The 49047-nt window shown below is 57.8% G+C and carries 52 protein-coding genes, 5 tRNA genes and 1 pseudogene (1 of these 58 running past the window's edge); 15 read left to right on the forward strand and 43 right to left on the reverse strand.

Annotated elements, in window-relative coordinates; translation table 11 throughout:
* From DWZ22_RS04465 to hflX, 5 genes are all read left to right on the forward strand, one after another.
* Window positions 1–582, forward strand: partial view of an ATP-binding protein gene (locus DWZ22_RS04465; protein ID WP_118405532.1) — the 3' portion only. The gene continues 504 nt to the left of window position 1, outside the view; 582 of the gene's 1086 nt are visible here — the last part of the coding sequence; its start codon lies off the left edge, out of view; it ends in the stop codon at window positions 580–582.
* A 74-nt stretch (window positions 583–656) separates the two neighbouring features.
* On the forward strand, window positions 657–974 hold the full coding sequence (locus DWZ22_RS04470) for a stage V sporulation protein S (RefSeq protein ID WP_006235982.1): 318 nt from the start codon (window positions 657–659) through the stop codon (window positions 972–974).
* A gap of 45 nt (window positions 975–1019) precedes the next feature.
* A complete protein-coding gene (gene miaB, locus DWZ22_RS04475) occupies window positions 1020–2390 on the forward strand; it encodes a tRNA (N6-isopentenyl adenosine(37)-C2)-methylthiotransferase MiaB (RefSeq protein ID WP_118405533.1) in 1371 nt (456 codons plus the stop codon).
* Window positions 2390–3328, forward strand: coding sequence for a tRNA (adenosine(37)-N6)-dimethylallyltransferase MiaA (gene miaA / locus DWZ22_RS04480; protein WP_118405534.1), 939 nt, complete (start codon window positions 2390–2392; stop codon window positions 3326–3328). The genes miaB and miaA overlap by 1 nt, the downstream gene beginning before the upstream one ends.
* A complete protein-coding gene (hflX, locus tag DWZ22_RS04485) occupies window positions 3328–4617 on the forward strand; it encodes a GTPase HflX (RefSeq protein ID WP_118405535.1) in 1290 nt (429 codons plus the stop codon). The genes miaA and hflX overlap by 1 nt, the downstream gene beginning before the upstream one ends.
* Here hflX and DWZ22_RS04490 read toward each other — a convergent pair.
* Both DWZ22_RS04490 and lexA read right to left on the reverse strand, forming a co-directional pair.
* Window positions 4602–5306, reverse strand: a complete 705-nt coding sequence (locus tag DWZ22_RS04490; protein WP_118405536.1) for a heparan-alpha-glucosaminide N-acetyltransferase — start codon at window positions 5304–5306, stop codon at window positions 4602–4604. The genes hflX and DWZ22_RS04490 overlap by 16 nt on opposite strands.
* Window positions 5306–5950 (reverse strand): transcriptional repressor LexA, encoded by a 645-nt coding sequence (gene lexA / locus DWZ22_RS04495; RefSeq protein WP_147352259.1) that lies wholly within the window; start codon window positions 5948–5950, stop codon window positions 5306–5308. Before lexA ends, DWZ22_RS04490 begins: the two co-directional genes overlap by 1 nt.
* A gap of 163 nt (window positions 5951–6113) precedes the next feature.
* On the opposite strand from lexA, the gene DWZ22_RS04500 reads away from it, so the two are divergent.
* From DWZ22_RS04500 to dut, 3 genes are read left to right on the forward strand one after another with little or no spacing between them, the layout of a single operon-like run.
* Window positions 6114–6563 carry a LysM peptidoglycan-binding domain-containing protein gene (locus DWZ22_RS04500; RefSeq protein ID WP_158573294.1) on the forward strand — a complete coding sequence of 150 codons (450 nt, stop codon included), beginning with the start codon at window positions 6114–6116 and terminating at the stop codon, window positions 6561–6563.
* A 51-nt stretch (window positions 6564–6614) separates the two neighbouring features.
* Window positions 6615–7058 (forward strand): transcriptional regulator NrdR, encoded by a 444-nt coding sequence (gene nrdR, locus DWZ22_RS04505; RefSeq protein WP_117742760.1) that lies wholly within the window; start codon window positions 6615–6617, stop codon window positions 7056–7058.
* 4 nt (window positions 7059–7062) lie between these two features.
* Window positions 7063–7506 carry a dUTP diphosphatase gene (gene dut / locus DWZ22_RS04510; protein WP_117742761.1) on the forward strand — a complete coding sequence of 148 codons (444 nt, stop codon included), beginning with the start codon at window positions 7063–7065 and terminating at the stop codon, window positions 7504–7506.
* Between the two features lie 451 nt (window positions 7507–7957).
* Here dut and DWZ22_RS04515 read toward each other — a convergent pair whose 3' ends face one another.
* Window positions 7958–9259: a glycosyltransferase gene (locus DWZ22_RS04515; RefSeq protein WP_118405538.1), complete on the reverse strand. Its 1302-nt coding sequence runs from the start codon at window positions 9257–9259 to the stop codon at window positions 7958–7960.
* A gap of 118 nt (window positions 9260–9377) precedes the next feature.
* Here DWZ22_RS04515 and DWZ22_RS04520 point away from each other — a divergent pair, with 118 nt between their 5' ends.
* Together DWZ22_RS04520 and DWZ22_RS04525 are read left to right on the forward strand one after the other, a co-directional pair.
* Entirely contained in the window at window positions 9378–10316 is a 939-nt protein-coding gene (locus DWZ22_RS04520) for an NAD(P)/FAD-dependent oxidoreductase (protein ID WP_118345269.1), read from the forward strand.
* A gap of 154 nt (window positions 10317–10470) precedes the next feature.
* Window positions 10471–11082, forward strand: coding sequence for a DUF1836 domain-containing protein (locus DWZ22_RS04525; protein ID WP_199583449.1), 612 nt, complete (start codon window positions 10471–10473; stop codon window positions 11080–11082).
* A 73-nt stretch (window positions 11083–11155) separates the two neighbouring features.
* Here DWZ22_RS04525 and DWZ22_RS04530 read toward each other — a convergent pair whose 3' ends face one another.
* The 28 genes from DWZ22_RS04530 to DWZ22_RS04665 form a co-directional block, all read right to left on the reverse strand.
* Window positions 11156–12022, reverse strand: a complete 867-nt coding sequence (locus DWZ22_RS04530) for a DegV family protein (RefSeq protein WP_118405539.1) — start codon at window positions 12020–12022, stop codon at window positions 11156–11158.
* A 164-nt stretch (window positions 12023–12186) separates the two neighbouring features.
* The gene (locus DWZ22_RS04535; RefSeq protein ID WP_199583450.1) at window positions 12187–13320 is read right to left on the reverse strand and encodes an NlpC/P60 family protein; all 1134 of its coding nucleotides are present in this window, start codon (window positions 13318–13320) and stop codon (window positions 12187–12189) included.
* Window positions 13321–13352: 32 nt separating this feature from the next.
* Window positions 13353–13883 (reverse strand): adenine phosphoribosyltransferase, encoded by a 531-nt coding sequence (locus DWZ22_RS04540; protein ID WP_117735205.1) that lies wholly within the window; start codon window positions 13881–13883, stop codon window positions 13353–13355.
* A 36-nt stretch (window positions 13884–13919) separates the two neighbouring features.
* Window positions 13920–14804 carry a MerR family transcriptional regulator gene (locus DWZ22_RS04545; RefSeq protein ID WP_118405541.1) on the reverse strand — a complete coding sequence of 295 codons (885 nt, stop codon included), beginning with the start codon at window positions 14802–14804 and terminating at the stop codon, window positions 13920–13922.
* Window positions 14805–14807: 3 nt separating this feature from the next.
* Window positions 14808–15242, reverse strand: a complete 435-nt coding sequence (locus DWZ22_RS04550) for an FHA domain-containing protein (RefSeq protein WP_006236002.1) — start codon at window positions 15240–15242, stop codon at window positions 14808–14810.
* Window positions 15243–15308: 66 nt separating this feature from the next.
* Window positions 15309–16013 (reverse strand): CDP-alcohol phosphatidyltransferase family protein, encoded by a 705-nt coding sequence (locus DWZ22_RS04555; protein WP_118405542.1) that lies wholly within the window; start codon window positions 16011–16013, stop codon window positions 15309–15311.
* Window positions 16014–16306: 293 nt separating this feature from the next.
* Window positions 16307–16383 (reverse strand) — tRNA-Pro (locus tag DWZ22_RS04560).
* A gap of 80 nt (window positions 16384–16463) precedes the next feature.
* Window positions 16464–17678 carry a bifunctional phosphopantothenoylcysteine decarboxylase/phosphopantothenate--cysteine ligase CoaBC gene (coaBC, locus tag DWZ22_RS04565; RefSeq protein ID WP_233546448.1) on the reverse strand — a complete coding sequence of 405 codons (1215 nt, stop codon included), beginning with the start codon at window positions 17676–17678 and terminating at the stop codon, window positions 16464–16466.
* A gap of 2 nt (window positions 17679–17680) precedes the next feature.
* Window positions 17681–18400: a zinc ribbon domain-containing protein gene (locus tag DWZ22_RS04570; protein ID WP_118405543.1), complete on the reverse strand. Its 720-nt coding sequence runs from the start codon at window positions 18398–18400 to the stop codon at window positions 17681–17683.
* Complete coding sequence (locus DWZ22_RS04575) at window positions 18397–19206, reverse strand: Nif3-like dinuclear metal center hexameric protein (RefSeq protein ID WP_118405544.1); 810 nt, start codon at window positions 19204–19206, stop codon at window positions 18397–18399. Before DWZ22_RS04575 ends, DWZ22_RS04570 begins: the two co-directional genes overlap by 4 nt.
* Complete coding sequence (locus DWZ22_RS04580) at window positions 19203–20381, reverse strand: cysteine desulfurase family protein (RefSeq protein WP_118405545.1); 1179 nt, start codon at window positions 20379–20381, stop codon at window positions 19203–19205. Before DWZ22_RS04580 ends, DWZ22_RS04575 begins: the two co-directional genes overlap by 4 nt.
* A gap of 6 nt (window positions 20382–20387) precedes the next feature.
* Window positions 20388–21059, reverse strand: coding sequence for a ribulose-phosphate 3-epimerase (gene rpe, locus DWZ22_RS04585; RefSeq protein WP_118405546.1), 672 nt, complete (start codon window positions 21057–21059; stop codon window positions 20388–20390).
* 18 nt (window positions 21060–21077) lie between these two features.
* Entirely contained in the window at window positions 21078–22085 is a 1008-nt protein-coding gene (locus DWZ22_RS04590) for an NAD(P)H-dependent glycerol-3-phosphate dehydrogenase (RefSeq protein ID WP_118405547.1), read from the reverse strand.
* Window positions 22086–22094: 9 nt separating this feature from the next.
* Window positions 22095–22778 carry a glycerol-3-phosphate 1-O-acyltransferase PlsY gene (gene plsY, locus DWZ22_RS04595; protein ID WP_118405548.1) on the reverse strand — a complete coding sequence of 228 codons (684 nt, stop codon included), beginning with the start codon at window positions 22776–22778 and terminating at the stop codon, window positions 22095–22097.
* Entirely contained in the window at window positions 22771–24105 is a 1335-nt protein-coding gene (gene der, locus DWZ22_RS04600) for a ribosome biogenesis GTPase Der (RefSeq protein ID WP_099431760.1), read from the reverse strand. Before der ends, plsY begins: the two co-directional genes overlap by 8 nt.
* Before the next feature lie 10 nt (window positions 24106–24115).
* Window positions 24116–25558, reverse strand: coding sequence for a DUF512 domain-containing protein (locus DWZ22_RS04605; RefSeq protein ID WP_118405549.1), 1443 nt, complete (start codon window positions 25556–25558; stop codon window positions 24116–24118).
* A 2-nt stretch (window positions 25559–25560) separates the two neighbouring features.
* Window positions 25561–26460 carry a 4-hydroxy-3-methylbut-2-enyl diphosphate reductase gene (locus tag DWZ22_RS04610; protein ID WP_118405550.1) on the reverse strand — a complete coding sequence of 300 codons (900 nt, stop codon included), beginning with the start codon at window positions 26458–26460 and terminating at the stop codon, window positions 25561–25563.
* A gap of 2 nt (window positions 26461–26462) precedes the next feature.
* On the reverse strand, window positions 26463–27191 hold the full coding sequence (locus DWZ22_RS04615; RefSeq protein ID WP_118405551.1) for a lysophospholipid acyltransferase family protein: 729 nt from the start codon (window positions 27189–27191) through the stop codon (window positions 26463–26465).
* A 3-nt stretch (window positions 27192–27194) separates the two neighbouring features.
* Window positions 27195–27881, reverse strand: coding sequence for a (d)CMP kinase (cmk, locus tag DWZ22_RS04620; RefSeq protein WP_118405552.1), 687 nt, complete (start codon window positions 27879–27881; stop codon window positions 27195–27197).
* A 66-nt stretch (window positions 27882–27947) separates the two neighbouring features.
* Window positions 27948–28874 carry a pseudouridine synthase gene (locus DWZ22_RS04625; RefSeq protein ID WP_118405553.1) on the reverse strand — a complete coding sequence of 309 codons (927 nt, stop codon included), beginning with the start codon at window positions 28872–28874 and terminating at the stop codon, window positions 27948–27950.
* Between the two features lie 22 nt (window positions 28875–28896).
* Window positions 28897–29616, reverse strand: coding sequence for an SMC-Scp complex subunit ScpB (gene scpB / locus DWZ22_RS04630; RefSeq protein ID WP_118273374.1), 720 nt, complete (start codon window positions 29614–29616; stop codon window positions 28897–28899).
* Between the two features lie 11 nt (window positions 29617–29627).
* Window positions 29628–30440, reverse strand: coding sequence for a ScpA family protein (locus tag DWZ22_RS04635; RefSeq protein ID WP_117648525.1), 813 nt, complete (start codon window positions 30438–30440; stop codon window positions 29628–29630).
* An 84-nt stretch (window positions 30441–30524) separates the two neighbouring features.
* Window positions 30525–31208 carry a site-2 protease family protein gene (locus DWZ22_RS04640; protein ID WP_118405554.1) on the reverse strand — a complete coding sequence of 228 codons (684 nt, stop codon included), beginning with the start codon at window positions 31206–31208 and terminating at the stop codon, window positions 30525–30527.
* A 9-nt stretch (window positions 31209–31217) separates the two neighbouring features.
* Window positions 31218–31514: a hypothetical protein gene (locus DWZ22_RS04645; protein WP_233546449.1), complete on the reverse strand. Its 297-nt coding sequence runs from the start codon at window positions 31512–31514 to the stop codon at window positions 31218–31220.
* On the reverse strand, window positions 31501–33534 hold the full coding sequence (locus DWZ22_RS04650) for an ABC-F family ATP-binding cassette domain-containing protein (RefSeq protein WP_118405555.1): 2034 nt from the start codon (window positions 33532–33534) through the stop codon (window positions 31501–31503). Before DWZ22_RS04650 ends, DWZ22_RS04645 begins: the two co-directional genes overlap by 14 nt.
* A gap of 75 nt (window positions 33535–33609) precedes the next feature.
* Window positions 33610–33682 (reverse strand) — tRNA-Ala (locus DWZ22_RS04655).
* A gap of 491 nt (window positions 33683–34173) precedes the next feature.
* Window positions 34174–34249 (reverse strand) — tRNA-Ile (locus DWZ22_RS04660).
* Window positions 34250–34446: 197 nt separating this feature from the next.
* Window positions 34447–34519, reverse strand: a tRNA-Ala gene (locus tag DWZ22_RS04665).
* A 102-nt stretch (window positions 34520–34621) separates the two neighbouring features.
* Here DWZ22_RS04665 and DWZ22_RS10600 point away from each other — a divergent pair.
* Window positions 34622–34753 (forward strand): hypothetical protein, encoded by a 132-nt coding sequence (locus tag DWZ22_RS10600; RefSeq protein WP_255413591.1) that lies wholly within the window; start codon window positions 34622–34624, stop codon window positions 34751–34753.
* Window positions 34754–35026: 273 nt separating this feature from the next.
* On the opposite strand, the gene DWZ22_RS04670 is transcribed toward DWZ22_RS10600, so the two are convergent.
* From DWZ22_RS04670 to DWZ22_RS04705, 8 genes are all read right to left on the reverse strand, one after another.
* Window positions 35027–36181 (reverse strand): hypothetical protein, encoded by a 1155-nt coding sequence (locus DWZ22_RS04670; RefSeq protein WP_147352260.1) that lies wholly within the window; start codon window positions 36179–36181, stop codon window positions 35027–35029.
* A gap of 371 nt (window positions 36182–36552) precedes the next feature.
* Window positions 36553–36627 (reverse strand) — tRNA-Val (locus DWZ22_RS04675).
* A gap of 138 nt (window positions 36628–36765) precedes the next feature.
* A complete protein-coding gene (locus DWZ22_RS04680; RefSeq protein ID WP_158573295.1) occupies window positions 36766–37554 on the reverse strand; it encodes a DUF3825 domain-containing protein in 789 nt (262 codons plus the stop codon).
* Window positions 37555–37836: 282 nt separating this feature from the next.
* Window positions 37837–38115 carry a DUF4160 domain-containing protein gene (locus DWZ22_RS10655; protein WP_118405558.1) on the reverse strand — a complete coding sequence of 93 codons (279 nt, stop codon included), beginning with the start codon at window positions 38113–38115 and terminating at the stop codon, window positions 37837–37839.
* On the reverse strand, window positions 38115–38381 hold the full coding sequence (locus DWZ22_RS04690; RefSeq protein WP_117762964.1) for a hypothetical protein: 267 nt from the start codon (window positions 38379–38381) through the stop codon (window positions 38115–38117). The genes DWZ22_RS10655 and DWZ22_RS04690 overlap by 1 nt, the downstream gene beginning before the upstream one ends.
* A gap of 268 nt (window positions 38382–38649) precedes the next feature.
* Entirely contained in the window at window positions 38650–39468 is an 819-nt protein-coding gene (locus DWZ22_RS04695) for a hypothetical protein (RefSeq protein ID WP_118405559.1), read from the reverse strand.
* Window positions 39469–39562: 94 nt separating this feature from the next.
* Entirely contained in the window at window positions 39563–40657 is a 1095-nt protein-coding gene (locus tag DWZ22_RS04700) for a hypothetical protein (protein WP_118405560.1), read from the reverse strand.
* A 218-nt stretch (window positions 40658–40875) separates the two neighbouring features.
* Window positions 40876–42060, reverse strand: a complete 1185-nt coding sequence (locus DWZ22_RS04705; RefSeq protein ID WP_147352261.1) for a hypothetical protein — start codon at window positions 42058–42060, stop codon at window positions 40876–40878.
* Between the two features lie 341 nt (window positions 42061–42401).
* On the opposite strand from DWZ22_RS04705, the gene DWZ22_RS04710 reads away from it, so the two are divergent.
* The 4 genes from DWZ22_RS04710 (at window position 42402) to DWZ22_RS04725 (ending at window position 45352) form a co-directional block, all read left to right on the forward strand.
* Window positions 42402–43685: an ISL3 family transposase gene (locus tag DWZ22_RS04710; RefSeq protein ID WP_118405562.1), complete on the forward strand. Its 1284-nt coding sequence runs from the start codon at window positions 42402–42404 to the stop codon at window positions 43683–43685.
* Window positions 43686–43901: 216 nt separating this feature from the next.
* The gene (locus tag DWZ22_RS04715; protein WP_147352262.1) at window positions 43902–44435 is read left to right on the forward strand and encodes a hypothetical protein; all 534 of its coding nucleotides are present in this window, start codon (window positions 43902–43904) and stop codon (window positions 44433–44435) included.
* A 123-nt stretch (window positions 44436–44558) separates the two neighbouring features.
* Window positions 44559–44918: a hypothetical protein gene (locus DWZ22_RS10130; RefSeq protein WP_147352263.1), complete on the forward strand. Its 360-nt coding sequence runs from the start codon at window positions 44559–44561 to the stop codon at window positions 44916–44918.
* 95 nt (window positions 44919–45013) lie between these two features.
* Window positions 45014–45352 carry a hypothetical protein gene (locus DWZ22_RS04725; protein WP_118405565.1) on the forward strand — a complete coding sequence of 113 codons (339 nt, stop codon included), beginning with the start codon at window positions 45014–45016 and terminating at the stop codon, window positions 45350–45352.
* A gap of 44 nt (window positions 45353–45396) precedes the next feature.
* Here DWZ22_RS04725 and DWZ22_RS04730 read toward each other — a convergent pair whose 3' ends face one another.
* The 4 genes and pseudogenes from DWZ22_RS04730 to DWZ22_RS10435 form a co-directional block, all read right to left on the reverse strand.
* Complete coding sequence (locus DWZ22_RS04730; protein ID WP_118405566.1) at window positions 45397–45708, reverse strand: hypothetical protein; 312 nt, start codon at window positions 45706–45708, stop codon at window positions 45397–45399.
* Entirely contained in the window at window positions 45705–46241 is a 537-nt protein-coding gene (locus DWZ22_RS04735; protein WP_147352264.1) for an AAA family ATPase, read from the reverse strand. The genes DWZ22_RS04730 and DWZ22_RS04735 overlap by 4 nt, the downstream gene beginning before the upstream one ends.
* A 143-nt stretch (window positions 46242–46384) precedes the next feature.
* A complete protein-coding gene (locus DWZ22_RS04740) occupies window positions 46385–48175 on the reverse strand; it encodes an ATP-binding protein (protein ID WP_118405568.1) in 1791 nt (596 codons plus the stop codon).
* 647 nt (window positions 48176–48822) lie between these two features.
* Window positions 48823–49047: pseudogene (locus DWZ22_RS10435) on the reverse strand (UDP-glucose 6-dehydrogenase); the annotation flags it as partial.

The raw sequence follows: 49047 nt of genomic DNA on the forward strand, positions 1-49047 counted from the left end.
GCCGTCAAGGATGAGGACGGGCGTTACGTCTGTGCTCGCGGTCCGCATAATATTATTCGCGCTGCTTGTGAGTTTGCGCTCGAGGAGTTGCGTGGTTGCGATGTCTATCTGGGCTCTCCGTCTGAGATTGCCGCGACCCTTTATGCTCAGGCGTCAGGTCGGCTTGATACGTCTCGTCTCTTGTTCATTGATGACGAGAGCGAGCTTCCGGTTATCGATCGTTTAGGCCTTGCTTCTGATGCCGAGGACTTTATCCGTATCTGTGCGGGTTTGGGTCTTGAGATGTCCGAGCGCACGGCTCATCGCATTTTGGCAGGGCAGATTAAGCCCGTTCGCGGTGTGACCGCGCGTCTGCTGCGCGAGCGTGATTCGTCCTCGCATGCGCCGGCTCCTGTCGATCTCGCAAAGGATCGTCGCGGGCTACGTATTGCCAAGGATGATATGGCACAGTTTTCGCGTGCTGTGGAGCGCGACTTTAATGACCTTGCCGCCCGGTACTATCTCAACCTTTGCGGCGACCCAAAGATTCGCGTTTCGCGTGATCGAATCACCGTGACCTTCGATCTTGCCAAAGAGGAATAGTGCCTTTACCGAGTCCACTCGGTACGATACAGTTATTGCAGTTAAAACGTACTTTTAAACGCAGGAGTTTCTTCATGGATTGCCTGAAGGTATCAAGCAAATCATCGCCCGCGTCCGTTGCCGGCGCCATCGCCGGCATGGTCAAGGATGGTGTACCCGTCAACATTCAGTGTGTCGGCGCCGGTGCGGTCAACCAGGCCATTAAGGCAGTGGCTATCGCGCGCGGTTTTTTGATCCCAACCGGTTTTGATATTTCCTGCGCGCCCGTGTTCTCCGACATCCTCATTAACGGTGAGTCGCGCACGGCCATCCGCCTTTCTATCTACGTTCACCAGATCAATCGAGCTGCTATGGATAACGTCGTCATGGATGATGTTAAGCCTGTGGCATAGCTTCTGATTGCCTTGTTTAGCTCCCCATCGTTAGGACTTATGCATATGGATCAGCGTTCCGTACGCGATATTCTTGCCGGTAAAACCTACTTTATCCGCACCTTTGGCTGCCAGATGAATCAGCACGACTCTGAGCGCGTGAGCGGTCTGCTCGATTCGTATGGTTGTCTCATGGCGCTCGAACCTGCGCATGCCGATATCGTTGTCTTCATGACATGCTGCGTGCGCGAGGCCGCCGATACTCGCCTGTACGGCCAGTGCAACTCTTGCAAGAGCCTGCCGCCTTCGCCTTCGGGCAAGCGTGTTGTTGCCGTTGGTGGTTGCATCGCGCAGCGCGATGGCGAGGGTCTGCTTACCAACGTCGATAACGTCAACGTCATCTTCGGTACACATTCCATCGCTCATGTGGCCGAGCTCATTGCCGAGGCGTTCCTTGACGGCAAGCGTCATATTCGCACCAATGAGCATGAGGATACGGATGCCATGAGCATGCCGTGGCATCGCGAGACCCAGTATCACGCCTGGGTGCCTATCATGACGGGCTGCAATAATTTCTGCACCTATTGTATCGTGCCGTACGTGCGCGGTCGCGAAAAGAGCCGCCCCTTCGAGGAGATTGTCGACGAGGTGACCGGTTTGGTACGCCAAGGCGTGCGTGAGATTACGCTGCTGGGCCAAAACGTTAACTCATATGGTCGCGATCTGTTTGGCAAGCCGCGTTTTGCCGATCTGCTGCGTGCCGTGGGCGATACGGGTGTGGAGCGCATCTTCTTTACGTCTTCACATCCCAAGGACCTGCTGCCCGAGACCATCGACGCCATGGCCGAGACGCCTGCCGTTATGCCGCAGCTGCACCTGGCCGTCCAGTCAGGTTCGACGCGGATCCTCAAAGAGATGAATCGCCGTTATACACGCGAGGACTATCTGGGCCTGGTCGATCGCATTCGCAACCGCATGCCCGACATCGCGCTCTCGACCGACATTATCGTTGGCTTCCCGGGCGAGACTGAAGAAGACTTTGAGCAGACGCTCTCACTTGCCGAGATGGTCCGCTATGCTCAGGCCTATACCTTCATCTATTCCAAGCGCGCCGGTACCCCGGCCGCCGAGATTGACGATCCTACGCCGCATGAGGTTATTCTTGAGCGTTTCAACCGCCTGGTTAAGGTTATCGAGACCACGGCACACGAGTATAACCAGGGTGAGCTTCATGCTGTGGTGCCGGCGCTTATTGAGGGAACGAGTAAAAAGAACGACGCGGTCCTGCTGGGCAAGAGTCCCAAGAATCAGACCGTGCATGCGCCCATCCCCGAGGGCTACAGCATCGATCAGCTTGTTGGCAAGATCGTTGATGTTGACGTTGACGTTGCCAAGACCTGGTATTTGTCCGGCTCCGTTGTGGGCGAGCCGCGCTAATGGTTGCTCCCGGGGCAGGTCTTTCCGCCGTTGCGATCGTCGGTCCGACGGCGGTTGGTAAGAGTGATGTCGCCGACCGTTTGGCAGCTCGTCTTTCGTCCGAAGTGCTGTCGTGCGATGCGATGCAAATCTATCGCGGCATGGACATCGGTACCGCAAAGATGGCGCCCGATAAGTGTACGGCGCCGCTGCGTCTCGTCGACATTGTAGAGCCGGGTGTGGCATATTCTGCTGCGCTTTATCAGGCTGACGCTCGCGCGCATGTTGAACGTCTCCTTGGTTCGGGTTGCCTGCCGGTTTTTTGCGGAGGTACGGGGTTGTATCTCAAGGCCGCCCTCGATGAGATGGACTTTCCCTCGGGTGAACTTGAGGACGATCGCCGTGCGGGCTATCAGGAGCTTGCCGAGCGTATTGGCGAGGAAGAACTGCATGCCCTGCTTGCCGTGCGCGATCCAGAATCGGCTGCTGTTATTCATCCCCATAACGTGCGCCGTGTGATTCGTGCGCTCGAGATGCATGATGATGGCGTTTCCTATGCGCAGCAAAAAAGCCAGTTTGGTGTTCCGCGCGAGCATTATCATGCGTTATGGTTTGGCCTGACGCGTAATCGCGAGGTGCTCTATGAACGCATTAACCTACGCGTCGATCTGATGTTTGAGCAGGGTCTTGTCGATGAGGTCCGCGGTCTTATGGACCAAGGGCTGGGAGATGCCCTGACGTCGATGCAGGCAATTGGCTATAAAGAGATCATCGATGCTTTCAATGGCGTGATAAGCATGGATGAGGCTCGCGAACTCATTAAGAGACGTTCGCGTCGTTATGCCAAGCGTCAGCTTTCGTGGTTTAAGCGTGATGACCGTATCGTGTGGTTTGATATGGATGAATGTACGATCGATGAGGTCGTTGAGGATATCCTGCATCGTATTGAGGCTGCCTAATGGCCCGTTTCCCCCTTGTTCCCACGGCACCCGAGCCCGAGCGTGCCATTTTAGTTGGTGTTGAGTGGCGCGACAATGCATGGCCGCTCGATCGCTCGCTCGATGAGCTGGGTCGCCTTGCCCACACGGCTGGTGCCCAGTGCGTGGCTCGCTTGTCTCAGCGTTTGGTAAAGCCGTATCCCAAATCGTTTATCGGCTCTGGTAAGGTTGAAGAGCTTTGCGGCCTGGTGCATCGCATGGATGCCGATGTCGTTATTTTTGACGACGACCTGACGCCCTCGCAGCAGTCCTATTTGGAGAAAGCCGTGGGCGAGCCGGTAAAGATTATCGATCGTACGGCACTGATTTTGGATATCTTTGGTCTGCATGCTCAGACGCGTGAGGGACGCCTACAGGTACAGCTGGCACAGCTTCAATATCTGTTACCTCGTCTGCGTGGCATGTGGAGTCATCTCGCCAAGGAACAGGCGCGCGGCGGCATCGGCTCACGCTTTGGTCAGGGCGAAAGTCAGCTCGAGATCGACCGTCGCCTCATTCGTAATAAGATCGCTGCACTTCGTCGTGAGCTCAGGCAGGTTGAACAGCGTCGCGATATTCAATCCAAGAGTCGCATTGAGTCACCGGCATTTCGTGTCGCGTTAGCCGGTTATACCAATGCCGGTAAATCGACGTTGCTCAATCGTCTGACCGGCTCTACGGTACTTTCGCAGGACAAGCTGTTTGCTACGCTCGACCCGACGACGCGTTCGTATCGCTTGCCCGGCGGTCGCGGCATGACGATCACCGATACCGTCGGCTTTATTCAAAAGCTGCCGCATGGTCTGGTCGATGCCTTTAAATCGACGCTGTCCGAGGTGTTGGGTGCCGATCTAATTCTCAAAGTCGTAGATGCGTCTGACGAGGACTATGAGCGACAGCTTGAGGCTGTCGACCGCGTGCTTGATGAGATCGGCGCCGGAGAGCGTTTGACGCTGACCGTATTCAATAAAATCGATCTTCTCGACAGCGTTGATCGATTGAGTTTCCGTCGTCGCTATCCCGAGGCCGTTCTGTTTTCGGCCCAAACGGGCGAGGGGCTCGACGATCTCGTCGATCGCATTGCTCGCGAGGCGGCCGCCACCGATGTGCTGATTTCCGCCGACATTCCCTATCGCGAAGGCGCCCTCATCACGCTGGTGCATGAGCAGGGGACCCTTTTGCATGAGGAATATCTTGAGGATGGCGTTCGTATTGTGGCGAAACTGCCGGCTCGTATTGCACCGCGGCTCGAGCGTTATCGTACGGAATAAACGAGTTCTAGTACGCCTAGAATGACAGGCTGATGGAGCAGGTAGAACGGTAAGGCATGCCGACCAAGGACTGTGAGCGCCGGGATGGGATTCGCGTATGCCCATTCTGGCGCTTCGAGGCTTGATGCTTGTGCTGCCTGGGCAGCAAAAAAGCCGGTAAGGTACATAAAGACAAACGGAATGAGTGGATAGTAGTCTCCCGATACAAAACCCGGGCCCGGAAATCCTAGCCATGCCAGGTAGGGGAGTGGGTAGACCGCTTTTGGAATGCCCCAAGTTAGGGCAAAAAGAACAAGGCACGCCGCGATTCCCCACGAGCCCGGTATTTTTTGGAGTAGCGGACGGGTTAGTGCAACCACAGCGGTACACGCCGCCATGCAATAAATGATGCCAAAGTTCACTGAATCGTCGACCGATACGAGCGTTGTTGCGATCCAGACGACCAAAGCTGCGGCAGCGTACTTGGCCGCTCGTTTAGCATTGTTGCGCGAAAGGGTGCACATCCAACCCGCGATAAACAAAAATACCCAGCTGATGCTGGCGCGCCAGATGTCTTGAAAGACAGTCTGGGTAAACCAGGGCATATCCCAGTCGTACAGATACGCGAGATCGTAGCAAGCGTGAAAACCTGCCATTGAAATCATCGTAAACCCGCGGACGGTGTCAAAGATGGTGATGCGTTTCTGCATTACGAGAACCGGCGCATCAAGCCGACGACTTTGCCCAGGATAACGGGATTCGTTGCATAGATAGGCTCCATGGTGTCATTCTCAGGCTGCAGGCGTACGCGTCCCTGCTCCTTGTAGAACGTCTTGACGGTCGCTGAACCATCAATCATGGCCACGACAATTTCGCCGTTCATGGCACTCTTTTGTTCACGGACGATGATGTAATCGCCATTGAAGATGCCGACATTGATCATTGAGCTCCCATGCACCTCAAGGATAAAGGACCCCTGATCACTGGCGATTTCGGTCGGGATAGTAAAAGTGTCTTCGATATTCTGCTCGGCCAGAATGGGGATCCCAGCCGCGACGCGACCAACGAGCGGTAGCGAGACAGTCCCGCGAGGTGCGGAGGGCTCGTCAGATTTAGAAATAGAGACAGAGGAACCGTCTTCGTTAAAGAGTTCCAGGGCGCGCGGTTTGGTGGCATCGCGCTTGAGTAGCCCGCGCGCCTCCAGGGCAGAGAGATGAGCGTGCACGGTGCTGGGGGAGGAAAGGCCCACGGCAGAAGCCATCTCGCGCACGCTGGGCGGATAACCCTTCTCCTGCTGATATTCCTTGATGAAGTCGTAAATTTGCTGCTGGCGCTTGGTAATTTTGCGAGCCATCAGGGCATCCTCTCTACCCATGTCAAACAAATGTTCGAATTTTGCTTGACAGGAACAACTGTTCGGAGATAATAATAACCGAACATTCGTTCCCGCGCCAGACATTTTTGTCCGCGCGGCTTGATAAAACTGTTCTCAGCAAAACACGCGAGAGGAGAACATGATGAATGTAACGAATATGGTCCAGGGAAACCTCGCCCTTAAGCTCGAGACGCCTGCAGAACCCACTTTTACGGTTGTTCAGGGTGGCCGCTCCGGCTTTCAGCCTCTGACCGTGCAGCCTGCTCGCAATCAGCAGACTGTAGCCGCGCCTACCCGCGCCGCCCTGAAGGTTTCGACGATTGTCGCCGTTGCCGTTGCGCTTACGCTCTTCTTTGTCCTCGCTACGTCTGTCTTTAGTGCTCGTCACGCTGCGTATGCCGAGTCCGTTTCCAACGTTACCTACGAGACCATTCGCGTTCAGCCTGGTGATTCTCTTTGGTCGCTTGCCGAGGAATATCCAATCGAATGCCTTTCCACGCAAGAGACTTCCGACATGATCCGTAACGTCAATCATCTGGAGCATGGTTCGCTCGCCGCCGGTGCGCATCTTAAGGTTCCTGCTCGTTCGTAATCATTATCGCGCTGCGCATGGTACCCTTGTTATCGTTTAAGAGGAGGTACCATGCGCTGTCCCAAATGCGGCAAGGCACATACCCGCGTCGTTGATTCCCGTATGCAGGAGTCAAATAACACCATTAAGCGCCGTCGCGAATGTTGCTCGTGTAACTACCGCTTTACAACGTTCGAGCGATGTGAAGACCCAATTGAGGTCATTAAGTCGGACGGAACTAAGCAGCGGTTCGATCGCAATAAGCTGCTCGTCGGCTTGATGCGCGCCACCATCAAGCGTGATATCGACACTAAGAAGCTCAATGAGCTTATCGACGATATCGAGGTCGAGCTGCGCTCTCGCACGCTTACGGCCGTCACGTCGCATGAGTTGGGTGATATGGTGCTCAAACGCTTGGCCAAGATCGACAAGGTGGCGTACATCCGCTTTGCCTCGGTCTACCGTGATTTCAAAGACGTCGATGAGTTTCTGCAAGAGCTCGATAAGTTAAGGTGATTCCATGTCCAACATTACCGTCAACATAAAGCGTCTCGACCCCACCGTCGAGCTTCCCAAATACGCCCATCCCACCGATGCCGGCTTGGATTTGCGCTCCAACGAGGACTGCGTCCTGAAGCCCTTCGAACGCCGTCTGGTCTCTACTGGGCTGGCTATCGCCCTGCCCGATGGCTACGCCGGCTTCGTGCAGCCCCGCAGCGGCTTGGCCATCAAGCAGGGCCTGTCTATAGTTAACACGCCGGGCCTCATCGACGCCCACTACCGAGGAGAACTCAAGGTTATCCTCATCAACCTGGATCCCACCAACGACATCCAAATCAACAAAGGCGACCGCATAGCCCAACTCGTCATCCAAGAAGTCCCCACGGTCAACCTCGTAGAAGTAGAAGAACTAGACAAAACCGACCGAGGAGCCGGCGGTTTCGGTTCTAGCGGCGTATTGTAATGTCCGCTCGCCCATGGGAGGCCCCTATATATCATCCCGTGCTCAAACATTCTCGCGGGGCGCTCGTATCCCTCCCGCCCGCCTCTCACACATATCATTCCATGCTCAAACATTCTCGCTTCGCTTCGCTCGCTGCGAAACTGCGCGTGGAACGATATGTGTGAGAGGCAGGCGGGCGGCTACTCGCTTGAAAAAATATTTACATTCTAGTAAGCCAATGCGACAAAGGAACAATCCCTTTGTCGCATTGGCTTACTGTATTTAGATTTTCCGGTTTCGCCTTTGAAGGTTCTAGTGGTGGGGAATCTGGTATAGCTGCTAGAACGTAAACGCAGCTTACCTGCGGGAGGCCCCTATATATCGTCCCACGCGCAGTTTCGCAGCGAAGCGAGAATGTTTGAGCATGGGATGATATATAGGGGCCTCCCGCAGGTAAGCGGACATAAAGACGCTAGCGGATATGCGCAGGTTTTCCGCCCCAGTAGAAGCGGCAGAAGGCTCGTTTGCGCTTTTGGGGTTTGCCTACAAGCTCCATGGTTGCGATGGCTATGTCTTCGGCTGCATGGGGGCGGCGTAGTACTTCGCCGTTGATGAGTAGGGCTTTGAGTGATTCGGGATGGTCGTGCAGGTGGCGCAGGGTTACGATGAGTTCTCGTGCGGTGGTGACATGCATGCTGGCGCCCATGCCGGTGAGCATCGTGGTGTTGGCCTTTTCCTGACCGTATGATTTGCCCAGCAGGATCATCGGCAGATGAGCGCACAGGCACTCGGTGACGGTGAGCCCGCCCGACTTGAGGATTGCCAGGTCGCAGCCGTGCATGAGGGCAGCCATGTCGTCCACGTAGTCCAGAACCGTGACGTTTTCGAGCTTCATGGCGTCGAAGAGCTTCTTGAGTCGGGAGGCGTATTCCTCATCCTTGCCCGGCAAAAAGACAAAATGCATGTCCTCAAAGCTGCGTAGGAAGGGGAGCGTATGGTCCATCGCTGCTCGGAAACGTACGTAAGGCTGCGGCAGACTGGCGCCGGCCATAACCAGCACGACGGTCTTGTCGGTGGGGAGGTTGAACTTGGCTAGCTCTTCCTCGCGATCGTAATCCGTGTCGAATCCGGTGCGAATAGGAATGCCGGTAATGCGAATCTTTGCCTCGGGCACCTTGCGCGGACGCAGCGTTTCGGACATAAATTCGTTGGCAACACAGAATAGATCGGTGTCCTTGTGGGGCCACCAGCCCTCGACTTCGTAGTCGGTCGGTACGCAGATGACCGGATAATCGATACCCGTAATTACGCGGGCACCCACGGCAACATTGGCTGCTGTGATGTGCGTTGCGACCACGGCTATGGGCCTGCGGCTACGAATATATTCGTTGAAGGCGGGGAACATGATTCGTGACCATGCCGTGCCGCCACCCCAGAGAAGATGTCCCGTAAGTGTATATCTCCAGGTCAGGTCGTAAATGGGGCGTGTGGCTCCCGTAAACGAAGCCGCGGTCTTATTGCCGTCGAATTTAATACGTCCAAAATCAAGGATATCGAGCACTTCAATCTCAACATCCTCGGGGATGCCATTGGTGCCGCGGATGAGGTCGAATGCCTGCGCAATCGCATTTGCGGCGGCCTTATGGCCTGAGCCGACCGAGGCGTGCACGATGGTCACGAGAGGTTTTTGCTGAGCCAAGAGCGCTGTTTGCTCCGATTGGGGAGTGCTGTGTGTGAGCAGGGGAGCGTCGTCGCTCGTCTGCGTTTGATCCATCGATAACTCCCCTTCGACGTTGTGACACGGATTTATCATTGTAGTGCATGAGTGTCATGTTCACGTAAATTTGGGTATGAGCGCAAAGAACGTCAATGTTTCGACGAGAGGATATTCCATGACTACCGATCAGCCGATCGATGTTGCGATTATCGGTGGCGGCCCCGCGGGCTATGCTGCCGCTATTTACGCTGCGCGTGCCAACCTGACGACGACCGTGATTGAGCAGGGCATGTCGGGAGGGCAGATCGCCACAACCAATGAGATCGAGAACTATCCGGGCATTCCGCTCTTGAGTGGCGCCGAACTCGGCGAGCGTTTTCAGCAGCATGCAGAGGGCCTGGGAGCACAGGTTGCATGGAGCATGGTTACGGGTATCGATTACGATGCCGATGCAGCGCTGTTTACGGTGCATCACGATACGGGCGATACGCTGGCCTCGAGTGTTATCGCTTGCATGGGTGCCACGCCGCGACCGGCAGGTTTCGCTGGCGAGGATACGTATCGCGGTCGTGGCGTTTCATATTGCGCAACATGTGACGGCATGTTCTTCCGCGGCAAACAGGTCTTTGTAATCGGTGGTGGCAATTCGGCATGCGAAGAGGCGCTGTTCCTGTCCGACATTGCCAGCAGCGTGACCATCGTGCTGCGCCGCGACCAGTTCCGTGCGCCCGAGGGTGTCGTGAAAAAAGTTCTTGCTAAGGATAATATTTCAGTTAGGTACCAAGCTAGTATTGTTGAACTTTCAGGTGAAGCGATGCCCACGACGATTACGTTCAAGGACAATGCGAGCGGCAAGACGCATGCTGAGACCTTTGAACCTGGCTCGTTTGGCATCTTTGTCTTTACGGGGACGCAGCCACATACTGAGCTTGTTGAGCACCTAGTCGATCTGGCTCCTGACGGCGGCATTGTCACCGACGATTCGATGGCCACCCGTACGTCCGGCTTATTCGCAGCCGGCGATATCCGTTCCAAGCGTTTACGCCAGGTTGTGACCGCCGTTTCTGACGGAGCCATAGCAGCAACGAGTGCATACGCGTTTCTCCGTGGATAAGTACGATAATATATCTTATGTAAGGTTGTTATCTTTATACAAAGTGGTTGGACGGTGCATCAATGTGCTGTCCAACCACTTTTACTTAGCGGCTATGTGGTATGCAAAACTAGATTTTCTAGAATACAATATAGAAAAGGAACGGAGGACCTTTATGAACCACGTTAACCACGTTATTCCGATGTCCGATTCGTCTGTCAGCATTAAGCCCGAGGATATTCAGCCCACCGTGCTGCCCGATGCATTTATTCAGTCCGATATCGTGCGCAAACTTAATACGTTGAGTCTGCCTCGCTATGACCAGTTGCCCAACGTGACGCTCTACCGCGATCAGGTCATTGAATATGTCGCGCTGTGGATGGAGCCGCTGTCCATTTGTGTGGAGCAGCCTGTCATTACGCCATCGATGATCAATAACTACGTGAAGGTCGGCCTGGTACCTGCTCCGGTCAAAAAGCAATATGGCCGAGAACAGATTGCGCGTCTCATCGCCATTTGTATCTTTAAGCAGGTGCTGCCCATCTCCGCGGTTCAGGCGCTCTTTAATATTCAGCGCTTGAGCTATGACGCTCCGACGGCATTCGATTATGTGGTCGATCAACTTGAGGCATCGATTCGTGCGGCGTTTTCCGTCGAGCAGACTCCCGTGCCCGATGGCGCACACCAGGTTACGCGCGAATCGCTGCTCGTACGCAGTGCGGTATCGTCCTTCGTTTCGAAGTCGTACCTGATGAGCTATCTCAAGTTCAACGGGTTTAATAGCTAGCCCACGTTTAAAACGGGCGGGACAAAGAGCCATCTGTCACTTTGTCTCGCCCGTAATTTTGTTTGGTTGGACTTTACTTGCCCGAAGCTACGCCCATGCCGTAGCCGATAATGAGCCCATGCATTTCGGCATAGTATGAATCTAGCCCGTTACAGGGCATGATGACAGTCTTGGAGCCTGGCCAGCGCTCCACAATTCGGCTGGCAAGTGCTTGGGCGCCTGCCTCATTCTCGACATGGTCGATGACGACCTCGCCGCCCGTAAAACCCTCGGCTTCCATGGTGTCGATGATCTTGTTGAACATCTTCTTTTCGCCACGCGTGTGTCCGACGAGTTCGATTTTACCGGCCTCACTCGCCGTGCCCAAAATGCGAATATTGAGCTTGTTGGCAATGACGCCGGCTGCCTTAGGGATACGTCCGGCCTTGGCGAGGTTTTCGTAATTGCACAAGCTGAAGAGGATTTTACTGTTCTGCTCAAGGCTATCGAAGTATGCGCAAGCATCCTCGAATGAGACGTCCGGATTGCTTGCGAGATAACGGTCGAACAGCAGGAAGATCAGGTCCATTTTGCCGCCTGCTGCGCGTGAATTGACAAGATGAATATTGCGGTCCGGTTCCTCGGCAAGAACCATATCGCGAGCCGTTGCGGCGGCGTTGTAGCTGCCCGACACGCCTTCAGAGATCGGCATGCAGATGGTCTTGTCTGCCAATTTGAAGAGCTCGACCCACTCCCCTACGCTGGGACAAGCGCTCGAAGAAGCGCTCGTCTCCGCCTGAACAGCGCAGTTGAGCTCATGAACGTCGAGCGAAAGATCATCGACGAATTCACGCTCCCCCACTCGAATTTTGAGGGGCGCAAATGCAAAGGTGGTATGGGGTGCGGTCGGTTGCCAATCGCGGAGGTTGCAGCTTGAATCTGAGATAAGTGCCCAGCTCATAGAGGGTCCTTTCTAATTGCTCCCATATAATTATAGCCTTCTTGCTAACCGATTGGGCCGCTATCTAGTATTCAAAACTAGATAGCGGCCTGCACTAAAGGCAAAAGAATGGACCCCATGACTCAAAGCCACGAGGTCCATATCCGTTTGCTTTATCTGAATACTTAGTAGCGTACGAAGATATAGTTGTTGTTCATGCCGGCGGCAACGGAGCTGATGATAACACCCGTGTTGTAGTCGGAAGCATGAATCATCTGACCGCCACCGATGTAAATGCCGGTGTGGTACGAGTTGACCACAACGTCACCGGGCTGCGGATCGGACACACGCGTCCAGCCCATAAAGGTGCCCGTGGTGCCCAGGCGACAATAGCGACCAGTGAGGCAGTAGCTAACAAAACCAGAGCAGTCGAAGCTGTTCGGGCCAATTCCGCCCCAGGAATAAGCACAACCAAGCTTACTGTATGCACGCAAGACAACAGAACCGCCATCGACGGACTGGCTCGGAACGGAAGGCGCCGGAGCCGGAGCCGGAGCGGGCGTCGGGGGCTGCGGCGTCGGAGCAGGTGCCGGCGTAGGAGCCGGAGTGTTGCCGCCCTGGTTGCTGTTATTGCTGGTCTGGCCACCGTTGTTGGTGTTCTCGGTCGTACCGGCAGTCTCGTTGCTCACCGTGGCCTTCTCGGCGGTACTGGCGTTGATGCCGGCCTGCAGCGCGGCGTTGGCCTCGGCCTCGGCGGCAAGCTCAGCCTGCAGCTGAGAATCCAGAGAGTTTACGACGTTCTGGGCTTCAGCCTGCTGGGCGTTAAGCTCGTCGACCTTCTTTTGCGTGGTGGCGACGTTCTTCTCCTGCTCGGCCTGCTTATCGGTGAGCTGCTGCTTAAGCTCCTTAACCTCTTGAATGGTCTGAGCTTGCTTATCGGAAACTTTGCCGTAGTAGAACAGACGGTTGAGCATATCGCTCAGGTCATCGACGCCGGTCAGAACCTGAAGCAGGCTCAGACCGCCGGTTTTGTACTCGCCGGCGACATAGGTCGAGAGCTTGGCCTGACCATCGGCGATCTCCTGCTGCTTTTGAGTGATCTCGCCAGCAGTCTGGTCGAGCGCCTGCGTCTGCGTGGCGAGCTCATCGTAAATCTGCTGGGTTTGGGTACCGATCTGCTCGAGCTTCGTACGAGCAGCGGCAAGGTCGGATGCGGTATCGGCGTAGGCAGGAGCCGCGAGGCCCAAGCCCAAAACACAAGCGAGGGTTGCCGTAGCAGCGCAGCGTGCCATGTTTTTGTGCGTGTTTGCTGTGCGCATGTAGCTTCCTTTCCAGTAACTAAGGGTAACGGCTAGTTCACCGTCACCAGGCTAAAGAGCTCCACATCGTCATCAGACGGCGTGAGCTTCTCGCGCGGGTTGAGAAACGCAAGCTCAAGGATACAACCGTAACCGACAAGCTTTGCGCCCATATCTCGCACCAGTTTACCTGTTGCCTCGACGGTTCCGCCCGTCGCGACCAAGTCGTCCAGAATCAACACGGTATCTTTAGAGCTGATAGCGTCGGCATGGATCTCAATGGAATCCGTTCCGTATTCGAGCTCATAGCTCTGGCTCACGGTCTCGCGCGGTAGCTTGCCCGGTTTACGTGCGGGAACAAAGCCGGCGCCAAGGGCTACAGCCACCGGTACGCCAACCATAAAGCCACGGGCCTCGGGGCCAACGACCTTAGTAATGCCCATGTCGGCAAAATGCTCGGCCAGCGCATCTACCATGGCCTTCAGTGCCTCGGGATTGCCAAAGAGCGGCGTGATGTCTTTAAAGATGACTCCGGGCTCGGGATAGTCGGGGATGTCGACGATTTGAGATTCGAAGTCGTACATGGCGTGACCTTTCATGGATTGCCGGGTGGACGGCGGCTATTTACCCGTGTTAGTAGACGAGCTATGCGAGGTGACGATGACCTTGGACGGCTGTACGAGCGACTCGTCGTGTGCGGCAACCGCGGAGACACTTGCCCCATCGCTTTTAGCCTTGGTGGACTCGGAGCGAGCGATCTCCTCATCGAGCGCATCGATGTCGGCGTCCTCGACCACGGCGTTGAGCGACTCAAAAACGCGGTTCTTGAGCAACGCGGTGTGCACGCCTTCCGTCAGGTCGTGAAGCTTCTTAAACGCACGCTCGAGCTTGGCGTCGCGCTCGTCATCGGAGGTATCCATGCCGAGCATGCTTACGAGCACTTGCTCAAACATCGAGGATTCGCGGTTGGCGGAAGACACGTACTGACGCAGGTTGCGCGGCTCGATATGGAAGCGTGACAGCTCGGAGCAGTAGCGGATGATCGGAAAATCGCGACCATCGACGAGCTCACGGTTCTGCGGACTTTTGATGATGCGAATGAGGTCGTTCTCGGCGAGCGAGCGGATAAACGAGATCTCGACGCCCAGCATATCGGGAATGGTCTCGATGGGATGCAGCTTTTGTTTGGTCTCCTTGGGCTCCGTCTTAAGCGGAACATCGGACAGCAAGCCCACCTCGTAGGCGAGCGTTGACAGGTCCGTGGCGTTTTCCAAGCGCTGCTTAATCACGTTGAGCGGCATATAGCGGGTCTTCTGCAGGTGCAGGATGACCTCCAGGCGGTCAACGTCCTCCTTGGAGTACTGACGGTATCCCTTAGGCGTACGATGAGGGGTAATGAGCCCCTCATCTTCTAGAAATCTAATTTTTGAGTTCGAAAGATCGGGGTATGCGCCTCGAAGTAGGTTGACGACTTGGCCGATACTCAGATAGTTGCGTTCGGCCATGCCCTACTCACCGGTTTCGATGCGCTCCGGCGTGCTCTCGTGGTAGATGAGCGTAAACGTACCGATCTGAACGGAAGAGCCGTCGTGCAGCGGAGCCGCGTTGACAATGGCACCGTCGACCCAGGTGCCGTTGAGCGAGCCCAGATCCTCAATACGGGCGCCCAGGCCCTCACGAATAATGCGTGCGTGGCTGCGCGAGACAGTCATGTCGTTGAGGAAGATGCCATTCGCGGGATCGCGACCGATGGTGGTCACGTCGTCCTCGAGCTCAAAGGCGGCACCAGTCTGCGGACCCTTGACGATGGACAGAACGGGGGCGGTGATGCGCACGTTGGCCATGAGGTCGGGAACGGTGACGTCGCTTGAAGGCACGCGGAATACGCAGGTAGCGTCAGCAGTCTTATCATTCTGAGGCATATTGTTAACCATGTTGTCCATGACAACCCCTAACTTATCGCGGACGTGCCGCAAATAATGAACCGTACGTAATCATACCCCAACGAATCAGTCTTCGATTTCGGGGTTAAGAAAGTCGATGTCCTCGTCCTCGGGATGCGCGAGAGCCTGTTTAATGGCCACACCGCCCTTAATGGAGTAGATGACAGCGGTGAGCATGGAGAAGATCACACCACCATACACAAAGAAGATGCCGAGGGGCACCGAGCTTCCGTTGAGGCCCGGGAAGGCCGTGAGGGTTGAAGGTAAAAGGTGCATGCCGTCAACAACGGGGAACCCGAGCAGCATGAGCGAGAAGCCAGTCATGAGCAGCGCAGTGGCAATCTTTCCGGGAAAGACGACATCGATGGGGCGACGGTGATAATGACGCACGATAAGCGTGCCGATGCCCAGATAGATGTCGCGGCCTATAATGAGCACGCAGACCCAGATGGGCAGCTCTCCGCGGACCACCAGTCCAAGTACGCCGGTGAACAGCAGCGCGCGGTCGCAAATGGGATCCATGACCTTGCCGAGCCACGAGACCGTCTTAGTCATGCGGGCGATCTGACCGTCCATCCAGTCGGTGGAGGCGGCAACGGCGTAGATAACGATGGCGATGACGCGGTTGTTATCCGTCACAAACAGGTACAGAAATACCAGGGTGAGGATCAGGCGCGTAAAGGTGATGAAATTGGAGATCGTAAAGATCTTATTCGACGGGTAATCGGAAGTGCCGATAAGCTCCTTTTTGATCTTCTTTTTGATGCCCACAGGACTCCCCCGCTGGTTAACGATAAAACTTTCGATACTATACCCGTTCTGGCGATGTCTATCCAGCGTAAGCATAGAGAGTCCAGACATGAGGAAGGCGCTGTCGCAACGTGAATGTACCGTTTTGTGTACGTCAGCCTCCAAACATGTCATTAATTGTCATTTTTGGAGGGTGACGTACAAGTTTTTGTTGAGCGAAAGTATCGATCAAGAAAGCCGTTGATTCTATGTTGCTTACGCCGTTGATTCTTAATAAAAAAGGTCAGGCACTAGGTGCCTGACCTGCAAACTTCTGGTCGGGACGACTGGATTCGAACCAGCGACCCCTTGACCCCCAGTCAAGTGCGCTACCAAGCTGCGCCACGTCCCGAAGCTTATGTTTGTTGCTCTGCTCTCGCTCGCAACAGGGAGTATATTAACCCGAAACTTTAGACTAGTGCAAGAACTTTTTTACAAATTTTGAAGCAAGTCCAAAATTGTATCTGCGAGCTGGGGTTTTGTTAGCACGGGAAGTTCTTGCGTGCCCGTTGTGCTCACAATCCAGGCCTTGTTCGTGTCGGTTCCAAAGCCCGAATCGGCGCGCGAGACATCGTTGGCGACAATCGCATCGCATCCCTTGCGGACCAATTTGCGCTCAGCGTACTCGACAACGTTATCGGTCTCGGCCGCAAAGCCGATCACGCACCGCTCTCCCTTTTGGCGCGAGAGTTCGGCCAAGATATCGACCGTCTCGACCAGTTCGATTCGATCCAGGCGCTCGTTGGCCTTTTTGAGCTTATGGTCGGCAGGGGCAGCGGGGGTGTAGTCGGCGACGGCGGCCGCACAAATTGCCGCATCGGCCGTTTGGAAGGCGTTCAGGGCAGCTTGGAGCATCTCTGCGGCGGTCTGCACGCGCACGCACTCCACGCCGTGGGGCACATCGAGCGATGTCGGTCCCAACACGAGCGTGACCGCAGCACCGCGGCGAGCAGCCTCCCCTGCCAGGGCGATACCCATCTTGCCCGAAGAGCGGTTGCCAATGAAGCGCACGGGGTCGATCGGCTCGTGCGTGGGGCCGGCGGTAATCACGATGCGCTTACCTGCCAGATCCTGAGGCGCGGGGTTGAGCACCTCACAGACAGCCTCGACGATGTCCTCGGGCTCGCTCATGCGGCCCGTGTCCACGTCGCCGCAGGCAAGGTAGCCGCTGCCCGGACCCACCACGTGCACGCCGCGGTCGCGCAGCGTGGCCATATTGGCCTGTGTAGCCGGTGCCTTCCACATGCCGTTGTTCATGGCCGGCGCGATCACGACGGGTCGCGGCGTTGCCAGCAGCGTGGTGGAGATGAGGTCGTCGGCGATGCCGTTGGCCATCTTGGCGATGATATTGGCCGTCGCGGGCGCCACGACCACCAGATCGGGCTCCTGCGCCAGCGAAATATGGTGGATGGGGTCAGACGGGTCGTCGAATAGTCCAACCGCGACCGGCTCATTGGTGAGCGCGCGGAAGGTGAGCGGCCCCACGAACTCCGTGGCATGCTCGCTCATAACGACCTTGACGCGTGCGCCGCGCTTTTGCAGCAGACGCACGATATTGCACGACTTATAGGCGGCGATCCCGCCGGTACTGCCCAGCAGGATCGTTTTTCCCTCAAGTTGCATTGAATTGTTGGGTGCCGATGTCATCGCTAGGCTTCCTTGCTCGGGAGTACCAGGAGGCGGTGGCAGTACGGGCAGTGCGTAATCTCGCTACCGTCGTGGTTGAGGTCGCTCATGGACGATGCCTGCAGCGCGGTGTGGCAGACCGTGGGGATGTTGCCCTGGATGGTCTCGACGGCCAGCCCGCGGAACTGCTTGAGCAGGCGCTCGTAGTCGGTGAGCACGTCGGCCGGTAGCGTAGCGGCAAGCGCGGTGCGCTCCTTCGTGGCGGCGTCGATCTGAGCCTGCAGGTCGGCAGCCTTGGCGCGGGCGGCCTTGGTATCGGCCTTCACGCCCTCCTCGAACTTGGCGATGATCGCCTGCGCGCGGACCTCGCGGTCGAGCGCCTCCTTATGGGCGACAACGACGTCCTTGCGGGTGTGCTCGATCTTGTCCAGACGCTTGGCCAGGGTGGCGAGCTCATTCTCCAGGTCCTGAACCTCGCGGTAGTCGGAGCCGTCGACGTGACGCTTCTTGGCGGCCTCGATGGCGTTGTTGGTCTGAATCTCGGTGGTGTTGAGATCGTCGAGCTCAATGTCCAGGTCTTTGCGCTGGGCGTAGAGCTTGGTCATCTCGGCCTTGAGCTTCACATAGGTCTTGCGCTTGGAAGCGAGCTCCTTGAGCTCCGGCATATTGGAAAGTTCGCTCTTGTTGCGGGCGAGCTCCAAATCGATCTGTTGCAGCTTGAGTAGCGTAGCGCCGGCGCTCATAAGTTCTCTCCTTTTGTCACAGTCCACCATTGGCAAGGGTTCAGTATTTTAATCGCATGACTGGGGTCGACCCCGGCGTCAACTTCAGAGTTCATCAATATATCAACGAACGGCTCCTCGGAGCGGTCGTGGCCGAGCAGGATCACCGGCAACCCGCGCAAGGCAAGGTCTTGTACCACGTGGTAGCCCGCCTCGCCCGTCACGACAACATCTGCGCCTGCGACGATGGCGAGCTCTCCAAAGTCGCCCAGGGAGCCGCCCAAAATGGCGACGGTTCGACACGGGCTATCGGCCTCGCCCCACACGCGTGGGTCGCTGCCAAACACCGTGGCGGCGCGAGTGGCAAGGTCGCCCAGACTGCAGGGGTCGTTGAGCGTCGCAAGGGCTCCCAGGCCGCAGGCCTCGGGGTCGCCTACGTGCTCCAGCGAGCTTGCGGGCACGGCGTCTAACAGCGTACTTAGGCAGGCGCGCGCCTCGCGCGAGCGGTCCAAGTTGGTGTGGAGCGAGATAATGCTCACCCCGCAGCGGGCAGCCTCGTAGAGGGCTGCGCTGCACTGGGAGCGCGTCGCGCTGGGCGGGCAAAACGCCTCGGGCGCCTTGATGTAGATGGGATGGTGCGTCAGTAACACGTTGGCGCCGGCTTCCAAGGCGCGATGCACGTTTTCCCTGGTTGCGTCAAGCGCGCAAGCAACGCCGCGGATCTCGTCGTCGGGGTTGCCAACGGATAAGCCTACGTGGTCCCAGGGTTCGGCATCAGTCTTGGGATAGCGTGTAAGCAGCGCGCGCTCAAGCTCGGCGACGATCATGCGGCACCTACGATCGAGAGGAGCGTCTGGGCAAAGTCGTCCAGGTCAGCCGGGTTCACGCGGTCATCGAAGGAGATGCGCAGTGCACCCAGCGCCTGCTCGCGACCAATGCCCATGGCGCTGAGCACGTGGCTCGGGTCCATGCTGCCGCTCGAGCAAGCCGATCCGGCCGAAACCTCAAAGCCGGCGGCATCGAGCTTGACGATGAGCTCCTCGGAGTCCATGCCGTCGACGTAGATCGATACCATACCCGGCAGGCGATCGGCCTGCGCGTAGTCGCCCATCGTGGCGTGAATGCGAGGATGGGCCGTAAGCGTGGCGTAGAGCTTATCGGATAAGGCCTGCAGCGTTGTGCGCTCCTGGGCAACATTCGGCAACAGTGCGGAAGCGGCAGCGGCAAAAGCCAACTGTGTACGCAGGTCCTGCGTGCCGGCACGACGACCGGCCTCCTGTCCGCCGCCAAAGATGCGCGGGCGCAGCGGCGTGCGGCTCTTAAGGTAGAGCGCGCCAGATGCCACGGGGCCGCCAATCTTGTGCGCGGCAACGGTCATAGCGTCAACTCCCAGCTCGGTGACATCGACCGGAATATGCAAGTAGCCCTGGATGGCATCGGTATGAAACAAGGCGCCGGCAGCATGTGCGGCAGCGGTAAGCTCGCGGATGGGCTGCACCACGCCGGTCTCGTTGTTGGCGACCATAATGCTCACGAGCGCCACGTCGTCACCCAGCAAGTCGATCAGCGCGGGAGGCTCAATGAAGCCCGCGCGGCAGGGCTGCACCAGGTCGACGGAAAAGCCGGCGGCGCGCAGCAGCGGCAGGTTGTCCAGAATCGAATCGTGCTCGATGGCAGATACGATCACGCGGTTACGCTTACGGTCGCGCTGACGGGCGCCTTCGGCAAGACCGAGCAGTGCCAACTGGTTGGCTTCGGTGCCGCCGTTGGTCAGGATGATCTCGGACGGGCGAACGCGTGCACCAAAGCTGCGAGCGATCTCGCGACGGGCGGCTTCCAGGCGTGCGGCGGCCTTGCGGCCGAGCGAGTGCAGCGAGTTGGGGTTAACGCCGGCAAGCTCGCTGTCGTCATATTCGCGCTGCGCAAGGCGCGCCTCGGCGCGCATGGGCGTCGAGGCGGCATAGTCAAGATTCACGGGTATGCGGTTTTGACCTGCGGTCATAAGGGTTTATGCCTCCTGTGCGGCCTCGTTGCCCAGCTTCTGCAGCAGCGCAACCTCGGCAGCGGGATCTTCGGACTTAAATACGGCGGAGCCGGCTACGAGCACGTTGGCGCCGGCCTTGACGACCTCGGCGATGTTTTTGGAAGAGATACCGCCATCGACCTCGATCAGGGGCGACACGCTGTGGCGCTCACACATGGCCTTGAGTTCGTGGAGCTTAGGCAGAGTGCCCGGGATAAAGCTCTGGCCGCCAAAGCCAGGGTTCACGCTCATCAGCAGCACCATGTCGACGACGTCGATGATGCTCTCGAGTACGCAGACGGGCGTGGCGGGGTTGAGCACCACGCCGGCCTTGACGCCGCGCTGCTGCAGGTGCGTGAGCGTGCGGTGCAGGTGCGTGGAGGCCTCGTAGTGCACGGTGATCATGTCGGCACCGGCGTCGGCGTACCAATCGACCGTCTCGTCGGGGTTCGACACCATGAGGTGCGCGTCTACCGGTACATCGGTGGAGCGCTTGACGGCTTTGAGGATGTCAACGCCAAAGGTAAGGTTACCGGTAAAGTGACCGTCCATAACGTCAAAGTGCACGTAGTCGGCGCCGGCAATCTTGTCGAGTTCGCCCTTCAGGTTGGCCATGTCGGCCGAAAGGACGGATGGAGCGATTTTGATGGAACCCATGGTAGTAGCCTTTCTGCGCTAGTCGGTGAGTCCGTAGAACTCTTGAGAGGGGACGCGGTCGGTAAGGATCTCGAGCGCCCTATCCAAAGTAACACCGTTGTAGAGCGTTTGCTCCACGGCAAAGGTAAGCGGAATGTCTACGCCCAGTGAACGGGCAAGTTCGCTGACGCTGCGGGCCGCGACGGCGCCCTCAACCACCATATGCGTGCGCTCCTGATACTCGTCGAGTGACACGCCGTGGGCAAACTCGTAGCCAAAGGTGCGATTGCGCGAATGCTCCGAGGTGCAGGTGGCAATGAGGTCACCCATTCCAGCGAGTCCCATGCAGGTCATAGCTTGACCGCCGCGGGCGTGCACTAGACGGCTGATCTCGGCCAGGCCGCGCGTCATGATAAGGGCGAGCGTGTTGTCGCCTGCACCGGTGCCGGCGGAGATGCCGCACACGATGGCGATGACGTTTTTCATAGCGCCGCAGACCTCGACACCGGTCATGTCTTGCGACAGATAGATACGGAAGGCAGTGGACAGGAGCAGGTTCTTAAAGGTCTCCCCCACCTGCTGGTCCTCGCTGGCGATGACGGCGGCCGAAAGCCCGCCGCGGCAGATTTCCTCAGCATGGTTGGGGCCCGAAAGCGCCGCGACACGCGCCTCGTTGCCGGTCTCGCTTGCGATGACCTCGCTCATGAGCAGGCCGGACTCGGGCTCAATGCCCTTGGTGAGGCAGAGCACCGGGGTATCGGCGGCGATAAAGGGCGCGGCCTGGTGGCACACGCTGCGAAGGTGCGTCGAAGGGACGGCAAAGATGATGGCCTCGGCGCCGTCGAGCGCCTGGGCGAGCTCGGTCGAGGCGACGACGTTGCAGGGCAGCTCGTATCCCACCAGATAGCGCGGATTACGGTGCTCGCCATTGATGCCGGCGGCCGTCTGCTCGCTGTGGGCCCACATGGTCACGCGCTCGGCTCGCGCGGCAGCAAGGCCGGCGACGGCGGTTCCCCAGGAGCCAGAGCCAATCAGCGCAACATTCATGACTCTCTCCTACTTATCGTCGGGCTCGGTGACGCGCTTGGTAAACGAGAGCTTGGACTCCTTACCGGCCATGAGCTTTTGGATATTCGAACGATGGGCCCACACCACGGTGATACCGATCATCGCCATGCAGAACTTGAGACCCAGGCTGCTGTACGGAAAGATCGCGCAAGCGGCGATGGGAAGACCGATGGCAGCGGCGAGTGAGCCCACCGACACATACTTGGTAATAGCGACGGCCACGATAAACATGCCTAGCAGCGACAGGCCAATAGGCCAGTACCAGGCGAGGATGACGCCCAGACCAACTGCGATACCCTTGCCGCCATGGAAGTTGAGGTAGGGCGAGAAGATATGGCCCCATACAGCTGCCAGGCAAATGACGCCGAGCATCCAGTCGCCGGGGGCACCGGGCGCCATAATGTTCGGCGGAAAGCCATAGCCCACGCTCGCGATGAGCGGACGCGCGATAAGGACGCAGATGGCGCCCTTAAGGCAGTCGAGCAGCAGGGTGAGCGCGGCCACCTTGGGACCGGCCACGCGCAGGGCGTTGGTGGTGCCGATGTTGCCGGAGCCCGCCTTACGGATGTCCGTGTGGTTGAACACGCGGCCCAGGATCAGGCCAAACGGAATCGCTCCGATAAAGAACGAGACCACGGCGCAGATGGCGGTCAGCAGAATCGGATTAAGCATCCTTTTGCTCCTTCTTCCTAAAGAAGAGTCGAATGGGCGTGCCGGCAAAGTCGAAGGTCGAGCGCATGCGGTTCTCCACGTAGCGCTGGTAGGTGTCGTTGACCAGGTCGCTGTGGTTAACGAAAAACGTGAACGTCGGCGGGTTGACGCCCGTCTGGGTCACGTAGTGCATGCGCAGGCGGCGCTTGCCGTCCACCACGGTATGGCCGAACTCGCGCAGGTCGGTGAGGAACGTGTTGAGGCGCGAGGTGCTTATCTTCTGCGAGCGCGTCTTTTCGGCTGCGTCGACCATTGCCCAGATCTTCTCCACGCTGCGGCCGGTCAGGGCAGAGATGCGCAGGTACTGGGCCCAGGGAGCCATGACGCCCAGACGGCGGTCGACGGTCTCCATACAGGCTTCTCTCTTGCGGTCGTCGTCGAGCAGGTCCCACTTGTTGAGCAGCACCACGATGGCGCAGCCGCGCTCGATGGCCAAGCCCATGACCTTCTGGTCCTGCTCGGTGACGCCCACGGAGGCGTCGACGACGAGTAGCGCCACGTCGGCGCGGTCGATGGCGCGTAGGCCGCGAACCATGGAGTAGTACTCGATGTTTTCGTACACGGTGCTCTTCTTACGGATGCCCGCGGTATCGACCATGCGATAGTGCTTGCCGTTGCGCTCGACGACCGTGTCGATGGCGTCGCGCGTGGTGCCGGCGATGTTCGAGACGATGGAGCGGTCGGCGCCCAGAATGCGGTTGAACAGCGAGGACTTACCGGCGTTGGGGCGGCCGATGATGGCCACGTTCAGCGCATCGGGGAACTCGTCGGCGACCTCGTCCTCTTCTTCCGGAAGCAAGGCCACGATATCGTCGAGCAGGTCGCCCGTGCCATGGCCATGCAGGGCCGAGAGCGGCGTGGGCTCGCCGATGCCGAGCGAATAGAACTCCCAGATGCTGTCGTTCTCGCGATCGGGGTTGTCGAGCTTGTTCACCAGCAGAAAGACCGGCTTGTCGCAGCGCTTGAGCATGCGGGCGACCGACTCGTCCTCCTCGGTGACACCGGTGCGGCCGTCGACCACAAACAGGATGACGGCGGCTTCCTCGGCGGCGGCGAGGGCCTGGTCGCGGATGGATGTGGCAAAGACGTCATCGCTCTTGAGCGGCTCGATGCCGCCCGTGTCGACGATGGTGAACTCGCGACCGTTCCAATCGGCCGTGTGGTATGAGCGGTCGCGCGTGACGCCTCGGGACTCGTGGACGATGGCGTCCGAAGTCTGGGCCAGGCGGTTAACGAGCGTGGACTTGCCCACGTTGGGGCGTCCGACGACGGCGACGATAGGTTTCATCTGCTCTCCTTTAATGGGTAGGGTCAGCGGAATTAGTAGAGTCGGCAGGCACAATGCCAAGGATGTGCTCCAGGGTATCGAGCAGCTCATGCGGCATGGTCGACACCACATGAACCTCGGCGCCGCGACTGGTAAGACTTGCGAGTAAATCGTCACGATGATACTCGTCAAGCGTCATGCCGTCAGCGTTGAACATGAGCTTAGGCACAAAGAGCATAACCCCCGAGAGGCCCTGTGGCAGCTGCTCCAAGATGTCGCAGGCGACAATAAGCCCGGTCACGTCCACGTTGCCGCCAAAGTAGCGGTTCTTGATAGCCGTGACAGTGCCGGCGAGTCCCTGGGGCGACTCCACAAAGCGGGCCACCGTATCGCGTGCGCTGGCGCCCGAGAGGCACAGCAGACGCTGGCCACGGGCGGCGATGCCAGCGCGGACGCGGGCCAGTCGCTCGGCATCGGTAGCCATCACGTCGTCGGTCTCGTCCAGATACGAGCGGATCATGCCGATGCCGTCGTAGTACTGCGGGTAGCCGTCGTAAAAGTCTGCCTCGGGAGGATCGATGCCGGCGTCCAGATAGAACTCGTCGCTCATCTGGAAGGTGTGGCGGCCAAAGCGCTCGAAGGCACGGTCCTGGAAGGGCCGGATCATGTCGATGGTCTCGCGCGCCAGCTCGGGCTTGTCGCTGTAGGACCAGCTAAAGCGATTCTGGTGTTTGGTAAATCCAAGGGGCACAATGCCCAGGCTGGTGATTTGCTCGTGCTCCTCGCAAAAGCGCAGGGTCTTCTGCAGCTCCTCGCCGTCATTCATGCCGGGGCACAGCACGATCTGCGCGTGGATTTCGATGCCGGCGGCCATGATGGCCTCGAGCACGTCCATGCCACGTTGGGCGTTTCGGCCCATCATGCGGCGGCGGATATCTGGGCCCACGGCGTGGACTGACACGTTCATGGGGCTCATGTTGCGCTCGATGACGTATTGCACGTCCTCGTCGGAGAGGTTCGTGAGCGTGACAAAGTTGCCCTGCAAAAAGCTCAGGCGGTAGTCGTCGTCGCGGATGTAGAGCGTGGAGCGACCGCCCTTGGGCAGCATGGTCATAAAGCAGAACACGCAGGCGTTAACGCAGGTACGCATGCCATCAAAGATGGGGCCATCGAACTCCAGGCCCCAGTCCTCGCCGGGAAAGCGGTCGAGCTCCACGGGCGTGACGGTGCCGTCGCGTGGATCGAATACCTCCAGCTCGACGGTGTCGTCGTCGGCCTCCCAGAGCCACACGATCATGTCGGTGAGCTGCTCGCCGTTGACCGTGAGCACGCGCATGCCCGGCTCGATACCCACATCCCATGCGGGTGACTCGGGACGTACGTTCTTTACGAGCGCGCCCTCACCCGGCTCGGGGTCGCGGCTGCGCCCGTAATCAGCCACCTCGGCGGCGTATGCGGGTACGGTCTGGTCCATGGTTAGCGGCAAAGCTCCTTGATGCGCGTGACGGCGCGTTCGATGTGTTCTTGCGGGGTGGAGGCTCCGGCGGTGATGCCGATGTGGCGAGCGTCGGTAAACCACGCGGCCTGGAGCTCGGAAGCTTCCTCGATGTGATACGTGCGCTCGCAGGCGTCCGCGCAAATCTGTGCCAGGCGGCGGGTGTTGCCCGAGTTCTTGCCGCCCACCACGACCATGCAGTCGCAGCGGTTGGCAAGCGTGGCTGCTGCCTGTTGACGCTCACTCGTGGCGGCGCAGATGGTGTTGATCACACGAAGCTCCTGCACGCGCGGGGTGATAGCGGCCACGACCTCGGCGAGGTTCTGCGCGGTCTGGGTGGTCTGCACGACGAGGCCTACCTTGCCCTTGAGCGACAGGGCATCGGCGTCGGCGGTACAGCTCACGACCTGCGCGTCATCGCCGGCGTGGCCCAGGATGCCCTCGACTTCGGGGTGGCCCGGCTCGCCCACGACTACCACGTGGTAGCCCTCGCGTACCAGGCGCTCGGCTGCCACATGGACCTTCTTCACGTAGGGGCAGGTGGCGTCGACGACGTTAAGGCCACGCTCGCGAGCGGCATCGATGACCTGCGGCACCACGCCGTGGGCGCGGATGATCACGGTGCCCGATGTGGCATCGTCCAAGGTGTCGGCCAGACCAACGCCTGCCTCGGCGAGCTCGCGTACCACGATGGGGTTATGGATGAGCGGACCCAAGGTATGGACCTGAGTGCTCTCCCCTGCCTGCGGCGCGGCGGCTAGCGCCATATCGAGCGCACGCTGTACGCCGTAGCAAGTGCCGGCGTGGGCTGCGATCTCGATAGTGGGCGCGTTGTCCTGGTCGGACGTAGTCGCGGCAGTGTTTGTCACGTTGTCGCTCATGGCTAGAACCTGCCCGGATGCTCAGCGCACAGCTCGTCGCGCATCTTATAGACACGGTTCATGGCTTCGGATTCAAACCAGGCCAAGCGCTCCGTGCGTTTAAGCCCGGCCGGCGCGTCGGAAAGCGAGACGGCCTTGCCGGCGCGGATCCAGCACTTTTTGGGATGCATGAGCTTTTTGCCTTTGGGCGTGATGTCGGACCAGCCACAGATGGCGAGCGGGTTGATGGGCGCCTTGCCCATCTGAGCGATGAGCGCAAAACCGCCGTGGACCTCGGGCTTGATCTCGCGCGAGCGGATGCGCGTGCCCTCGGGGAAGATCAGGACGTCCTCGCCGCGCTGCAGCGCATGCTGGGCGGCACGCAGGCACTTCATGTCGGCCGTGCCGCGCTCCACGGGAATGCCGCCCACGCGGCTAAAGGCCCAGCGCACAATCTTGCTCTTGGCAAACTCGGATTTAAAGATGGGACGAATGCGGCGGCCCCCAAAGAACAGCGCCGTCTCCACGGCCAAGAGCTCGGCCATCGAGGTGTGGTTGCAGATGACCACGCTGCCGCGGTCGTCCTGGCGCTCAAACAGCAGATCGGCATCCTCGACCTTCCAACGCCACATGAGCTTGGAGAAGGCCCACAGGATGGCCATGACCACGACGACGGTGCCGCGGATGAGCACCGGGAACTCGGCGTAGGGGGCGTTGTAATAGTCCTCGGGCGTCTGCTTAAACAGGCGCATGGGCTACCTCCTTTGGTTGATGAGGTCCTCTATTATCGAGACGACCTCGTCGATGGTGTGGGCGGTGGAGTCGACGTGCACGGCGTCCTCGGCGGGCACGAGCGGGGCGACCTCGCGGCTGCTGTCGAGCTTGTCGCGCTGCTTAAGGGCGTCGAGGGTCTCGTCGACCTCGGCCTCGAGCTGCTCGGACGTGAGCGGCTGGGCATCGTTTTGGTGACGCTGAAGCACGCGGCGGCGGGCGCGCTCGCGCGGGTCGGCTGTCAGGAAGACCTTGACCTGCGCGTTGGGGAACACGACGGTTCCGATGTCGCGACCCTCGGCGACGATATCGCGGTCCTCGGCGGCACGGCGCTGATGGATGAGCATGGCGGCGCGCACGCCCGGATAGGCCGAGACCTTGGAAACGTTGGCGTCGACCTGCGGGGTGCGGATGGCGGTCGAAGCGTCCTGGCCGTCAACGGTCAGGCGCGTGTCCTCTCCGGTGCCGTTGGTAAAGCGGATCTCGATCTGCTCGGCGAGGGCGTCGATTGCCGCCTCGTCGTCCAGGTCGATGCCGCGGTCGAGCGCGGCGAAGGTGACGGCGCGATACATGGCGCCCGTGTCGAGCTTGTTAAAGCCCAGCTGGCGGGCGATCTCCTTGGCGATGGTGGACTTGCCGGAACCGGCGGGGCCGTCTATGGCGACGATCATGCAATGCTTCCTTTCGGTGGTTTACGTTCTGGTATGATTCGCGGGCGTTGGGGCGCGGCGGGTTGCCTAGCCTGTGTAGCGCTCGCGGTAAGTGTTGCGCTTGGGTGCGGAGCCGTGGCTGCCGTGGTGACGCGTGCGGCTGGCGGTGTTGGTCGCCGGCGCGGCACCGCGCTTGCCGACGGCCTGCTTAGGCGGGATGCCGCCGGACTTGAGGATCTGCACCTCGCAGTCGGTGAGCTCGCGCCACGAGCCCTTGGCCACACCCTCGAGCTCAAGGCCGGCAAAGTTGCAGCGATGCAGACGGATTACCGGATGGTGGATCTTGCTCAACATACGCTTAACTTGATTCTTGCGGCCCTCGCGGATGATGACCTCCACGGCGGTGGTGCCGGGCTTGATGCCTTGCGGAGCCACGGCCTCGGCCTCGCGCGCGTTGATGATGCGGCAGATTGCCGGCTGGCACAGGCCGTCGTCGAGCTCTATGCCGCGACGCAGCGGCGTGAGATCGCGGTCGGTCAGCTGCCCGTCCACGAGTGCCTGGTAGGTCTTGTAGACGTGCTTGCTGGGGTGCAGCAGATCCTGCGACAGGTCGCCGTCGGTGGTAAAGAGCAAAAGGCCCGTGGTGTCGCGGTCCAGGCGGCCCACCGGGAAAAGTCCCGGAAAGCGGTCGCGGGGGACCAGGTCCGCCACACAGGGACGCTCCTGCGGGTCGCTCATGGTGGTGAGGTAGCCGGTCGGCTTGTAGAGCATCAGGTACACGGCGCCCTGGTTGAGCTTGACGGGCATGCCGTCGACCTCGATGTGATCGCGGTCGACATCGACCTTGGTACCTAGTTCGGTCGCGACCTGGCCGTTGACGGTCACGCGGCCGGCGGTCATCAGGTCCTCTGAGCCACGGCGGCTCGCCACGCCCGCACGCGCCAAAAAGCGCTGCAGGCGCATGGTGTGCGGATAGACGGGCTGGGCGTCGGTTGTGGATACTGCGTTGCCCATGGCGCGCGTCTCCCCTATTTCGTTAGTCCTCGTCATGCATATCCTCCGAGGTATCACCGGCTGCCAGAAGCTCCTCGACATCGGTGTCCTCAACATCGGTATCGAGCAGTTCGCGCTCTTCGTCTAGGTCCTCGGCCTGCTCCTCGAGCGTGGACTGAATACTGCGGCCGCTCAGGCGCTCGCGGATAAACTGGCGCGACTGCTCGTCGGGGGCAAACTGCTCCAGGTCGGGCAGGTCGCGGGTGGAGCGCAGACCGAACTTTTCCAAGAAGGCGTTGGTCGTGCCGTAGATGATGGCCTGACCGCGCTGGGGGTCGCGGCCGAGCTCACGCACCAGGCCCTTGTCGACGAGCGACGCGATGACGCCGTCGGAATTGACGCCGCGGATGCCCTTGACCACCTCGCGCGTCACGGGCTGGTGGTATGCGATGACGGCCAGGGTTTCGAGCGCCGCTTGCGACAGCTTTTGCGTGTCCCAGCTCAACACATAGGCCTCGACTACGTCGTGGTAGGCGGGGTGCGTAAACAGGCGCCAACCGCCGGCGACCTCGCGCAGCTGAAAGCCGCGGTTGGCCTCCTCATACTCTACCTTGAGCTCGGCCAACAGCGACACGCATTCGCCGGGGGCGATATCCAGCGCGCCTGCCAGCGCGGGCGCGCTCACGGGGTCGCTCGAGACCAGCAGCAGCGCCTCGAGAGCGCCTTTGAGGCTGTTTGCCTCTAGCGTGGAAAGGGTTGACATGGTTGCCGCTCCTATTCGGTGAGCTCGGGGCCCTCGCCGGGCACGTATGCCTCGGCTCCCTCGACTCGGTTGATTTGAATGGTTCCAAAGATTTCATCCTGACTCAGCGTAAGCGAGCCGCGCTTGGCGAGCTCGAGCATGGCCAGGAAGGTGACAACGAGCTGCTCGGTGGTGGCGTCGCCGTCCAACAGCTCGCGGAAGGTGCAGGTTTGGTGCGCCATCGTAAAGCGGTCGACTGAGGCCACCGTCAGGTCGAGCGGCACGCGATGCGGCGCCACATGCTCGGCCTCCAGCAGGAAGGTCTGGCGCTTGCCGTCCAGGTCGGCACAGATGACGGCGAGACCGCGCAGCGTGATGCCGGCAAGGTAGTCGGGCATAAGGCCTAGGAACTCGGGGTCGGGGCCGGCCACGCGCGGATGCATGCGGCTTTCGGCCTGCATCCGCGCACCGAGGGCCGCAGCCGCGCCTTTAAACTGCTTGTAGGCAATCAGGCGCTGGATCAGGACCTCACGCAGCGCGTCGCCGTCAAGCGTGCTGAGCTCCTCGAGGTCTTCGTCGAACTCGTCATCGTCGTCATCGGCTTTGCGCGGGGCCTCCTGCGGCACCAGAGAGGCAGCCTTGATGTCCAAAAGGGTTGCCGCGACCAGCAAAAAGTCGCTCGCCACGTCCAGGTCCAGCGCCTCGATGCGCTCGGCCTCGGCAAGGTACTGCTCGGCCACCTCGCTGATTGAGATGGCGCCGATATCTACTTTTTGGCGGGTTACCAGCTGCAGCAGCAGGTCGAACGGTCCGCTGTAGACCTGCGTCGACACGCGATACGACATCTTCGACCTCCTTTGACGGCGCCTTCGCGGCGCGGTTTGGGTGCATGTTACGACCGTTTTGCACGGTCGACCTGTAAGTTTACCTTAGATGCCGGCGATTGCGAAGTTGAGCAGCCACTCGGCTAGCGGATACACGGTAACGTCGAAATAGCGGCCGATCACGTCGATGCCGGTCCACATGGGCAGCAGGTACAGCACAATGATGAGGATGGGCATTGCGTATTGCTGCAGACGATAATAGTTGTTAAGAGCCTTGCCTTTAAGGAACGGCACAATGATCGACGAGCCGTCGAGCGGCGGGATCGGGATGAGGTTGAAGAACGCGAGTGACAGGTTGACCACGATAAACGTGGCGCCGAAGTTCATGATCTGTGATGCAACGGCAAAGGACATGCTGGTGTATAGGTTGCCGTATGCCGCGTGCATGAGGACCGCGGCAAGGCACGCGAGGGCGATGTTCGATGCGGGGCCGGCCGCACTCACCAGGACCTCGTCGCGCTTGGGGTGCTTGAGGTTGTTGAGGTAGACGGGCACGGGCTTGGCGAAGGCGAACACCGGGCCACCGGCGGCGAGCATGAGCAGCGGCAAGATGATGGTGCCAAATGGGTCGATGTGGTTGAGCGGATTGAGCGACACGCGACCGCGCGAACGGGCCGTCTTATCGCCGAGTGCCCAGGCCGCGGCGGCGTGAGCACTCTCGTGGATGACGATGCCCACGATGACGGCGACGGCGCTCGCGAGCAGGTTCATGAGGTAGCTGCTGGACATGGCTATCCCCTAGCGGACTCGGCGCGAGGCGCGCGTGAGCAGGTAATCGGCTACAAATAGAATCACAGCGACGATAGCGTAATCCATGCGGAACACGCCGCCGAATGGCGATGTGATGACGCCGTAGCCGGCGATGGCGCTTGGCAGCGCGCGCGAAAGCTCAACGACAAAGCCAACGATCTGCAGCTTGGCGGTGAGGCCGCTAAAGCACAGCAGCACGGTCATCGCACTCATGAAGATGCCGCAGATGCGACAGGCGATGGCGATGATGCTCATCGCCACGGCAGCGGCCTTACGAGAGTTCACGCGCGGTCTCCTCTTCGATCTGGGTGGAAAGTTCCAGCCATTCGTCCTCCAGCTTGGGTAGCTCTTGCTTAAGGCCGTTATATTCTCCCAGCGCGGCATTGAACTTGACCTGATCGGCATAAAGCTCTTCGCTTGCCATCAATTCCATAAGCTCGTCATAGCGGGCACGCTTTTTGTCGAGCTCCGTTTCGATCTTCTTGAGCTGGTTGCGCACGCCCTTGAGCTTTTTGTTGAGCGCGGCGCGGGCCTGGGCCTCGGCGCGCTTTTGCTCCTTGGTCTTTTTGCCCTCGGCAGGCTTGGAAGCGGCGGCGGGCGCATCGGGCTGGGCCGCGGTGACCTTAGTGGACTTGATCGCGCCCGGCGCGCTCTCCCCTGCTGCCTCGGCAGCGGCGCGGGCCGCGAGGTCCTCGCGTTTGTAGAGGTAGTAGTCGTAGTCGCCGTCGTAGACCGTGACCTTGCCATCGCGGATGTCGATGACGCGGTTGGCCACGGCGCGTACCAGGTGCTCGTCGTGGCTGATCAGCACGATGGTGCCGGGGAAGTTTTGCAGGGCGTTCTCGAGCATGTCCACCGAGTCGATGTCCAGGTGGTTGGTGGGCTCGTCCAGGCACAGGAGCGCCTCGGGGGCCACAAGCATCTTTGCCAGGGCCAGACGCGCCTTTTCACCTCCAGAGAGGACGCGGACCTGCTTCTCGATGGAATCGTTATCGCTAAACAGGAAGGCACCCAGCAGGCTGCGCTGCTGCGGCACGGTCCACTTGGGCGTGACGGTGTCGATCTCTTGCAGGACGGTATTGGACTCGGTCATGCCCTCGAGCGCGTGCTGGGCGTAGTAGGCGACGCCCACGTTGGTGCCTAGGTCGCGGGTGCCGGTGGTGGGCGGCTCCAGGCCGGCGAGGATCTTCATGAGCGTGGACTTGCCGGCGCCGTTGGGGCCGACGAGCGCCACATGCTCGCCGCGGTAGAGCTTGAGGTCGATGTCGCTGTAGATGTGCTTGTCGCCGTAGGACTTGGACACACCCTCCAGGCCCACGACCATGTCGCCCGAGCGCGGCGGGTCGGGGAACTTAAAGTCGATGTGCTTGTGGCCCTCGGGCAGGATGACGAGCTCCTTTTTGATCTGCTCGATCTTGCGGATGCGCTCCTGAGCTTGGGCGGCCTTGGTGGGCTTGTAGCGGAACTTGTCAACGAAGACCTGCATGTGGGCGATGTCTCGCTCTTGGGCGGCGCGCTTGGCGCGCATCTGCTCCAGGTTGTCCTCGCGCTGCTTGAGGTAGCTACTGTAGTTGCCGGTATAGGTGGTCACGCGGCGGTTCTCGAGCGCGGCGACGTGGTCGACGCAGGAGTCCATAAAGGCACGGTCGTGGCTGATGATGAGCACGGCGCCGTCGTAGTTGGCGATAAAGCCGCGCAGCCACTGGACGCTTTCGAGGTCCAAGTGGTTGGTGGGCTCGTCCAGGAGCAGCAGGTCTGGGTGGCGCAGGAAGAGCTTGGCAAGCGCGATGCGCATCTGCCAGCCGCCCGAGAACTCGGAGCACGGGCGCTCAAAGTCGGTGACCTTAAAGCCCAGGCCGGACAGAATCTTGCGGGCGTTGCTTTCGAGCTCGTAGCCGCCCAGGTGCTCAAAGCGGTCCTGGACCTGGCCGTACTCATTAAGGAGTGCGTCGACGTCCTTGCCTTGCTCGGAGAGCTCGGTGATCTGGGCCTGCAGCTCGTTGGCGCGCTCGCCCATGCGGCGGATTTCTTTAGCGGCTGCCATGACCTCGGCGAGGATGGTGGTTTCCTTGTGCTCCAGGTTGGTTTCCTGCTCTAGGTAGCCCACCTGGCAGTCCTTGGCGTACTGGACCTGGCCGGCGTCGGGGCTGTCGATTCCCATGATGATCTTGAGCATGGTGGTTTTGCCGGCGCCGTTTGGGCCCACGAGCGCGAAGCGCTCGCCGGGGTTGATCTGGAAGGACGCGCCGCTAAAGAGGACGCGCGCGCCGAAGCTTTTTTCGATCTTGTCTACCAGGAGGATCATGGTGCCGCCTTTGACCTTGTGTGCCTATATGAAAAAAGGCCCCAACTTGCGTTGGAGCCTCATTCAATGCTCGGGTGGAGACGAGGGGGATCGAACCCCTGCCCTCTTGACTGCCAGTCAAGCGCTCTCCCAGCTGAGCTACGCCCCCGTGCGAAGAAGTACTATACGGGAACTCGGACGGCGTTGCAAGGACAATTTTGGAAAAACTTTCCTGGGGCGGCGGCGCGGATGCGGGACGGACTCGAGAGCGATGGGCCCGCGATGCCCGACTAAGCCCGCGGGGCGCGCCCCGCGGGAGGGCGGCGCTGCCGCCGCCCTCCCATCAGGCTCCCCCCCGGCCCCCCCCGGGGCCTCCCGCCACGAAACCGGCCCATCTACTACGTTTGGCCGGCATCCCCCGACCATGGCGCCTCGGGCAAAAATAAAACCGCAGGTAGACGGCCTGCGGTTTTCGCGAAATACGGGGTATGGTCGAGGGGTCGGGCTTAAACGTAGTAGATGGGCCGGTTTCGTGGCGGCGGCATCGCAGGCAGCCGACCGAGGGCGCCCGGAAGTGAGCAAGCAGGCTATTTGCAAGTGGAAACTACTGCCATGAAAAAGAGAACAGGCCAGACATATTGCCTGACCTGTTGAAAAACCTGGTGGGCCCTCCGGGATTCGAACCCAGAACCCAGGGATTATGAGTCCCCTGCGCTAACCGTTGCGCCAAGAGCCCTTATAAAGTGGCACTTACAGTTGGGGTGGCAGAACAGCCTCCAACGCTTTGAACCACGTCGTGAAATACTACCATGCACGCGACGCCCGTTCAACGCACGATCTTGTCGACCAGGAGGATTATGGTGCCGCCTTTGACCTTGTTTTCCTATATGAAAAAGGCCCCAACTTGCGTTGGAGCCTCGTTCAATGCTCGGGTGGAGACGAGGGGGATCGAACCCCTGACCTCTTGACTGCCAGTCAAGCGCTCTCCCAGCTGAGCTACGCCCCCGTGCGATGAAGTACTATACGGGAACTCGGACGCTGATGCAAGGACAATTTTGGAAAATATTTTGCGGCACGTGGATTGGGCATGGGGCCGAGAGGACCCACGATGCCCGACATAGCCCGCGGGGCGAGCCCCGCGGACGGCGGTAAGCCCGCCGCCTTCCTTCCCGGGGCTCGGCATGTTGCCCCAGGTGCCGCCGGCCAGACCAAAGCGATCCGCGGTGCTTCCTGGGGCTGAGCCCCTCCGAACGCCTTCGGGCCTATTTACGGAACCGTACGTAGCTCGCCCCAGCTGGTCGCTTCATGAACAGACCGGTTTACTACGCTGATTCCCGGATCACCGACCTCATGCCTTTTTTCGCAAAACGGACAGGAGATCTACCTGCGGTTTTACGAGCGCGAAATCAGTGTGCTCAGCCACCCTCAATCCGACGTAGTAAACCGGCATGGTTTTAAAATGGCACTTAATTACTGGCGCATATAAAGTATTAAAAATGCTCACTGGGCATTATTACTTACCAATATCAAGCCAATTACACAGAACGTTGGCCCGCAATCTGGTCTCAGCACATCTCATCGCCCCGGTTTTTGGTTTGTAGCGCAACTCTAATCGCTCACACACACTGTGAATGATGGCATCAAGCTGATCGTGATCATTGAGCATGTCATGAGTCACAAGAAATACGTCGTACCCCATGCTTTGTAATGCTGTCATTCGGGTGGCATCGTGGTCAAGCACAGCGCCCGATCCATGGATAACCTCTCCTTGAAGTTCGATAATCACAGCCTTCATTGTAATTGGGTTTACGATGACGATATCGCCGTAACAGATTTTCTGACCTGCGATTTTACGAGCTGAATTCGACAGCGGTGTTAGGTCGTTGACGAATATGTTTTTAAACTCTGCTCCGCCGGCACGCCTCGGATGACTTAGCAACATGATTCCAGCAACTTCTAGCGGGGATGCAGCAATACCCAATACCTGCTGTGCGGCTTCGTAGAATTGCTTTCCCCACATTTCGCCCTTAACCTTCGCCGCAAATCTGTGCAGTTCTTCTATTTCAATAAGAGGTTTTCTCATCCAGAGTGATGTGCCCTTTCCGTCAGCTTTATTTCCGGATCCGTCATCCTGCTGCCCACTTTGATTATTCTCGCTGTCCTTCTGGTGCGTCCGAGGACAGACTCGCTTCCATGGGGCCTCGTCTTGTGTTTCGTCTAGTTCAAACAGACTTTCTGTGGTGTATTGCTCTTCTTCTGTTTTTGCCTGCTCAAGTGCCATGTCGACCGCGGGCGTTGGTTTAAAAACCGAGAACCATCCGCAAAATTCGTACATAGCCAGAACCAGGTCACATGAAGAAACACTTCTAGTCATGGTGAATAGCGTATGAAGAGGATCTGTGACGCTAAAGCCCATGCCCGTGTCGATGGAAACCTTCTCTGTATAGGCGCTGTTCCATCGGATGGTCCGTCTTGTCTTGGAATGCAGGTTGCTTCGTGTTGATGCTGCTGTGATGACTGGCGTCTTAAGGACGTCGGTTACGAAAGGGGCTTGGGATAGAGCTCGCCAGCCTTCTTCTGGACTAGGTAGGCGCGGGTAGAGATCGCGCACTTGTGGTGGGCAGCGCCAGTAGCGGAATGCGGTGTTTGCGCAGACGATTTCGTCCATGAGGGCCTCCCCTGGTATCGGTCCCAGGCCGTGTGGATTGCGGACATGGCCGATTATCTACCGGGGCATCATGCGGGTAAGTACCGGAAGCAAACCAAAAGCTTGACGAGTTCCGCCGAAAAACCGTCGTGTGATAGAAATCCGCTGGAAGGCGCTCTGGGCATGTGGTCCATGTCTCCATATTTGCGCTCGCATCACATGGGGAATTCAATGAAAATACGCATGCGTTTTATACAAAACGAGCAATGGCGTCAGCAAAAAGGGTTCGATAAAAAAAGACGCCTTAGACGACTACGAGTAATTTTTGGTGTCAGTTTTGGTGTCAAAAAGAAAAAGGCCAGAGGCTCAACACCTCTGACCAGCGCTTTTGATGGTGGGCGATACAAGATTCGAACTTGTGACCCCATCCGTGTGAAGGATATGCTCTACCCCTGAGCCAATCGCCCGTCGCCTTTCGGCAAAAGAGATACTATCATAGCCGCGCGTGGTTTACCAAGAACTTTTTGCCCTCGATTTTAAATTCGTGGGCGCAAACCGCGCCACCGCAATCAGGGCAGCCGACAAACCACTAGATAAACAGCCCTCTATCGCTTAATCCACGAAGTCTCAGGTCGGCAGATAAGTCGCGCGTTGTTGTAGGCCATGTCGAGCGTGAGGCAGGTGCGCGCGGCGTAGAAACCGTCCTCGCGTTGGATGGTCAGCGCCAGCTCGGGCTTGTCGCCGGTCAGGCACAGCGGTAGGAGTAGCTGGATCCGGCCGCCGTAGAACTGCGGCACCGCGAGCGTATAGTTGGCTGCGGCGCGGCGGGCGGCCTCGACGACGGCTCCCTCAAAGGCACGGCGCAGCAGCAGCGAGTTGCCCTCCCCCATCAGGCTGGCGGGAATGCGCGTAAGGTTTTCCTCGTCGCCCAGAATGTGGTCGATGTTGGAGCGGATGGGAAGGCGGTAGTCAAAGACCAGCTCGGAGGGGTCCTCGGCAAAGCGCACGCGGCACGGCAGGTACTCAAATGAGACCAGCATGGGGTCGCTCTCCTTAAAGAAGCCCTTCAAAAACCAGTGCTGGCGCGCGTCGGGCTTGGTGTTGGGCTCAAACAGGCCGTAGATGGTCTCGTAGCGGCGCGTGTACAGGCCGGTGTTGAATAGGCAACGGTCGTCGTCGAACACCAGCGGTAAGTTGGACGGGGTGGTCTGGTCCACGTCACGCTCGGTCAAGAACACCGCGCGGCTAAATGAGAACGACAGGTAGTTTTTGAGGATGCGGTTGCCGGGACCCCAGTCCTCGGGGTCGGCGAGGTCGACCAGGCGGTCGTAGCAGGGCTCGGGGCAAAACGCGAAGTCGTACACATTGCTGCACAGGGTGCTTGGGATCTCCATGTGGCGTCCATTCCATTTCATAGTTAGAGTTTGGATGCTTAGATTTTATACGTGCGACGCACCGTCGAGACACACAACGCAATTGCGGCGCAGCTCGTCGGCGAGTTCTGCTCGCGTGCGGTTTCCGGAAACAAGGTCCTGGATCCAGGCGTAGTGCTGGTTGTCTTTGGGTTCCGGGCTATCGGAAAGTACGATTGGAGCACTAGCGGCGTAACAGGAAGGTCCCGCCCGTCAACATCGGCAATCATGAGTTGACAAGCGTAATCATGGCTCAATTGCGGTTTAGCAATAGAATGTCAGGGAATCATCACCAAAGGTTTCGCGCCACTTGTCACAAATGTATCGATGGTTCATGGTGATTAGTTTTGAAAGATCCCTGAGATCCTTAGCCGGAATCTTGCTCTCGTTGTTCGCAAGTGTGCATCCGCCATTTTTAGTGAGCCAAAACTTAGTCGAGTTAGCAGCCGCCCTCTTTACCCCTACATGGATGTGAACGGGTTCTCCGTTTACCGCGATCCAAAAGAACAGAACATACTGTCCAAAAACAAGAATTCGAGGCATTATGCCACCGCCGGTCCAGCTTTTTGCCGTTCTGCAAGCTCGAAGATAAACGGAGCGTTTGATCTAACGAACTCGGTCAAAAAATCCAGATCGTCAGTAGAAAATCCTTCGACGTTAAACCATTTGACCGCAGGTAGAAAGCATTCTGCATGGTCAAAACCAAAATCAACCGGGCGCTCGACGGCTACGCGAACGGTCCCATCGTCTCGTGTTTCTGAGTAGGCAAACTGAGTGCCGTCATCTAGCTGAACATAGCTCCAAAGCATTGCTGCCTCCTTAGTGTTTATATCCAAGTATAAACAGCCGCTTAGATGCAACGTGATGCGAATTGAATTATTCCCATAAGACCTGAACTGCTGATTATTTGATTTGTTGAGTTTTGAGCTATCTCACACTTCAGTGTCTTTTTGGCATGAAAAACTGTCATTGTGCGATGGTCGGGCTTTATGTCAAGGATCGTACTCAGATTCAAGTGCTTGCCTGCTACTCAGATTCAAGCGCCCGCATGCTTAACTACTTGCAGGCGCTTGAATCCTATAGATTACCCAAATGCTGCTCAACAGCCTCCATGCCAACCTCCGCATATTTTAGGAGGCCTTGTATATCGTTGTAGTTCTTGGGCAATCGATCTTTTTCAATACCAGTAATTTTGGCAAATAATTCGATTGTCAGATCGAGTGCGAAGTCGATTAGTTTTTGAATTTCGCCGTAAGTTAAAGGAAGTCGCCTAACAAGCTCATCATATTTCAGTGCTTCCATGTCGCTATGGGCGAAAACCTTATTTCGCTGATCGCGAAGCATGTCAGTTAGTTTACGGAGACTGTTGAGTCGTTTTTTCCATAAATTGGAAAGGTCATGAGTGGTTATACACACAGTAACCATCCTGTAATGGTTTCCGAACAGTTTTTCATATGAGCGTTGAGACTCAACTTCCTTGGGGTAAAAACGCTCCTCGTCCTCTGCCAATGGGTGAACGATTGGATTAAGCCTGTCAAAGTTTGGTCGATCACCGAATATAGAGATTGCAAGTGCGTCGATTTCAGCAGAATGAGACTTGACGTCTTCTATCAAGTTCCTAATACTGACTTCGCTTTTGGCATCAAATAACCGTGCGCAATTCATGAAACATGATTCGTTTATTGCAAGTTGTGTAAAGCTGAAGAAGCAGCCAGCGCAAATTACTTCATTCTCATAGTCAGAAGATGCTTTAGACAGTTCGCGAAGGATTGCTAGTTCCGTATTGGCATAAAATGCCTCGTTGTACAGATAGCTGCAACGCTCGAACAGCTCAAGAAGGCCGGCGTCTAATTCTTTCTTGGCAGCGTCAACTGTATGGTCCAATTCGTGGTTCATGTTAGAAAAATCCTGAGCAATTGTCGTAATAAACTATTCTACTAATGTGTCGTTAAGAATATAGCCTTCTACATAGCCTATCGAAATGGGTGCTTTAGCAGCGATATGCGGCGACCAGGAGCATTGTTCCCAGCACGAACAGCAATGTGGACACGGCTATCCAATGGCTGTCGCCGGTCTTTGGGAGTGCCGCAGTTGTTGCGGTGGCAGCCTTGGGTTTGGGGACTTTGGCGACCGTGGTCTTGGTTACTGTCGTTGTTGTCTTGGTTGTCGCGGCCGCGGGCTTCGGCGCGGGATTTGCCGTGGGTCCCGTAGTGGGCTCTCCAGCAGCGGGGTTAGCATCACCGGGAGACTTGTCCGTGCTATCGTCAGGCACGTCGCCCCCGTCAGTCTCCCCCGCCGGCGCCGTGGCGTCCTCGGGTTCAACCACCACATGCGGTGCCACCGCACCGGCAGCATCCACCACGCCACTAGCAACAAAGGCCCCGCCAGCAGGCTTCACAAACCGTGCGGACACAAGCGACCCGCCCGTGCATGCAACGCCGCCGTCGGCACCGGTCGCATCGAGCCACGAGGCATCGACAGAAAGCCGACAACCGGCCGCGCCATCGCCAAGGGCCGCATCCTGCAGATACACGCCGTAGGCGCGCACGTCCGCTCCGGACCCGGCGCCCGCGGCAACGACGCGTCCGCCGCCGCGCACGGCCATGTCGCCTGCGATCACGCCGGCGACCGCCTCGTCCGTAATATCGGCGCCGTCTGCCCGGGCATCGACGGTGCAGCCGTCCACCACGAGCGCCTGCGAGACGTGGATCCCGCACTGCGAGCCCATCGCCGTCAGGGTCCCGGTGCCGCGAAGCGTCAGGTTGCCCCACACCTCCATGCCGCACAGCGTGATGTCCGCATCGGGCGCATGCGACTCCGTCACGGAGTTTTGCCCGGCAAGCGTCAGCACCAGGTCGCCCTCGGCGCCGATGGCCTCGCCCGCGTAGCCGTTGAGCTCCAGGTGGTCGGCATCGGTCCAGGCCCAGCCGGGGCCCGACGCGCCCGGCTCGTAGTACGTCGCGCCCGCGATGATGAGGCTCTCCGCGCCCGCGGCATAGGAAGGCCCGCCCAGCAAAACGCATAGGCAGGCCATGGCAACAATCGCAATGTAATGACGGCTGGTGTAGGACTCGGCAGCAAACATACCCGCTCCGATCTTCGCAGGAGCCAATAGAATGTGCACCAGAAAATGCCCTGGTAGCAGCAGCTATTAGTTTAGCGAGATCGAACGAGTGGCAAACGAATTACCTGTAAACGAACCCGGAAATTAGGCGTAAATCGTTTTGCCAGTCGGTGAAAGGAAACTTTTGATATGTTGAACAAGCGCATGGCATAGGCAAGGCGTTGAGCAACTAGGCTTAATCACATATCGATATCAGAATCAGTTGATGCGCGCTGCGCCCTTTCACTCAACATTTCGATTGCCTGCTTGATGTCATTACGAATCCATTTGGTCCTCAGTCCGCCCATGCGAGATTTGGACCCCACTTTGACAAGTTGAGCGTCAATCTTATTTAACCATTCAACGGCTTCATTTTGGCTATGCTTGTCTCCATATCTCTTCATGCTGGTATGAAAAAATGAATGCAGGGAATTTTGTGAGTCGGCGGCTCCTTCATAGATTGCTGTTGCCACAGTTTCAGCTGGTACATCCAGTATTCTATTCTGGTGCTCGGATTTGATGACTTCTTCAAAAAACGCTGAGATTGTTTTACCTGTGTTCTGCTCAACTATAGAAAACTCAAGACTAATGCGATTTAAATCTCGCTCCCTTTCATCTTGTTCAACCTCAGTTATAAGTTTGTCCATTATGAGATTGGCATCTGTGCCATAAAAATCATTCATATTATCTCGTTCTTGTCTCAAAGCGGCAGCGTCGCACTTGGGGTCGTGATTGGCGGCGCGCCGAAGCGAATCGAGAAGCTTCTCGCGAAAAGATTCATCCCAGAATCCAAGATTGATTAGATCTAGCGTAAACCCAATGAACTTATAGAACCAACCTTGAGAATACTGTCCCTTAGCAAGCATGTCTTTAAACTGGTTCGCCAGCAATTCAACCTGACTGTCTTCCAAGCAGCGCAAAGTGCCCCAATGATATTCCATATCTTGGGCCTCGACGTCTGCAGCGGAATTGGGATTTTTCACCCGTACAAATTTGTCGAAAGAACTCTTAACAGTTTCTGGGTCTACATCCTTCCCATCAGTTAAAGGGGCAAGGGCGTTTGATAAAGTTTGATAGTAATCGTATTCCTGGAGTTCAGAATCGTCGAAAATGCTCATTGAGCTGTTTGCGTCCTTTGGCTCCTTAGGAACTATTCCTGCTGATGCCTGAACTGCATATCCAACAAAATCTGAGAATGACTCCACTCTTCCACGAAAATCGATAGATTCATCTAAAAGAATCGGCGTGCTTAATACGTAGTTAATAGACGGGATTGATCTCAATAGAGCTCTTGCATTGACAAAGGAACCCTTAAGTCCGTCAATAACTGCATCTTTGACTTTAAAGCCAATCTGTTCGGGAATGCGCAGCCTGTCCTCTACCATGACTCGGTAAAGTACCTGTAGGTCTGGCTCATACTCGATTTGGCTAATAACCGCCTTTTCTACAGAACAGTCATCCTCAAAAGACAGCGGCTGATTCTAACGAGCATCACATGCCAGCCATGGTTTTCGACCATATTGTTAACGAACCCAAGAAATGAACAGTCATCATGAGCGAAGCTGCTGCGTTCGCAATCGTCAAATATCACGAGAACATTTTTGGCTCTTCGGGGGTTTGTGTGGGTTAGCCGCCCGGTAAAAGTGCCCGCCTAGCAGCGGCGGCGCGCCTCGCGTATCGTTGTTTTCCGACCAAAGAAAAAATGAACGCGCGAAGGAGCGCCGCCATGCTGAACAGTCTACTCAAAAGGGCGCTCGGGCTCGAGCGCACCGTAATCGAGGGAGCGAGAATCGAGGGCGATTCCATAATCGTCTCCGTGAGGCCCAGGAGGGCCGCGCCGAGGTGCCCGGTGTGCGGGCGGCGCTGCGCCGCCTACGACAGGCTCGGGCCCAGGCGCTGGAGGGCGCCCGACCTCGGCGCCGCCCGCTGCTATCTGGAGCACGCCCCCGTCAGGGCCAGCTGCCCTGAGCACGGCGTGCGCACCGCGCCCGTCCCCTGGGCGAGGTGCGCCTCGAGCAGGTTCGCCTCGGCCTTCGAGGACTGGGTCGCGTGGCTCGCGCTGCACATGTGCCGCAGCGCCCTTGCCGAGCTGGCGCGCGTCGACTGGCACACCGTCGGGGGCACCTGCGCGCGCGTCGAGGCGTCGCTGGAGGAGGCCGACGGGCGCGGCAGGCTCGACGGGCTTCGCCGGATCGGCGTCGACGAGACGAGCTACAAGAAGGGCCAGAGGTACATGACCGTCGTGGTGGACCACGACCGCGGGAGGGTCGTGTGGGCCTGCAGGGGCCACGGGAAGGACAGGCTCAACGAGTTCCTCGACCTGCTGACGGATGAGCAGAGGGAGGCGATCGAGGTGGTCACGGCCGACGGGGCGCGCTGGATAGCCGACGCCGTGGCCGAGCGGCTGCCGCGCGCCGAGCTCGCGGTCGACCCGTTCCACGCGGTCTCCTGGGCGACCGAGGCCCTCGACGCCCTCAGGCGCGAGGTGTGGAACGGCCTGCGCTCGGCGCCGCGGCCGAGGCGGCGGGGCGGGCGCCCGAGGGCCGGGGAGGCCGCGCCGCCCGACCCCGCCGCGGCGGTGAAGGGGCTGAGGTTCCCGCTGCTCAAGAACCCCGAGGACCTCACCGGCCGCCAGGCGTCGGCGCTCGAGGGGCTCAGGCGCACCGGCTCGGCGCTGTGGCGGGCCTACCTGCTCAAGGAGGGCCTGCGGGCGGTCTTCCGGGCGGGGCCGGGCGAGGCCGCCGACGAGCTGGACGGCTGGCTCGCGTGGGCATGCCGCAGCCGGATACCCCGCTTCGTGGAGCTGTCCCGCAAGGTCCGCAGGAAGCGCCGGGGCATACTCAGGTCGATAGAGCTCGGCGTCTCCAACGCGAGGGTCGAGGCGGTGAACAACAAGATCAAGGTGGCCATCAGGCAGGGCTACGGCTTCCGCAACATCGACAACCTGATCGCCCTCGTGATGCTCAGGTGCTCGGACCTGAAGCCGGCCCTGCCGGGGCGCGAGGCGTAGGGGCTACCCACACGAACTCACGAAGGCTCCTATTTCCCCTATGAAAGCTTTAAATCTTTTGGAACCCTCAACTCGCTCACTAAGAAAAAGTACGCAATCGGTGGGGCCTGTTTTGTGAGATGGGGATTCTACTTGTTCTCCGACCAGTGCATGCTGACATACAGGAGAGGCCACCACGATCGTGCTTGCTGCTTCTTCGATTTGATTTCGAACGCTATGGTCACCATTGACGATTACGATGCTGCATGTGCCGATTTACTCCAGCAATTAGTCGACCGTCAACTGATAAGTACATGCGAAGAAACGGGCGCCCTCGCCCCAACCCTCCGGTCGATTTATCTGAAGGCCGTTTGGGATAAAGGGGCGATTGCGCTTGGGAGATGCGGGGACGGTGATTTAGCGCTTATTGACGGTCTCGTCTCAGACAAAATGCTGTCGTACTGTGGCAAACTGTTCGCACCCGATGAGGCTGCATATCTCGACTACATGTTTAACGATGCCTCTTTTCCCAACTCACAAGGTCTCAGGAACAGATACGACCATGCTCATACACCGATTGCCGACCCTGGTGCGGCGAGCATTCGAACCGATTACTACCGCATGTTGACCTTGCTCGTCGCGATTACGCTCAAGATAAACGATGAGTTGTCGTCATCAACGGGCCGAGGGTACCTCGAGAACTTCGTAGACTGGCCATATTACGACGAAAGCGTCCTCGGACTATTTAAAACTTATTGCAAAGAGGCGTGAAACAGCCTGTGTTGATGAGTTTGAATAGCGCCGATGACGACAGAGCCAAACCGGCATGGTTATGATTGGAAGCCTCACCCGCATCCCCGTGGTGAACTCCCGTTAGACATCTCGATAGCCCTTGTGACGACCTCGAACGAGCAATCCGACGACCTGTCTGGAGGGGCGGCGCCATCGCTGCCGCAGCGGCGGCAGGAGGCTCACCTCCCTCACCGGCACCGTCCTGGAGCACTGCCGCTCGCCACCTGGGTCTCCTTCATCAGGCTCATGCGCTACCACGTCCCCGTCGAGTGCGCGGCCGAGCTGTGCGGCGACACCCACAAGACGGCCTTCGAGTGGCGGCACCGCGTGCTTGCCACAGTATCCGGCTACCAGGACCGGATCGTGTTGCGCAACACCGTCTGGGTTGACGAGATCTACGTCAACGACACCGGCCTCTCCAAGGGCTACGGGCAGGCCGGGAAGCGCGGCCTGCCCCGCTAGAAGTTGTGCATCTGCGTCGCCATCGACATCCACAAGAACCCCGTCGCGGTCGTCTGCGGCCACGGAAGCCCAGTTCGGCGTGCGTGAGGAAGGCCATGGGCGGCAGGATAGAGCCCGGGCCGCTGCCCATTCACGACCTCGAGCAGGCCCATGGCGCGCTGGTCAGGGAGGGCGGGCTCGAGAGCGAGGCGCACAGGGCCGATGTGAACGACCCGGTCTACCTGGAGCGGATGGAGATGGTGAACGACCTGTGCTCCTGGCTCAAGCGCTATCTTTGGCGCTTCACAGGGATGTTGCCCAGGAACCTGCAGGCCTACCTCGACTGGTATGCCTACCTCTTCCAGACCAATCAGTCACGCTATAGATGGGACCCGACTGCAAGGGTGGTGCGCCATATCCTGATGGCCGACTCGACTTACCGCAGCTTGGGGTAGGTACGGCATCACCCGTTATCTAAACTGTTAGGTTTTTGAATAGATCACTTCTTGACATCGCTTAACGGAACATCTCCATGCTCCTCGATGTACCTCTTGCCAGCCGCGACGGCATCTCCTGCCCTCTTTTCGCACTCCTCCTTGGCTTTTCTAAGCTCGGAGCCTTCTTTCGTCCCGTCGCGAAGTTTCTCGAAGAATCCGGCAAGCGGCATGTCGCCTTCTATTTCGTATTCGACCTTAGATTCGAGTGAGTCGTCCACGAGTTTCTCCAAAAATTCCTGTGTCAGGTCAGCTACCTTCTTTGGCTCGCCGTCGACCCTCAGCTCGCCTCTCGCATCTACAGAAATTATTGTCATCTGTGGGTCATCCCTTCATAAATACCACTTCTGCGTTTGACCGCGTCTGTTCCGCCATCAATCAAACGCGCAACACCTTCTACAAGATCGCGCTTGCCATGAGCGCCCACGAATGACCGATTTTCATAGACCACGTGGTTCGGCTCGTCAACTCGCTTGTCATTCGCCGCCAAGATGATTTCATTCGCATCGGCATTGACAACAAGCAGAGGTTCGTGCGTTGCCACAAAAATCTGATGCACTTTCCTCAGCTCCCTCAGCTTGTCGCCAAGCGTTCGAAGCAAGAACTCCTTCTCCATGTTCGATTCGGGCTGATCGTAGAGAAGAATTGTATTACTTCCCTCGTTCTGAATCGTACGGTCCAGGAAATAAGCGACATAAATCTTACTGAGCATCCCAGCAGAAAACTCCTCGATAGGGCGGTATTTCCCTTTTTCGTCCTTAAGCTCGATTGAGTATGTCGCTGCCTCATCAAGGGGGAATGACATGGAAAGACCGTCTTTTACGCCCGATTGGAAAAAGACTTCAAGCATGGACCCCACAGACTTTTTTGATGTCAAGTCTATCGGATACGAAAACGATGACGATTTGGCCTTGGCCTTACCCTTGCTTGCTCTAGTGCATACGTTATCCTGGAAAAGCCCTTTAATACGAGCCTCGTCACCAATCCCCAAGTCTATTTTTCAATGCTCAATCGGGCGACCTCGCTCTTGCTGGTAAGCTTGACAGAGCCTTCGACTTCCGCGCTTGTAAGGACTGGAATAGCCAAGTCAAGCTCAGATCTCTTGGCAGACAGAAGCTCCGTCGCGAGCTCGGAGAGTTTATCGGTCAGAACCTGCTTCTTCTGATTGAGTTGATGATATTGGCCACTAACCTTCGCGTTATAAGCCTGGACGGCTTCGAAGATGAGTTTAGATTTATCCTTATTAAACTGTTTGGAAAAACGCTTGGACTCCAGGTCAAGCTTCTTAATTGCAAGCGCAGTCAGAAATTCAGCACGCAATCGGGCAATACGCCTCTTAAGCCCCTCGGAAAGACCGTTTTTATCGGCAATTGAGATAAGCCCGTCAAAATGTCTCTTAGCCTCCTCGAATCCATCTGCGCACGCCGCAATTCTCTCATCGAACTCAATAATAGCGGAGCCGGCATTTGGGTTTTGGATATAGGCTATAGTATCGACACCCTGTACCTGGTTCGCAGCAATGAAGCGTGCCGCGCTTTTCGCCTGCGCCAAAGCGCCGGATGCGGCAGTTCTAGATTCATCCGCTTTAGCCCTGCCTCTCAGATAACGGTTCATATCTGTCGTAAAGCGAACAATGAGATCTGTAAACCCCTGCGAATTGATTTCAAGACCCATATCCTTGACGAGCTCGCCCTTTTCACTGCTATAAGCCTTGATGACCTTATTGTAAAGGTTCTCTCCCTCAATTACTTCGAAGCCGTCCGCAACATCAATTTCCTTACCATCGGGCCCATAAAGGTGCACCTGTGAAAGGTCATAAAGGCCGTTGTAGTCTCCAATGTTAGAGACTCCACCAATAAGATGCTTGCCCTTCAGCTTCATATTTAGAATATCAAGCAGCAGAGTCTTGCCGCTACCCGATGGTCCAATCACACAATTGAGCCCCTGGGAACAATTAATATCCGACCGTTGCATGCCGTTGCCCTCGTCGATCACTATACGCGCCACATAGGAGACTCTCTTAACGATATCCTCCCCGCGTACCATACGACTATCACCAGCAAGCACAGAATAGAATAGATCATCGAAAGTGGCACCCGCCCACATATAGGTTGGCGATAAAACGCTATCAAAATGTTGCCTGTCAACGGACGAAATGTCAGCTGCAGCATCGAACCAAGCACTCGTCTCTTCGGAAAGAAATTCCTTAATTTGTTGCTGAAGAGAAAGTTTGTGGAATGACCTGTTGTCCTCAACGGCGACAGGGAAATATCTGTTCATGCTTAGCAGCTCTTGCGCCATCTGAGGATTCCCGGCAAGCCCGCGGTCGTCTTGTTTTAGCCCATGAACGCAAATAACCGCACGCCGATCAGAGAGAACCTCACAGAACTGATCAATCTTAAGCGCGAATCTTCCATTGGCGACGAAGGCTTCCTTCAAAGCCTTCGTGAAAACCAACAGGTTGGAACAGGGGTCGACCACTACGACAACGTGGAGGACGCGCGTTTCATCATCCCAGTTGACAAGGTTTATCTCGATTCCAGGAAGCAGCTCAATCGAATCAAGCGAGGCCATCTTGCGCATAAGCAGATAAGACGCGACATCGAGGTTGTTCGAATTCGTCTGGGCAAGAAGCTGAAAATCCTCTGCCTTTGCTGACCGTAGTTCCTTAAAACCCTTAATAAGGTCGAATTGGGATTGATCCCCAATCGGACGGTTTATGGTTAAATCGGCGGATCTACCGCCGAAATGGTTGTGAATTGATAGCTTAGTATATTCCTCCAATATGTCGTCCTTTCGTCCCAACCTCGCAGCATTTACACTCGAATCTGTATCTACTCGTATTGCAATGCTAAATGACTAAGAATCTTGGCCTCACTAGAACAGTAGTCTATCAAGCAAAACCGTAGTTGCATTTTTCGAACACCTATCAACTCATACTTTTTTGCAAAATCCCACTTAAACCCAAGCAGTAAAGTCGGCGTTTACCGTATTCCGCCCCAATGCCCATAAACAACAAAATAGATTAATAACCGAGGCGAAACCCCATACAATCAGAGTAAGCGATAAGCCCAGACCCCAGTATTATGAATATGACTCGATGTGAAACGGTTTAGCTTCATTGGGTGTTCTACGATACAGATCCACAAGCCGTATTCAATCAGGCCTGCACCGCGATATATTTCGCCTCGCCAGAAGAAATCGAAACACCGATGCTCAACATTAGATAGGGACTAGACGCAGAGACGGATGGATCGTGGGTTAATAAGCTGAGCAAGTTGCTATGTTCTTCAACTGTTAAGAAATATGGCTTAAACCAATCGAGGTCGTATCGGCGTTTACCGATACGACCTCTTTCTTGAAATTACGACTTGTGGACAAAATTACGACTTGTGGACAAAAGCTGAAGTCGCAGTGGAAACCCCTCTCCCCTAGTCCCGCTTAAACAGATCCCTCGTGTACACCTTGTCCGCCACGTCCGCAAGCTCATCGTTCCAGCGGTTGGCGACAATCACGTCGCAGCCGGCCTTGAAGGCCTCCAGGTCGTGGGTCACCTCGGAGCCGAAGAACTCCGGCGTGTCCAGCGTGGGCTCGTATACAACCACGGGCACGCCCTTGGCCTTCACGCGCTTCATGACGCCCTGGATGGAGCTCGC

Origin of the sequence: Collinsella sp. AF31-11 (assembly GCF_003475605.1) — a bacterium.
GTDB lineage: Bacteria > Actinomycetota > Coriobacteriia > Coriobacteriales > Coriobacteriaceae > Collinsella.

What these genes read in the sequence shown, in the direction of transcription:
- DWZ22_RS04530 (WP_118405539.1), bottom strand. Translation starts at nt 12,022, where the DNA reads ATGAGCTGGGCACTTATCTCAGATTCAAGCTGCAACCTCCGCGATTGG.
- DWZ22_RS04590 (WP_118405547.1), bottom strand. Translation starts at nt 22,085, where the DNA reads ATGAATGTTGCGCTGATTGGCTCTGGCTCCTGGGGAACCGCCGTCGCC.
- DWZ22_RS04650 (WP_118405555.1), bottom strand. Translation starts at nt 33,534, where the DNA reads ATGATCCTCCTGGTAGACAAGATCGAAAAAAGCTTCGGCGCGCGCGTC.
- DWZ22_RS04540 (WP_117735205.1), bottom strand. Translation starts at nt 13,883, where the DNA reads ATGTACGACTTCGAATCTCAAATCGTCGACATCCCCGACTATCCCGAG.
- plsY (WP_118405548.1), bottom strand. Translation starts at nt 22,778, where the DNA reads ATGCTTAATCCGATTCTGCTGACCGCCATCTGCGCCGTGGTCTCGTTC.
- DWZ22_RS04575 (WP_118405544.1), bottom strand. Translation starts at nt 19,206, where the DNA reads ATGATCGTCGCCGAGCTTGAGCGCGCGCTGCTTACACGCTATCCCAAG.
- cmk (WP_118405552.1), bottom strand. Translation starts at nt 27,881, where the DNA reads ATGATCGTCGCCATAGACGGCCCCGCCGGTTCCGGCAAGTCCACCATC.
- DWZ22_RS04695 (WP_118405559.1), bottom strand. Translation starts at nt 39,468, where the DNA reads ATGAACCACGAATTGGACCATACAGTTGACGCTGCCAAGAAAGAATTA.
- DWZ22_RS04735 (WP_147352264.1), bottom strand. Translation starts at nt 46,241, where the DNA reads ATGCTTGAAGTCTTTTTCCAATCGGGCGTAAAAGACGGTCTTTCCATG.
- DWZ22_RS04680 (WP_158573295.1), bottom strand. Translation starts at nt 37,554, where the DNA reads ATGGAGATCCCAAGCACCCTGTGCAGCAATGTGTACGACTTCGCGTTT.
- DWZ22_RS04605 (WP_118405549.1), bottom strand. Translation starts at nt 25,558, where the DNA reads ATGGACCAGACCGTACCCGCATACGCCGCCGAGGTGGCTGATTACGGG.
- nrdR (WP_117742760.1), top strand. Translation starts at nt 6,615, where the DNA reads ATGCGCTGTCCCAAATGCGGCAAGGCACATACCCGCGTCGTTGATTCC.
- rpe (WP_118405546.1), bottom strand. Translation starts at nt 21,059, where the DNA reads ATGGGTTCCATCAAAATCGCTCCATCCGTCCTTTCGGCCGACATGGCC.
- DWZ22_RS04625 (WP_118405553.1), bottom strand. Translation starts at nt 28,874, where the DNA reads ATGGGCAACGCAGTATCCACAACCGACGCCCAGCCCGTCTATCCGCAC.
- dut (WP_117742761.1), top strand. Translation starts at nt 7,063, where the DNA reads ATGTCCAACATTACCGTCAACATAAAGCGTCTCGACCCCACCGTCGAG.
- DWZ22_RS04580 (WP_118405545.1), bottom strand. Translation starts at nt 20,381, where the DNA reads ATGACCGCAGGTCAAAACCGCATACCCGTGAATCTTGACTATGCCGCC.
- DWZ22_RS04520 (WP_118345269.1), top strand. Translation starts at nt 9,378, where the DNA reads ATGACTACCGATCAGCCGATCGATGTTGCGATTATCGGTGGCGGCCCC.
- DWZ22_RS04500 (WP_158573294.1), top strand. Translation starts at nt 6,114, where the DNA reads ATGAATGTAACGAATATGGTCCAGGGAAACCTCGCCCTTAAGCTCGAG.
- scpB (WP_118273374.1), bottom strand. Translation starts at nt 29,616, where the DNA reads ATGTCAACCCTTTCCACGCTAGAGGCAAACAGCCTCAAAGGCGCTCTC.
- DWZ22_RS04515 (WP_118405538.1), bottom strand. Translation starts at nt 9,259, where the DNA reads ATGGATCAAACGCAGACGAGCGACGACGCTCCCCTGCTCACACACAGC.
- DWZ22_RS04700 (WP_118405560.1), bottom strand. Translation starts at nt 40,657, where the DNA reads ATGTTTGCTGCCGAGTCCTACACCAGCCGTCATTACATTGCGATTGTT.
- DWZ22_RS04715 (WP_147352262.1), top strand. Translation starts at nt 43,902, where the DNA reads ATGGTCACCATTGACGATTACGATGCTGCATGTGCCGATTTACTCCAG.
- DWZ22_RS04570 (WP_118405543.1), bottom strand. Translation starts at nt 18,400, where the DNA reads ATGAGCGCCGGCGCTACGCTACTCAAGCTGCAACAGATCGATTTGGAG.
- DWZ22_RS04640 (WP_118405554.1), bottom strand. Translation starts at nt 31,208, where the DNA reads ATGTCCAGCAGCTACCTCATGAACCTGCTCGCGAGCGCCGTCGCCGTC.
- DWZ22_RS10655 (WP_118405558.1), bottom strand. Translation starts at nt 38,115, where the DNA reads ATGCCTCGAATTCTTGTTTTTGGACAGTATGTTCTGTTCTTTTGGATC.
- DWZ22_RS04470 (WP_006235982.1), top strand. Translation starts at nt 657, where the DNA reads ATGGATTGCCTGAAGGTATCAAGCAAATCATCGCCCGCGTCCGTTGCC.
- miaB (WP_118405533.1), top strand. Translation starts at nt 1,020, where the DNA reads ATGGATCAGCGTTCCGTACGCGATATTCTTGCCGGTAAAACCTACTTT.
- DWZ22_RS04535 (WP_199583450.1), bottom strand. Translation starts at nt 13,320, where the DNA reads ATGCGCACAGCAAACACGCACAAAAACATGGCACGCTGCGCTGCTACG.
- miaA (WP_118405534.1), top strand. Translation starts at nt 2,390, where the DNA reads ATGGTTGCTCCCGGGGCAGGTCTTTCCGCCGTTGCGATCGTCGGTCCG.
- DWZ22_RS04610 (WP_118405550.1), bottom strand. Translation starts at nt 26,460, where the DNA reads ATGAGCGACAACGTGACAAACACTGCCGCGACTACGTCCGACCAGGAC.
- DWZ22_RS04710 (WP_118405562.1), top strand. Translation starts at nt 42,402, where the DNA reads ATGCTGAACAGTCTACTCAAAAGGGCGCTCGGGCTCGAGCGCACCGTA.
- DWZ22_RS04615 (WP_118405551.1), bottom strand. Translation starts at nt 27,191, where the DNA reads ATGCGCCTGTTTAAGCAGACGCCCGAGGACTATTACAACGCCCCCTAC.
- DWZ22_RS04670 (WP_147352260.1), bottom strand. Translation starts at nt 36,181, where the DNA reads ATGGACGAAATCGTCTGCGCAAACACCGCATTCCGCTACTGGCGCTGC.
- coaBC (WP_233546448.1), bottom strand. Translation starts at nt 17,678, where the DNA reads ATGACATCGGCACCCAACAATTCAATGCAACTTGAGGGAAAAACGATC.
- DWZ22_RS04690 (WP_117762964.1), bottom strand. Translation starts at nt 38,381, where the DNA reads ATGCTTTGGAGCTATGTTCAGCTAGATGACGGCACTCAGTTTGCCTAC.
- der (WP_099431760.1), bottom strand. Translation starts at nt 24,105, where the DNA reads ATGAAACCTATCGTCGCCGTCGTCGGACGCCCCAACGTGGGCAAGTCC.
- DWZ22_RS10600 (WP_255413591.1), top strand. Translation starts at nt 34,622, where the DNA reads ATGCCCGACATAGCCCGCGGGGCGAGCCCCGCGGACGGCGGTAAGCCC.
- DWZ22_RS04525 (WP_199583449.1), top strand. Translation starts at nt 10,471, where the DNA reads ATGAACCACGTTAACCACGTTATTCCGATGTCCGATTCGTCTGTCAGC.
- DWZ22_RS04730 (WP_118405566.1), bottom strand. Translation starts at nt 45,708, where the DNA reads ATGACAATAATTTCTGTAGATGCGAGAGGCGAGCTGAGGGTCGACGGC.
- lexA (WP_147352259.1), bottom strand. Translation starts at nt 5,950, where the DNA reads ATGGCTCGCAAAATTACCAAGCGCCAGCAGCAAATTTACGACTTCATC.
- DWZ22_RS04635 (WP_117648525.1), bottom strand. Translation starts at nt 30,440, where the DNA reads ATGTCGTATCGCGTGTCGACGCAGGTCTACAGCGGACCGTTCGACCTG.
- DWZ22_RS04550 (WP_006236002.1), bottom strand. Translation starts at nt 15,242, where the DNA reads ATGGACAACATGGTTAACAATATGCCTCAGAATGATAAGACTGCTGAC.
- DWZ22_RS04725 (WP_118405565.1), top strand. Translation starts at nt 45,014, where the DNA reads ATGGGCGGCAGGATAGAGCCCGGGCCGCTGCCCATTCACGACCTCGAG.
- DWZ22_RS04490 (WP_118405536.1), bottom strand. Translation starts at nt 5,306, where the DNA reads ATGCAGAAACGCATCACCATCTTTGACACCGTCCGCGGGTTTACGATG.
- DWZ22_RS04705 (WP_147352261.1), bottom strand. Translation starts at nt 42,060, where the DNA reads ATGGTAGAGGACAGGCTGCGCATTCCCGAACAGATTGGCTTTAAAGTC.
- DWZ22_RS04545 (WP_118405541.1), bottom strand. Translation starts at nt 14,804, where the DNA reads ATGGCCGAACGCAACTATCTGAGTATCGGCCAAGTCGTCAACCTACTT.
- hflX (WP_118405535.1), top strand. Translation starts at nt 3,328, where the DNA reads ATGGCCCGTTTCCCCCTTGTTCCCACGGCACCCGAGCCCGAGCGTGCC.